The sequence below is a fragment of the Microcoleus sp. MON1_C1 genome, from assembly GCF_036701945.1.
In the GTDB taxonomy this organism is placed as follows: domain Bacteria; phylum Cyanobacteriota; class Cyanobacteriia; order Cyanobacteriales; family Microcoleaceae; genus Microcoleus.
In genome coordinates, this window is the sequence record NZ_JAUBRO010000029.1 from 1 (window position 1) to 57,671 (window position 57,671).

Consider the following 57,671-nt stretch of genomic DNA (forward strand, 5'->3'; position numbering starts at 1 on the left):
AGGAGCCGTGTGAGGTGAAAGTCTCATGCACGGTTTTGAAGACCAGCGGGACTGGTGACAGTCTCGCTGAGTTTAATAATCTCTACTCTTTGGTGGTGACGCCAACGAGCAAGTTGACTGAGTGATCCAAGAATCCTCGTACCTTCAGGTCGAGGAGTGTCAAAACAAATTCAACTCACCCGACGGGCCAATAATGGTGGCTAATTAATGCCATCACTGCTTGGCTAGCTGCTGCTGGTGGTCTAGACCGCGCTAGGCGCAACCCTTTGCTACCAATTGCAATGGGTATCAAGCTGGTGTTGGACGGAGTGACCAATGTCGAGTTAGCTCGTGAGGAATGGAGCGAGAACAAAGCGTTTTGTGAATACTGCCAAGTTGCGACGGTTTGCTCGATCGCCTCCATTGTACTCGCAGTGCCGGAGGTTCTTACCGCTGTTGGCACCCTGCTGGGACGCCGCGATCGGGACACCGAAGCACAGGGCAACACACGGTAATCGATACAGCGGGGAAAAGTACGGATGATTTTCTACAGCGGTGTTGGGCGTACAGCAAATGTTAAGCCCGATGGAGAATGATTGCCCATACATATTTTGTGCAACATACATATTTTGTCCAATTTTTCTCCCTCAAGACTCCCTCTAGAATTAGTGGTAGAACGAGTCATGTCTAAGGATAGAACACCTACTTGAAACTGAATGATAGCCTTGTAGAGTAAGGTCAAAGACAAGTGCAAATCATGACCTCACAGAATCCTCCAGATACTCGGCAAGATGATGCAAAATATGACCCTCAAGATAATCCTGGAACCCAAACAAGTATACCGACCACTGAAGAGGGTGAAACTCCACTGGATGAGAGATATCGCATGACCGGCCAACAATCCGGTACTGACGTTAGTCCCGGTAGTGAACCTGAAGCTCCAGGAGCGGCTCCCAAGGTTGTTGGAAGTCCAAATCAAGGGACTGACTCCCGTTAAAAAGATTCTTGAAAATCGCGCAAATTTGTGATGCAGGTGAAAGGTAGCTCAGCAGATAACCTGGTCGAGACACTGCCTTATTTGCAAATAATGCCGAGCAAAAATCGCCTGGTAAACAGGATAACAACAGTATCAATCAGATTATTTAACCGAGGATAACTAAACATGGTTACAACGTTAGACGATACAAAACGGCTTGCGATCGGCGAAAGATTGGCAGACTTGAAAGCCTTTCAAAATTTAATTATCTCCAACGATCAAAAGCTAATAGATGCCTGCCCTGATGACGATGTTCGCAAGCGTCTCCAAAATATGCTTGAAGATGACCAGAAAAACCTGGGCATTATAGAGACGGTGATCGTTCAATACGGCATTCAAGCTGAACCTAGTGCTGCGACCAAGATATTTATTCCGCAGTTTGAGAAGATGATGTCAGGCGAGGAGTTTACGTATTATCAGAAACTCCTTCACCACGAACTGATGAAGCATGCTCAAGCCATGAGTGGAATCATTATTCACAAAGCCGCTCAGAAGGTGGGAGCTGATATTGAAGTGGCAATTGGCCCTTTGAATACCGTCAATTTTGAAAGTCGCGCTCACCAAGAACAACTCAAAGGAATGCTCGAATTGGTGGGTGTCCGCGAAATGACTGGTAAAGACGCCGACCAGGGACTCTGGGCCCGGGTGCAAGATGGAGTTGCTGCATTGTCGGGTGTATTTGGCAGCATAGCCACCCAAAACAGTGACAAACAAGATATGAACATCCAGACCCTCATCCGGCTGGATCACAACAAGACGAATACTATCTTCACCGAAATCGGAGCTACTAAAGATCCTCAAAAGCTCCAAGAGTATTTCGGACAACTCTACAAAGATTTGTTGGTACACGCTCAAGCTGAAGAAGAAGTCGTCTATCCCAAAGTTCGCTCGTTCTACGGTGATGACAACACTCAAGAACTGTACGATGAGCAAGCGCAAATGAAGCAGATGCTCGATGAAATTAAGGCTATGGACCCCACTAATGCCGACGAGTTTAGATCGAAAATTAAAGACCTGATGGAGGCGGTTGGCGACCACATTCGCCAAGAAGAATCTACCATGTTCTCGGCGATTGACAACAATTGCAGCGACGAGCAAAAAGAGCAAATGGCAACCGAGTTTAAAGCTGCCAAGAGCAGGATTCAGCAAGAAATGGCAACCTAATTGCAATAACAGCCAACCCTCTCATTACAAGACAAAGCATTCGCCGGTAAGTAGCTCGATGGCTTTTTATTGAGAGTGCACCGGATTGTGCAATAAGAGAATAGCTTTTTAGCTCCCACTCTCTAGCCAACCGCGATCGCCATAACAGCAGCTTCTAAACAGAAGTTGCCCTCAAAGGGGAACTTCTGTTTAGAAGAAAAAAGTATGGCTAACAACTTAAACCGAAGAGGTAGATAGGTATTGCTAATTTTAAAGGAATAGAAATAAGTCGCTGAGGAAATTGAACTGCCAGCGCTTTACCAATAAAAAATTGTAGTTTAAAATACCTTTAAAATTAACAATAACTATCATATAGCAATCCTACATGAGTCGTAAATTTTTTACCCCACCCCAACCCTTCCCTTAGCAAGGGGAGGGAGTAAGAAATTCACAAATGATTAAGGATTGCTATATCAGGTTCAGGTAATAGGGTAGATTGCGCTTCACCATACATCAGCATTTGAGTTGTAACCATGAATTCCTATATAGATAATCAGAATCCTCTTATTCTTTTTGCAGTTGGCGTGGGCGCTTTGCTCGTCGTGCTTTGGGTGGTGCGATCGTGGCGCGAACGTCAATACGATCTCACAGGCAAGACGGTGCTGCTTACGGGTGGTTCTCGCGGACTTGGTTTGGTTATGGCACGCCAGTTGGTGCAGCAAGGAGCGCGTTTGGCAATTTGTGCCCGCGATCGCGCAGAGCTCGAAAGGGCGCGTGTCGAGCTGGAGCAGTGGGGTGGAGAGGTGCTGACTGTTCCCTGTGATGTCACCGATCGCTCCCAGGTTGACCAGATGGTGCAGCAGGTGCGCGATCGCTTCGGTCAGATCGACATCCTCATTAACAACGCAGGCACCGACCTTGTGGGACCAATGGACGTATTGACGATGGAGGACTACGACGACTTGATGAAGCTGCATTTCTGGGCACCGCTATACACTACTTATGCGGTTTTCCCGGAAATGCGTCAACGACAAGCTGGACGCATCGTTAATATCTCTTCCATCGGCGGCAAGGTAGTTTCCCCGCATATGTTGGCGTATTGCGCCAGCAAATTTGCCTTAACCGGTTTGTCGGAAGGGATGCGGACAGAACTGGCAAAGGACGGGATTGCTGTCACAACGGTATGTCCGGGTTTCATCCGCACAGGCGTGATAGACCACGCTATGTTCAAAGGTCAGCACCGCAAGGAGTTTACCTGGTTCAGCATTGCTGATTCGTTGCCCCTGATCTCGACGAGTGCCGAAAAGGTTGCTCGTGAGACGATTGCTGGATTTCGACGGGGTGATGCAGAGGTAATTGTGCCACTTTGGACTTGGTTTAGTGCCAGACTCTATGCTCTTTTTCCAGGGCTTTCTGCCACTGCGATCGGTTGGTTAAATCGATTGTTACCTGGCACAGGTGGCATTGGTACCGAACGCGCTTTTGGAAAAGACAGCCACTCATCTTTATCGCCTTCGGTGTTAACCTCTTTGAGTGACAAAGCCGCACGGCAAAACAATGAGATGGGGAGCCAAGAGCAACCGGAGGGCGATCGAATCGCTGAGCGATCGAGCTACCGATCGTCTGTGTCCGACGGTGAGAATGGGTGAGCCGAAAGTGCGCGGTTCTGCTACATAAGACGCTAGGCGATCGGCGCGATCGTCCAATACTGTTAATACAAAAGCAATAGCTGCAAAACAAGGAGAACAGATGTCACAAAGTACGTCAAACTCAGAAATGGTATACCGAACTCTTGGCAGCACAGGAGAGAAAGTTTCTGCGATCGGATTGGGTGGTTGGCACATCGGATTGAAGTATGTTGATGAGCAACTGGGTATGCGGATTGTTCGCAGTGCGATCGACCGTGGCATCACTTTTATGGATAACAGTTGGGATTACAACGGTGGAGTTAGCGAGATTCGCATGGGGAAAGCTCTCCGCGATGGCTACCGAGACAAAGTATTCCTGATGACGAAAATTGACGGCCGCTCCAAGAAAGAAGCCACAAGACAGCTAGACGAATCACTGCAACGCCTGCAAGTTGATTGCATCGATCTCGTCCAACACCACGAAATCCTCCGGTTCGAGGACCCGCATCGAGTTTTCGATCCAGAAGGGGCAAATGCCGCCTTAATTGAGGCGCGGGAAGCTGGCAAACTCAGATATATTGGCTTCACCGGACACAAAGACCCCCAGATTCATCTGCATATGCTGGAAGTTGCAGCCAGTTATGGGTTTAAATTTGATGCAGCTCAGTTGCCACTCAATGTGATGGATGCACACTACCGAAGCTTTGCGAAGCTGGTTGTGCCAGAACTGGTTAAACAGGAGATCGGCATTCTTGGCATGAAAAGCATGGGAAACGGGATTTTGTTACGGTCAAATACGGTAACGCCAATTGAGTGTCTGCACTATGCGCTGAATCTACCTACATCGGTTGTGGTTACGGGAATTGACAGCATGGAGATTCTCGATCAAGCGTTTGAGGCGGTGCGGACGTTCCAGCCAATGAATGACGAGCAGGTGCGATCGCTGTTAGCAAAAACGGCAGAAGCAGCATCACGCGGCGAGTTTGAGCCATTCAAAACTTCATCAATTTTCGACAGCACTGCCCAGAATCTAGATTGGCTGGGAGAGGAACCACAGCGCATTCAGCAACTGATGCCAACGTGATCGCAGAACACTCTACGGTGAACCAGTCTAGTGCGGAGTCCGCGATCGCTAATCGGCATCAACACCATCGAAGAATGTGGCGAATGGGATGAAGTCTATGCGATCGCACAGGAAACGATGTAGCAAAGGAACGGTGCGGCACGGCAACGGGACCTGTACAAGCACACTGGTTGGTTGGAGGATGTGGTTGATTTTCTTGTCCGAGAGACTGCAAAAGGAACGACGGCAGTTTAGGGGTTAGAGAGGTAGAGGGCTGAGATTAAGGCGCTGCATGAGCCTAGACTGTCTAATCGCTATGGCACAGGATTTCCTGCAAGACTAATGTTTCAGCCTATTCACTGAAAGGCGTGTTAGGCTGAAAAAGTCCCTCTTTCGCTGGTTTCATTGTTAGCAGGTTGCCATGTATGTCAGACGATCTAAAGCTTGAAGAACGATTGTATAGAACCTGGGTTCAGTATTTAATCGACGGTAATCGTAGAGAATTTGCAGGTCTTGTTGTAGATGGTGAATTACGTTTAGTTGAATCTGATGAGTATAGAAGCAACTATTTACACTATGTTCAAGCTGTAGTTTATTTGCCTCACGCTAGCCATCGATTCATACTTGACAATAAAGACTTTGAAAAAGAGATTAGAAATTCACTTTGGTTTATTTTGCAGGGAAACATTCATTGCTTTGAAGATGAATTTCAGATAAATTTAGTTACTAAATTACTGGATATAGAGCCGGACTGGAGGAAAACAATAAAGTATCTAATAGCTAATTCTAAAGACCTTAATCAAGGACTTATAACAGAAAAAGCTTTTGCTAAAAGAGATCAAGAAGCTATTATTTACAATGAAATAAAGTTTGCTTCTAATTCAGAAATAAGAATTGCACAAGAGTTAGAGGCAAAAAAGGTGCTATTCTTCCCACTTCCTCTAGCTGTAAGACGTGAAACAGGAAATAACTATAAAGATCATCGTGAAGTTGACTTTTTGGTTTGTCTAGATGGAATATGGGGTATTTTAGAAGTTTCTTACCATCCTGATAGATACGAAAAAGATGCTGAGAAGGATGCTTGGTTTAAAAAATCAGGGATACTTTGTATTGAGCATCGTTCTGCTGAAAGGTGTTATAACCAACCCAAAACGGTGGTAGCAGAGTTTTTAGATATTCTATCTAAGCACAAAAGATAGTCTGGATATCGCGAGTACCTGTGATAGGGCGAGGTAGTGCGATCGCAAATCTTGTAGGTTGGGTTGACTAAGGAAACCCAACACACGCTTTTTGTTTAACATTCATATCATGTCTGCGATAACGAAGAAGTAGTTTTCACGCTCGGAGTAATCGTGATGTACGCTCTCATTTCACGCGACAAAATTCAACTACCACCGGGAACGGTTGTGCGAATGCTGGGTTCCTGGCAAGACTATCGCACTTTATGCGAAAGCCGAGGGGATTCGTCCATAGCAGGCTGCGGCTCCAGTTCGGAGAAAGCGTTCACTATATGCGATCGCATCTGGGCATCTGCCTCAATTCCCAACACCTTGAGCGTCCGGGGCAGTTCTGCCTCTAGGACTTCCTTGAGCGGTCGGTAGCTGCCTGCATGGGAGAGGGCGAAGGCATCCCGTAAGGTTTGGGCAAACCAGAGTTCGACAGCATGAGGGGGCGCACCCAGCTCTACCAATCTCTGGCGGGGCTTGTCCAAACTGAAGCAGGTGCCGATGATGTCGAATACTGCTGTGCCTTTTGTGTTCATTGAGAGTTGATAAATTTAGATTCTACGAGAATAGCCTGCTACGCCGTGAACCAGTCTACTGCAGAGTCTATAATCGCAGGGGGAATTGTGTGGGGGCCGTCGAACTCGCGATAAACCACATCGTAGCCAGCACCCCGCACCTGTGGCACTATCTTACGGCTACAAGGATCGATCGGTAAAACAGAGTCTCGCGTGCCGTGCGAGATGAACAGACGCGGTTCGCCAACCTGTGAAGCTGGTGCCATAAACCCCGGCGAGAACGCTATGACATGGCTGAACAAGTCGCCGTTGGTGATGCCGACACTTAGGGCATAGGAAGCCCCGTCCGAGAAGCCCTCGATCGCAATGCGGGTAGGGTCTACAGCGTAGTGGCTGAACGTCTGCGCCAGCGCCTGGTCAATCAAGGCGATATCGGGGCCGTACCCACCGACGAGCACATCCCACGTCTGGCGGCGCGAGGCAGGTGCCAGCAGGATGAGTCCAGTGGCATCGGCGAGGTTTTGGAACGGAGTCAGACCGCCGCGTGCGTCGCCGCCTGCGCCGTGCAGCATCACCACCAGTGGTGCGGGTCGGGAAGCTTGGTAAATTTTAGGCACGTACAGGAGTCCGTCGCGCTTGGTCGAAAGTCCTAAAGGTTGCAGACCGCTTGGTGCCGTTCCCGTAGGCTGCGTTGGTCGTGCCAGCAGGCGTCCGTTCATAGATGCCCGATCCTGATTTTGTGGTTTGTCTGTTCTCATTGATGTAATTCTCTCCATAGAGTTGGTGGTACAGGCTGATCCAATCGCCCCAGTGATGCCTACCAAAAACATTCCAAGTAGGTGCCTTCGGCTTAATCGCGAACCGATGTCGGTTTTCTGCTTTAGCATGATGCCCTTGCTTCTCCTGTTGTGAAAAGTGAATTTTTCTCCCGGCACCAATGAGAGCAAATGACATTTTGCACTACATAAGCAAAATGTTCTCGATTAGCCATAGTGAGCGTTCCTTGTAAGGTAAAAAAGGAAGGTGCTTTCGGGGGTATGCCGGAAGGCAAGAAACTGCGATCGCAAGCTGATCTGAAAAGATGAAAATAAATAACGGTTGGTTGATTAGCTTTCAGGTAATCGGCGACTATAACCTAGAGGCGATTTTGTTGATATTCATAAGTCGCTTGATAGAGTATCCAAATTTGCTTCTTCAGGTGATTAAGAATTTCAAAAAATCTCTCTCGCGTGGCGGTAGCAAATCGCCCACAAACTGCAAGTCTTGATGCTCCCCAAACCAAGCCGACCTGTGCGGACTCAATTGGGTCGGGGTCGGCAGGCTTTGTTGAATAGAAGCGAAGCAACTTCTGCCCCCTCCATGTTGGCGAAGCCTGCGCGTTGGCGTTAGCCTCGCGTTAGCGATAGCGCATAGGGGTAAGGGGGCTTAGCGTAGCCGCGATTTCCTTTTCTCCTAGTATTTTGCATTCCAAATAATGAGTCGGAAATGTTATTAAAAGTTAGATAACGATGGCTCTTGGCTCTACCTAATAATATTAACAGCTCGTGCTTTTTACAACGTCCTTCTCAGGTAGGATCGTAAAGCAAAGGCGACTGTATTCGTTTTTTCAAAGTGGCTTTATAATAGGTTGTGTCCTCAGTAGGATGAGGTGACAATGGTAATCGAGATAGCGTTAAGAAGAAAAGAATTGCTCAGTAAGAGTTTAAGCTTGAGTACGTTGAATGCAGGTTGAAGCAAAAGCCTAGAAACTCTGGCTTTCGATAAGTATTTTACCGCAGTTGTGGCTGATGGTGATAGGTTCTGAAGTCCGGGGAAGTGGAAGGGGAGAGATTGATACCGCAGTAATTGTTTAACTGATTTACGGAGAAATTAGAAATGAGTAGCGTATCCATGCCTAATCAAGCAAGTCAGCCAAATCAAGAAGTTAACGCATCTCAACAGGCTCAACTTTTTGCACCCCCAAATGCGGGTGAAAGGGCTGTTTTAGATGCCAACATGACCGCAGGAACCAGCACAAACCCATAGGGAGAAGCGATCGCTCATCCCATCGCCTCCAATTTTTCATCCGCAACCGAACAGATGAGACAAAAACTGTTGGATCTTCCACCATTGCAGGCTCTTATTCGGCAGATGGGGAGCAGACGGAAAAAGGTGTCGTTAATCTTCACAACAATCCAGACGTACCCGCTAGCGATGCTCAAGGAATGCTACCCGATACTGACGCAATTAAACTTCCAATCGATTCTGAAGTCAATCATCAAGAGTAAGAGTTCGGGATGGCCTCGCCTATATTGTCTGTAAACAAGGATACTTTTTTTATGCTCATTATTAACAGTTGAGCCTGATCAATCCAATCTTTAGATATAGAGATAATTTAAGTCTAATGGTAGACCATACCAGCAAATATACTCGATACCATGAAATCGAAACAGAATAGTTAAAAACTACTCACCACTATGAAGACTTCAACGAAGAATTCAACAATCAATACCGATCAAGTCCCTACGATCACTCCGGCTTATAACGGTGCCGATCGCAATGCCTGGATTTTTGGTTGGAACCCGCAGCAAGAGCTATGGAACGGTCGTCTAGCAATGCTTGGTTTTGTCGCCTATCTTCTTTGGGATATGGCTGGTTATAGCGTTCTTCGAGATGTACTCCACCTCGCTCGCTAGGAGTTGAATGGTCAGTTACAAGCTGTTTGTGTTTCTCTAACAGCAGTAAAACACTTGTTTAGTCCACACGAAAAATTTTTGAAAATCAAAATACTGCCATGCAAACATCAACATCTTCAAATTCCTCAATTCGTTACGGTGCTCTGAGTCTAGGTCTCCTTTTCTTGTTACTTGGCGTAGCTGGATTTGTGCCTGCTTTTTTCACTCCCTCTGAGAACTTTACCTCCGTACCAGGCTTTGGCTATATATTCGGGGTATTCCCCACCAACTATTTTCATAATGCAATTGGCATTTTAGTGGGTGTTTGGGGAATTGCGGCATTTACTAGCTTAAGCGGAGCCATTGTGTTCAATCGCATCTTCGCTATCCTTTATGCAGCAGGTGCAATTTTAGGATTGCTGCCATTTGCAAATACCTTGTTCGGGCTTACACCACTTTTTGGAAATAATATCTGGCTCAATGCCCTTACTGCTGCCGTCGCTTTTTACTACGGATTTGTGAAATCAGGAGAAATCAGTATGCAGAGTTCATCGAGTGTTCAAGCTAGCGTGTAACTCGAAGAGTTTCTCGAAGTAGAGAAAGGGTTCTCATGCTTAGCGGTGGAAATTATTTCATCTGCGCTCCTTGGCACTTATTATAGGATGCAAAAGTAGTCTTTGTAAGACTACTTTTTTTATGCCTACATACAGCGAATTTTGCGGAGTGGGTTTGTGTCTGATCGGTGCTAGTTGCAACATACCCGATCGCGCGGCTTACGGTATTGTCGGGACCACTTGGTTTGGGTCTGGTCATACCCCGTGCTGTGCTTCAATTTCGTTGAGCAACATCTCGTCAGAGTAGGACGTTTCCCAAATGAAACTAGAAGGAGATTAAAAACGATTGAAGGAAAAATAATTACAGCTTTTGGAGTTAAAGCAATAGGTCAAGTTAAATAATGACATTTAAATAACATTGAAAAAAGTCAAAAGTAAGAAAGCTTTCAGTAAAAACAAGTTTTTTTACTTTTGGCTTTTGACTTTTGACTTTTAGCACATCGAGTATTCCACTCAAAACTCAAAACTCAAAACTATTAAGGCGCTGCTGCCGCCCTGCGGTTGGCAACAATCAGATTAGCCTGATACTCTGCCGCTTTTTGCTGAGCCTTTTGATAGTTCGCGCTGGTTGACGGTACGGCTCTCATGAGCTTAACCGCTTGCTGCCACTCGCTTGCTACTGCGATCCACTCATTTTGAGACTGAGCCTTCTGGGCCGAAATTGCTGCCTTCTGAGCTGTGTTAACGGCTTCCCTCCAAGAGTCAGGCTTAGGCGCGGCGGCTTTTGGTGCAGGAGAAGCTGGAGCTGGGCTTGCTGGCGCAGCAGCAGTGGGAGCGGGTTTTGGTGCAGGGGAGGCTGCCTGTGGGGTGCCTGGAGATGCGGCTGGAGAGGATACAGCGGCTTTAGAAGGGGGAGATGAGGGTTGGGGGGAGGGGGAAGCAGCTTCGGAGGCGATGGGTTCTGGGTTCGAGTCGCCGAATGGGAAAGTTTTAGTAAAGAAAAGCCCTGCGATCGCCGCCAGAGGTACTAAGATACCCACAGGTATTACCCATTTGGGAAATTGTTTTTTCGGAGGCGGGGCTTGATCTTCGTCTTCGTCTTCGTCTTCCTCGTCGTCATCTCGATCGAATTCTCCTTCTTGATAATAGTCTCCGCCTTCGGGCTCGACATCATCTAAACCTACAGAGTCGTCAGGCATTCCACTATCCAAGGGGTAAGGCATGGGCTCGGCAGGCATCAGATCAATTTCATCTTCCCACGCAGGCGATCCGTCACCTGTTCGACGCCCGTAAACCTTTACAGTGTGAATTGATTCGAGTCCCAGCTTCGTCATGCCGGTGCGGATGAAATCGACCAATACCATTTGATCCGGTACTTTGTCTGCCTCCAGAATTATGTGGAGGCAGCCGTTGTCCCGCGTCACATCGGCGTTGATGCCTTTGGGTTTGAGTGTACGGTTGATGCTAGATGCGATCGCGTTTGGATCGCCTTGCTTGAGCAGTTCCCGCGGGTTCTGTTGTGTCATGGGTAGCGCTCTTTTTTGGGGGGGGGTGGAGAGCCGGCAAATAATATTAACCGATCGGCATTCGGCGGACAATATTTATTTACCACATTAACTTCTACTTTGGCATTCTGAGAGTATTTCTAGTATCTATTGACCTTTTGGGCCGCGATCCGGCATCAAGCACATAGCCGCTATCGAAATTTGTTGTAAAAATTTACAGTAAAGCGCCGCTCCTGTGCCCTGTCGCGCATCAGCGAAACAAGCTAGAAAGTTCTATAACTTTGGTTTGCAGGGTTGAGTTTTCTTCCCGCCCCCGCTTCAAAGAAGCTTCTAAGTCTAGCAGCAAAGGCAAACTTTTTTGCAGTTTTTCTAAGCTGGCGTTCTTGACTTCTTGCCGAAAATAGTATACTCGTTTCGGATTGCCGAGATCTAGAGCTTGAGCAATTTTATCATCGCGATCGCCCGCTTGGATCATTGCCTTTACCCAAAGCCAAATCCGAAACTTACCAGTCAAGCCGGCGACAATCCTCAAACCAGGCTCGCTGCGGCCAGTTAAGCCTGCCAATAAATCCAAAGCGGCGGAGGTATTGCCCTCGCGAATCGCATCGGCTAGCTGGAAGGTATTTTGGGCGTGACAGTGCACCAGTGCGGCAACTTCTTCCGGGTTCAGAGGTTGGCTGCGGTTGCCCGCAAACAGTCGCAATTTTTCTAGTTCGCTGTATAGCCCGCGGGTATCGCTGCCAATGGATTGGGCCAAAAGTTCGATCGCTGTGGCGGTCAATTTTACGTTCATTTCGCCCGCGACTTGGCGCACCCGCTGAGCTAATTCTTTGTCATTCCAAGGCGGAATCGGTGAAAATTCCCGCACTTGGGCGGACTGGACAATTAACTTGGTAGATTTGAGCCGGCTGTCGGGTTTTTTGACGGATGTCAGCAGCAGCACGGTGGTAGGGGGCATCACCGGCAGCGTCCGTTCAAATTGCGCTAACAGTTCTGGAGAACACTGCTGCGTTAAAGTCGTATTTGCCAGCCACACAAAACGGCTCCCGGTACCGAAGGGCGGCGTTAAGGCTCGATCGAGTCCTTCGACCACAGCGTCGGCGGAATCGGCAATAATCTTGTCATAGTTAAAACTAGCCCAGTTGGGGTCGAGGACTGTTTGGCGCAAACTTGTCACAGCTTGCGCCATCGCAAAGTCGTCTTCCCCCCAAAACAGGTAAATTTGCATGAAAAACGCTCAGTAGTCAAAAAAATCACAGTTGCACGCGAGGCTTGTCCAACATATCCTGAATAGGGCTGTTGGAAGCCCGCGCCATAATATAAAATTTGGTGTGGGAGTATGTCACCGCGAGGAAATCAAGATTGGATGATACTTATCAAGCTTACGTAAATCGGGTGGCGCGAATGACGCTGCTGGACTCCTACAAGTCCCAGGTGGAACACATTCAGGAATCTCCAAAATTTAAGCCCGACGAAGCAGGCCGGAGAGATCCGGTACCTTTTCCAGGTTATTCGGTGATTACGCCCCCTGCGGGGGAAGATGCAGAAAATGCTGCATTTTATAGTAATTTGCACTCGAGCCAACAACGGCTATTGCAGGAAATAGGGGAGGGTGCGATCGTGGCACTGCCTCCTGATAGCTTCCATTTAACCGTAGCCGATTTGATTTGGAGCAGCGCTTTTCGAGATGCCTCTGATAAAAATCCCGAATTTGAGGAGCAACTGCGCTCGCGCATGGCCGATCGTTTTGCCGCCTGCAAACCCTTGGCGGGCGGCGCTCCCATTCGCTGGATAGTGCTGGGGTTGATGGTGATGACTAGAGCTGTGGGTGTTTGTTTGGCACCGACGGACGAAAACTCTTACAAGCAAATTCTGGAGTTTCGCCGATCGATCTATCAAAATCCCGATTTAATGGCTTTGGGAATTGAACAGCAATATCATTTTACGGCACACATTACTCTGGGTTATTTTGGGGACATCGGGCCGAACCTTGACCGCGCTCGCTTGTGCGCTTTGCTGTCAGAGTTAAACGAGCAATGGCTGGACACGCCGCAAGAACTGTCCGTAAACCGAGTGGAACTGCGGAAGTTTGACGACATGACCACCTACCTCCGGCAACCGGACTGGCCTGTGTTTGAGTTTTAACGAAGGAAGAGGGAAGAAGGAAGAAGGAAGAAGGAAGAAGGAAGAAGGAAGAGGGAAGAGGATCGATGTGAAGATTTTTTCCATCTCCCACTCTCCCCATCTCCCACTCTCCCACTCTCTCGCCCCCTCTCCCCCTCTCCCCTGTGAAAAGAGTCAGGATATTGCCTATTAAATGCTTTAATTATTTTTGTTTGACAGTAAAGTCAAGGAAAAAATTTATGAAAAACCAGGAAAAATCAGTAATTCTGGTTTTTTACTTTTTGCTTAAAAAGTGACAGTACACGTCGTTGGTATAGGTTTAGATGGAGCTGCTGGGCTGAGCGAATCGGCGCGGCAGGTTGTAGAAATGGCCGCTCTGCTAATAGGGAGCGAGCGCCATTTGAGCTATTTTCCCCAGCACGACGGAGAGCGCTGGGCGTTGGAAGATTTGACCGAAGCAATTCTGGAAATTCGGCGCTGGTGGGCGACTGAACCCGAATTAGAACCCTCTGCGGGGACGGTGGAACCCCGTACTCAACCGATCGTAATTTTAGTGGCCGGTGACCCGCTGTTCTACGGCTGGGGAAAGTTGTTAATTGCCCAATTGCCGGCAGAAGAATTGACTTTTCACCCCCATGTCAGTTCTGTGCAGTTGGCTTTTAACCGCTTGCATATCCCTTGGCAAGACGCTCATTTTGTTGGCTCTCAAGGACGTTATTTTGAGGAACTGACGGCAAAACTAAAACTCGGTGTCGAGAAAATTGCGGTGCTCGCCGACGAAACTCATACTCCGGCGGCCCTGGCAAATTTGGTCAAAGCTCTAGATTTGCCTACACGCTACGAGTTTTGGGTTTGCGAGAATTTGGGTGCTGCTGACGAGCGGGTGGGCCTGCGTTCTCTGTCAGCTTTGCTGGGAGAGTCTTTTGCACCGCTGAGCGTGGTTGTGATGCTGCGGGAACCCCCGCCGAGGGCAGAACCTTTGGATTTGGAAAAGTTGCCTTTGTTGGGAATACCGGATGCAGCTTTTATCGGTTGTGGCGACAAGCCGGGTTTGACGGTTGAACGGGAAGTGCGGGTGTTGGTGTTGGCACAATTGGCTTTGCAACCGGGACAAGTTGTCTGGGATGTGGGTGCTGGTAACGGTTCTGTGTCGATCGAAATTGCTCGTTTATTCCCGCAGTCTGAGGTGTATGCGATCGAACAAACGGTTTCTGGTACTTCTGCGATCGAGTTCAACTACGGCCGTTTTGGGCTGCAAAATGTGTTCTCGATTTACGGAACCGCCCCGGAAATCTTGCACCGCTTGCGTCCTCCGCACCGGATTTTTATTGGCGGTAGTGGCGGAGGGTTGACTAAAATTTTGGGCGTTTGCGCCCTGCGGCTCCTCCCTGGAGGCTCGATCGTGCTTGCGTTGGATGCTTTTGAGGATATTGCTACTGTTTTGAGCTGGATGGGCGATCGCGTGCGCCGGGAACCGCACTGGAGTTACCGAATCGTGCAAGTGCAGTTATCGCGTTCTGTGGCTGGGGGGAATTCAACTCGTTTTGATGCGCTGAATCCGGTTTCGATTGTGACGATCGATCGACGATTAGATTGATGTCGGAATTTTTACGGCTGATTTAAGCTGATTAGCGCTGATTAGCGCTGATTTGAGTCAGGAAGAGTAAGGTTGCGGTTGCTAGTAGCAATAAAATGCCGGCTGCACCTGCTAGCGGTTTCGCTGCTATTCCTGTAATCCATTCTGGGGCGCGGCCTGTCGGATTAATTGCGCCTTCTGTATCTACGGTAGTTATACCCCAAATCCAAGCTGCGTGAATGCCGATCGCCAATCCCAAACTGCCATTGTCGGCGATGCGGGCTAATGTTAAAACCATCCCCATCAGCCACAATCCGGGCAGTTGCGGTAGAGTTTCTTTGGCGGCCCAAATTAGGTGGGCGATCGCGAAAATGAAACTGGCGATCGCTGCTGCGATTAGCATTGAGTAATCTTGCTGAAGTATCGTTTGCAAGCAGCCGCGAAAGATTAACTCTTCTGTGGCGCTAATCCACAGTGCTAATAACAGAGTCAGCAGACTAGCAGGGTTAAGGATTAAAGTCCAAAAATTAATTTTTTTTTCGCTTGTTTCGGTGGAAGTTTCGCTTTTGTGTAGTTCGAGCCAGCCTGCGGTTAATTGCAAACCGAATAAAATTACTAAGCTGATTATTCCTAATCCTAATCCCCGCAGTAATGACATCAAAACTGCGGGTTGCCAATCCCAACCCCAGTTGGCAAAAGATGTGTTTTCGATCCAACTTGTCGCCCATAAAATGAAGGGGACAATCACGTATAGGGAAGCTAGTAAAGGTAGTTTTTTGTTTCCCAGAGGTTGGGGCGGATGCCATTTGAGGGCGATCGCCAGCACGATCGCTGCGGGAAGCCACACAACCATCCAAGTCGAAAAAAACAAGATTATTTTGACAATTGCTGGTATTGACGGCGACAGCAGTCGCAGGTTGTTTATGCTATTCCACATTTAAGGGGTTGCAACTATAATACTGTTGACTGTTGGCTGTTGGCTGTTGACTGTTAATTCTTAACTAATGACTAATGACTAATAACTAATGACTACCGATCGAGCTTGCGCTGAATTTGCCTCAGAGACTGGTACATTTCGGGCAAGCGGTTGTAAACGGCTGTGGCTTTGAGAAATAGTTTGTGGGGAATTGCTGGAATGCCCGTCACGATTGCCCCTGCTGCAACATCACTGTGAATTCCGGCTTTAGCAGTGGCGATCGCCCCATCTCCGATTTTGGCTTGATTAGCAATTCCCACTTGACCTGCCAAAATTACATTGTTGCCAATTTTTACTCCGCCGGCCATGCCAACGTGAGCGGCAAAAGCACAATTTTTTCCTACTTGACAGCCATGACCTACGTGTACTAAATTGTCGATTTTTGTATTCTGGCCGATGCGGGTTTCTCCGACAGCGGGCCTGTCGATCGTGCTGTTGCAGCCAACCTCAACGCCCTCTTCTAATACCGTGCAGCCCGACTGCTCCATTTTCACCCATCCTGTGGCTGTCGGCACGAACCCAAAACCTTCGGAACCGATCGCCGCACCGCTGTGAATCACGCAATTTGCCCCGATGCGAGTGCGTTCGTGAATGACACAATTAGCGTGTAAAACAGTGCCTTCGCCTATTTCCGCATCTGGGTAAATTACGACATTTGGATGAATGCAAACGTTGCTGCCAATTTTGACTTTTGCTTGAATAACGACGTTGGGGCCGATATAGACATTTTCACCAATTTCTGCTGAGGGGTGAACGACGGCTGAGGGATGAATTTCGGATGGGGGGCGAAACGGTTGATAGAAAATGGCGATCGTTTGAGCAAATAACAAGCGCGGATCTGGTGCGGCAATCCAAGCAATGTTGCGATCGTCACATTGAGCTTGGAGACTTTCATCTAAGGGTAAAATTAAAGCCGAAGCATTTGTAGTGGCTGTATGAGCGGCAAATTTAGCACCTTCTATATAACTGATTGTGCCCGATGGAGCTTCATCAACAGGGGCCGCGCCTGTAATTTCTGGATCGGTAGCAACCGACGCTGTGAGGGTGCGACTGGTGGCTAAGTTAAGTTTTTGTACTATTTCGCTAAACTTCATCTATAAAAATTTGTTGTTAGCACAGATGGATCATAGTTAAAATTACCAGCTTTGGAGCACGATCTGAGCAGTTGGCATTTAAAAAACAAAAACCCCGATTTCTTGAAGAAGTCGGGGTTGTAGCGCTCGATTATTTTTGGCAATTATTTTACAGAAACTGCATCTACGTCAACGGTGCTGCCTTGGGCTTCAGAATAATGGGCACCGGTGGCTTCGGATGCTGAGGCTGTCTCTGTTTGGCGGGATTTAAAGTAGTCGATCGACATTTGCGAAATTTCGGAAATCAGCAAGACAGCAATTGCCACATCGTCAATTTGTCCGATGACTGGCAGGAAATCTGGGGCAATGTCGATCGGGCTTATTAAATATGCCAGCGTTCCCAGAATAATCCACCAGCGGTATTTGGGGTTGCGGAGGGTGTCGCGGTACCAGTTGTAAACAGATTGTATAGAAAAGTTCATGGGGTTGTCCTCTACTTATATTTTCAATCTTGACAAATTGTCGCTCGAAATGCTTGTGGAGATATCCCCCCTAGGGTTGGCAAGAGACTTCTACCTGGGAGTATAGGGAATTGGGGAGGGAGAAGTTGTCAAGCTGTGTTGAAAGGGCGGGGACTCTTGACAACGCCCCTACAGAAACCTGACCGATGAAAGCCGATAGAATTTATCTGTGTTTATCTGTGTTTATCTGCGTTTATCTGCGTTTATCTGCGGTTTAAAAAAACATTCATATTGTTGAGGGTAGATTAGCAATCTATTACTTGTATATCGTCATTAAAGCAAGTTACTTAGATTGGGATTTTTCAATCACAGATGTCAGCAGATAAACACAGATGAACGCTGATGGGATTCATCTGCGTTTATCTGCTGTTTAAACAAATCTTCATCTATTACTCACGAATTTTGAAAGATCCATTTTTGGTCGCCGATCGCAATTTCGCAACCATCTGGCAGCCAAAAAGGCTCGTTAGCAGCCAGTCTCTGCCCACCCACAAAAGTGCCGTTGGAACTGCCGCTATCGACAAGCTGATATCGCTGTTTGCCAATTTCGTCAGTGGCCCGGCGGATTTGAGCATGGTAGCGCGAACTTTGCGGATCTTGTAATACTAAAGTGTTGGTTGGTTCGCGTCCAATTGTAAAAGGATTGGCTGTTAGGGCGATCGCTTCTCCAGAAAATTTGTAGATTAAAAATGCGGTTGTTTTGCGATCGCTGCTTGCGAGTACCGTTGGTGCAAGTTGGGGAGGATTTCTCCCAGGAGGGAGAGTGTTTTGAGCAAGTTGTTGTGTCAGTTGTTGTAAATCTCGATCGAACCCTGCTGCTGTGTCTGAAGCTGGAAGACTGGCAGGAGAATTACCTGAAATTAAGTTTAACTGCTGTACGGGAGATTGAGGAACAATCGGACGGCCTGCTTCGGCAATTCTCATTTGCAGGGCGGCGGCATTTTCTGCTTCCTGTCGGGCACTCATTCCCTCAACTTGGCGAATAACTCCGTTGGTTTCGGGAAAGCTGACATCGCCAATTCGCACGTCTTCTAAGTTAAAACCCAGAGTATAAAAATCTTGGACGCGATCGAGCAAATTTTGCCGCAGCAACAGTCGTCCTTGACTGATAAGCTGTTGTAAAGGTATTTGCCCGATCGCTAATCCCATACAATCCTTAACTGCACTTGCTAAAGCACCTATAGGATCGGACAATTCCAAAGCTACCCGTTTCGGATCTATAACTTGATAAATAACGGTCAGAGTGGCATCAATTAAAAATCGATCCTTAGACAAAAAATCTCCGTGCGACTGCACCTCCAAATTGCGGAGTTTGGTGTCTACGAGGACAATTTGAGACTGTTCCAGCAGGGGAAGGGCAAAGCTGAAATGCCGCCCGGATTTCAGGGTACGCACGGCGCGGCCGTTTTTGACCAACACACCCGTGTAACCCGCCCCTATAAAGTCCATACTAAACCCGGCCCAGCGTTCTGGAGTTATCGTTTGAATCAGGGGAGAAGCGTTGTTCATGGGAGGGAGTTGAGGGAGGGAAGATTCTATTTTTAGGGTAACAAATTGCTGGGGACGAGCGAGCGGGCGGTGTGCCGGTTTCGCAACCTCTATTCTATACTTCTAGACTCCCCGCGATTCAGGCCGGACTGGATCTAGCTTGCATCTAGTTGATGGTGGGGGCGATCGAAATACTGTTCGTAGGGTGCGTCCGATCCTTCAAACCTGTTGAAATCGAAAGAATTAATGTCTGACGCATCCTACAATTTGGTTTAACGGTGACTAAAGGTCAGTAATTTCTTGGCTATACTTAAGGCATCATGCTAGTTAGTAAATCAGATGAACACGATCGCGATCGCCCTTTCTGATGAGCGCCTCCTGAAGTTACAAAAACTCGCCAACGACTGGAATGTATCGATAGAAGAATTAGTTTTAATAGGCATAGAAAACTTACTCGCACAGCCAGAAAGTCTTTCACCCTATACTGCTCAAGATATTCTCAACAAAAATGCTAAAATTCCCCCTGAGATAGTTGACAAGTTTTATGCACTAGCCTCGGATTGGGAGAAAGATGTGGCTGGACTTTCTTCTACTGCCCAAATGTCTCAGCATCCTGCCTATCAAAAAATTATTAGTATGGGAACACAAATCGTGCCGCTGTTGCTATCGGAACTGACAAAAAATCCCCTTTACTGGTTATCGGCTTTGAGTGCAATTACGGGTGAAAATCCCATTAAACCAGAACAAAGGGGAAGGGTAAAACAGATGGTCGCAGCTTGGAGGGATTGGGGGAGAAATCAAGGCTACGCGATTGAAGAGAATGTATAGAAAGCATAATTTGAATTTAAGTGTCCCAATTTGTCTCGCATTTTTTTACTCAAGGCTGATGATTTTGCGCTTACAGCAATTTTTGTAATGTACAATAATAACAAGAAGTAAATCAGTTCCTAAATATAGAGTATGAATCTTGAGCAATCACAAAAGAGAATTAACTACTTGATGTCTCTTTTCGTAACCCAAATAAAAGGTTGTACGGCAATGGGCCAAACAGACCTTAACAAGGTGGCTGAAAATATATTGATACCTCTCATTGCGGAGTTTTACGGCTATAGAAATCTGGAAAACTTAAATTTTACCAAAGGGAGTAACTACCCCAGTGTTGATTTGGGTGATGAAACTGCAAGAGTGGCTTTTCAAATTACAGCTACGCCTGACCTTAAAAAAGTTAAAGAGACATTAACCAAGTTTGTTGAACACAAACTTTACGAAAAATACGATCGGATAATAATTTATATAATAACAGAAAGACAACCAAATTACTCGGATAAAAAAATTAACCCAATAATTCAGGGTAAGTTTAGTTTTGATGTCAAAAAAGATATTTTGGATTATCGGGATCTCCTTGGAGAGGTTGCTAAATTCCAAATTGAGAAAACCCGTGAAGTTGAAAAAATTTTAGAGACCAACTTTGGTGAAGAAAGAAAAGAACCTGACTGGGAAGTAGTTGATAAAGTTGAGCAAATTATCAACGAATCCACTGAGTTGTTTGTAGGAGGTTCAGAAAATTTCCAAAAACTGGACAATTTTTTAGCTGATAACTCCAGTGGTGTAATGCTCGTGACGGCTGGTGCTGGTTTTGGTAAAACATCACTTTTGGCTAACTGGGTCGATCGGGAACGGCAAGGTGACAGATGTTTTATTGCCTATCATTTCTTCAGCCAACAATATGATAAAACCCGCTATGTTAAGAGTGCTTATTGGAATTTGTTACGACAAATTTATAGATATTACGAACTCTACTATGAGCAACTGCCAAACGAACGAGAGGAGTTAAGGAAAAGGCTATACAACATATTAAAAGAGCGTGGCGCCAGGCAAGATAAGCCCTTAGTCATTGTTATAGATGCCTTAGATGAAATCGACGTAGCCGAAATGCCCTTCTCGCTACCCTTTCTCACTCCTCTGCCTCAGAATGTATTTGTTATTGTTTCAGCGAGAGCAGAATCCGAGGAAGAGCCAAAATATCTAGAAAACTGGACAGAAAAATCGCAAAAGTTGCACCTTAAGTATTTGCCAAGAGAAGCTATCGCAGACTGGTTAAAACAAACTGGTGAAGGTGAGTTAGCAGTATTTGCCGAAGATATAAATTTCGTTACCCAATTAGATGAAATTACTCAAGGCTTTCCACTTTACCTGAGTTATCTAATTGATGAGTTGAGTCACGCTGCAAAACAGAAACAAGATATACGACAACTATTGGCACAAACGCCCAAGGGATTTGAGAACTATGTCAAGCAGCAGTTAAAGCGCTTAGATGAACTAAATTTGCCCGATGAAATGTGGCAGTTTTTTGCACTGTTGACGGTAGCGAAAGGCGCACTTGAAAAACAAGATGTTAAGGCAATTACGGGAATGGGCGATCGCCCTTTACGCCAGTTGCATCAGTGTTGGCAAGTAACGCGCTGGATGAGGATTTCTGAAGACAACCTTTACGCTTTTGCTCACCCACTATTGGCAACAACATTTGCCGCTCAGTTAGGTGACAATGCTGAAGATGCTTTACAGAATTTGATGAACTACTGTAGCCAATGGCAGGAACATCATAGTAGTTATGCCTTGAGATACTATGCAGAACATTTAAGCGAGGCGAAGCAGTGGGAGGCGTTGTATGCGATCGCACGTAACGAAGACTTTTACTCGCACTCTATTAAACAGTTTCCCGATGAGCCTGACTTGCCTTTGAAGACGGTGCAGACTGCCTTGTTAGCCGCCGCCGAGGAAGACAAAGCAGGAGAAATCGCAGAATTTATGCTGTTACACGCACGGCGACTGTTGCAGACAACAGCGCAAGATTCACCCCTAGATGCTTTGCGGAAAGGCTCTTTAGAACGAGCTTGGAGACTGACAGATTTATATGAAATTGAGCGGCGTATATTGTGGTATTTATTGCTGGCGTGGGAGTTGAAAGATACAGACAAATTTGAGGACGCAGAGGAAACACTGAAGCGATTGCAGCAGCAGGAATTACCTCGTTTATCAACCCATCCGGCTATAGAGTGGCACAGCGAATATGCTACTTACCTACTCGCCCAGGTTTTTGAAGTGAGTGAGAATATCTGTACTTCTTTAGAGCAAAAGCTTTTTGATAATAGCTACCGCTGTACTTTGTGCGCGCATCTTAGGAATTCTGGTAACTTTACTGCTGCCCTGAAAACTGTGGAGAGTATTAGACCGGAGTCAAAGCAAGTATTAGAGCTAATAAATATAGCAAAAGCGCAGGCGCAGAAAGGAGATATAGAATATTCGGCTACCTTTACCAACGCTCTTGAGATCGTAAACACACTTGTTTCCACCTCAGACTGGGAAACATTGATAAAGGAGATAGCAAAAGCCCAAATAGAAGTTGCCGACAGGGCATCAGCACAAGCCACTTTGACTGAAGCTCTTGAAACAGTAGATAATAAGATAGACAACCCATTGCATCTATCAAGAGCCAATGGTATTGCGAATGAAGAGAAACAAACTGATTTTTTACAAAAAATTGTAATAGAACAAGCTGAAGCAAGAGAGTTGGCGGATGCCCGTGAAACGGCTAAAAAAATTGACTATTTAGACAGACCAGATGCCTTAATGAGAATAGCAGAGGCATACGCAAAAGCAGGGGATTTTACTACCGCTTTAGAGATAGCTACAGAAATAGATATTCAATTCATGCGAGCGGAAACTCTAGGAGTAATAGCAGAGGTACAGGCACAAGCTGGACAAACTGAAGCAGCACGAGCTACTTTTGCTAATGTCCTTAAAATTGAAAAACCCCTTGAAGCTTCAATCTCCTTTATCAGGTTATTAGCCCTAGCAAGGGTAGCAGAAGTACAGGTAAAAAATGGTCAAAAAGAAGTAGGAGTGACTACCGCTAGTATTGCCTGCGAAATCGCACAAAGTATGGATACTCCGATGGAAACAGCAAATGTATTAGCAGGAATATTAGTACCAATACTCATTGAAGCAGAAAAAATACAAGAAGCAAAAATTATCTGCGATCGCGCTTATGAAATTGCACAACAGATTAGTGACAACCAAGAATACCGAGGCTGGAAAACTTTTGGATTCGTAGCAGAAGCACAGGCAATGTTAGGAGAGTTTGACGTTGCTCTTAGAACTTTGGAAACAATCAGTATCCCATCCTTTCACGTTAATGCGCTCAGAAGTATAGCACAGTTACAGATAGAGCCAGAGCCACAGCAAATAGAGAAATACAAGATAGTTCTGAATAAAGCTGATGAAAAGTATAAAAATGCAGATTCTATCTCTCTGATTTTGGCAAACAAGGTTCACCTTTTGACTATTATAGCAGTGGCACGATCGACTATAGGAGAAACCGAAGCAGCCTTAGCCACGTTTGCCGACCTTCTTGAAGCTGCAAAAACAAAAGAACAACGGGAACGTGATAAAGATTTCTCTATAATAGCCATAGGATATGCAGAAGTAGGCGAATTTTCCACTGCTATTAAAATTAGCACAGATATTGAAGATGCAGAGCAGAAAATAAGCACATTTTTGGCAATTGCCTGCGAGCAGTTCCAAAAAGGACAACAAGTTACAACTCTTGATATTGCCCTTGCAGCTAAAGAAAAAATTGAGGATGAAGAAAAACGCTTGGAAGCGCTCAAGAGCATTGCTCAAATACAAGCAATTGGAGGAAAAGGTGAGGACGCTCTAAGAACATTAGAGGCGATGCTTAACGAGCGTAACACGCACTTACGTGATATTGCCTTATTGTTTGCTGAAACTGGTGATAGAGTAAATTTTAAACGCTTGTTAATTCCCTGTGCATACTACTTAGATACTGCCTATCAAATGTGTGAATATTTAGCGCGGCTGTATCCAGAGCAAGCATCAGCAGTGGCAAAAGTTTTGAGCGAATTGAATGAAGGGGAGCAATAGTGTGCGATCGCCCCTCAACAAACCAATCTAACTGAAGAGCGATCGCCCCTAACCCAAAATACAAATACCTAATCTTCATCCCCTGTCGAATTAATCGGGCCAAAATCATCAGGAACCTCATCAAAAGATTGAATCTGCAATACCCGCATCATCACTTTCCACTGACGGGGTGTTGGTTTCGCTTCGGTTTCACCCGAAACCCAACGCTGATAAGTACGCAGCGGAATCCCGCAATGCACCGCAAATTCAGCCTGAGATAGCTTTGTTCGCTCAATCCTCAAAGCCTCGATCGGTGATGCACTCTCTTGGGGTCTTGTGTCTTTTTTCATTAAAATATTGGCGCGTCATATTGACGTATAGCCACAAACAAGTTTATCATCTCAGGTACGCTTTGATGCAGTGATTGCAGCACTGCACCAAAACGATTTCCCCAATGTTGTCAACTCAACACTCGGAGTAATAACAATAATGCCAAAAAACCCAGCTTGGTTGCGTTATGACCCAGACGAGAATATTTCTCGTCACGCAGCCACCGATGATGAATACTGCTACGAAATGGAAACTAAATATGGATGGACACTCAAGAGGATAGAAAAACTTAAGGGTGACACCTTGAAAGCCGATTGCGTGTTCGATGGTAAAACAGAATTTCCTAAGCCATTTCACGAACAGGATGATGACGATGCGTAAATACATTGTTTTTAGAGCCGAAGGGCGGCAACCGGGATGGGAAGATCGAATGCTATCTCACACTCATTCTCTGACTCGCATCCTTGCTGAATACTTCGATTCCTCCGATCGCCCGATCCCGCAACCAGGATACAGGCCAACCGAGTTTGTCAGGGTTGAAGCAGAACACGAACCCAATTTCCACGGTTGGAGTACCCATTACAAAACAGGTGATTGGGAAGTTGCTAGAGTCGAAACCTACACCCCCGATATCCCCAACCTTCCTGAAGGTGGTTCGAGCGAATTCGGCATGGTGGTTATCTGCTATTGTCGCTACAATCCCATCGATGCAGCGCTCAAACCAATGCCCGATCGTCAGGTTTCGATCGATGGATTCGGTGGCGACACAGAAGCCTACGAACGTTGGCTAGAATCTCAAAAAGACCCGCAAGCTGCTGAGGTATAGCGAGGTAAATTTAACGGCGATCGCTATTCGATAGACTTGCGAAAATCAAGCTTAGGGCGATCGCCCTTTTGATTTACCGCACCAAAAAAGCCGCACACTCAACATGAGAAGTCTGAGGAAAGAAATCCGCCGGCTGCACTCGCGCTAACTTATAATCCCCATTTTCGCACAAAATCTTCAGGTCGCGAGCCAAAGTAGCAGGCTTGCAGCTAACATAAACAATGCGATTTGGTTTGATTTCCTTGATAGCTTCCAAAACCGCGCGATCGCACCCTTTCCTCGGCGGGTCTAGCAGCACAATATCCGGTGTCAATCCCAAGGAAGGCAGCAAACTCTCTACTGTTCCGGCCTGAAACTCGACATTTCTCACGTCATTTAACTCAGCATTTAATTGGGCTTGTTCGATCGCCGCCGGTTGCACTTCTAAACCTATAGCTATTTTTACTTGTTTTGCCAGGGGTAAAGTAAAAGTCCCTATTCCGCAGAAAGCGTCAACCAAAATCTCGTTTCCCTGCAAATTCAATTCCCCTACCATCACCTCTAACAACGCTTCAGCCGCCTCTGTATTAACCTGGAAAAAAGTATCGGCTCTTAGCTGAAATTTCAAACCAGCAAAGCTTTCTCGCAGATAAGAACGACCAGCAATGCAGCGAGTTTCGGTACCAAAAATCACATTAGTTTGAGCGGGATTTATATTCAAACAAACCCCTGCCAGTTGAGGATATTGTTTCAGCCACTCTGATGCTTGCTCTTCGAGTCCCGGCAAGTCTCCAGTGCGAACTATTAAAGTTAGCAGCATCTCGCCGGTGCGCCGTCCGATCCGCAAGGACAAGTGACGCAATTCTCCTGTATGTTTCTTTTCGTCGTAGACTTGCCAATCCCGCCAGTGGATGTCTTCTTTGACTTCTTTTAACAAAGGATTGAGGCGCGGGTCTTGCACCGGACACTGATTGAGATTGACTAATTTGTGAGTGCTTTTTTGATAGTAACCTGCTTGGACTTGACCTGTTGCAGATATTGCCACCGGATAAGTCGCTTTGTTGCGGTATCCCAAAAATTGAGGAAATCCCTCGATTTTTCCCGTTAAAATTTCATCAACTTGCGGATTGCTAAATCCGCCAATCCGTTCTAAGGCTTGAATGATTTGATTTTGCTTGGCTGCAAGCTGATATTGATAATCTACGTGCTGCCACTGACAGCCACCGCACTTGTCGGCGACAATGCAGTTAGCTCGAATGCGGTGTTCGGAGGCTTCGAGAAGTGTGTCCAGCTTACCTGTAGCATAGGTGGATTTGACTTGCACGAGGCGCACAAGGACTCGATCGCCCGTCACGGTATCGGGCACAAACACTACTAACTCACCAAAACGACCAACTCCGTCGCCGGTGTCTGTCAAGTCGGTAATCTCTATCTCAATCAGTTGACCTTGCTGGCAAGGGTTTGCCAATTTCGTCGAGTTTGGGGTGGGGAATTTAGATTTGGTCACAAGTAGTCGTGGTAGGATTTAATATGGTAATGCAATATCGCTCTCTCTTTCCTGAGATAAGTCGTAGCGAAGCGGGGCGTAAGTCATCGCACTCAAGCTCAATTGCAGGCTGTCTTCCTGCTGCTGAAAGTCTTGGTGCTAAAGCCAAGCTTCAACCTGCAAGTCAAGCCTGCCGTGAGTTGCCCCGATCGAGCCTGTGCGATATGCTGTTGGGGCGAGCTAGCAAAAACTCGTTAAACAGTCAAAGTGTCTGCCGACATCAAAACTCTCAATCGCAGTTTTTGAGTTTTTCCCGCAGTACCCTGGAACACAGGGAAACGGGCTTGAACATCAAGCATAACGTTTGCGGAGATTTACCCGCTACTTCTAATGTTGATAAATGTTAGAAGCAAAGTAAATCGCCCAACCAAGAATCTCATCTTTAACGGATGAGAAGGTCAATTAATCTTACTCTCAAATATCCTCAATTTTTTTGAATAACAATGAGCGTAGTTAGCCAACTAATTCTCCAAGCCGACGACGAACTTCGCTATCCCAGTACGGGCGAACTTCAAAGCATCAAAGATTTTTTTAAAACCGGAGAACAGCGGGTGCGTATTGCTACTGCGCTGTCTGACAGTGAGAGAAAAATTGTTGAAGAAGCTAGTAAAAAACTCTGGAAAAAACGACCTGATTTTATCTCTCCTGGCGGCAATGCTTACGGCCAGCGCGAACGGGCTTTGTGTCTGCGCGACTACGGCTGGTACTTGCGCCTGATTACCTACGGTATCTTGGCGGGTGACAAAGAGCCGATCGAAAGCATCGGTTTGATTGGCGTTCGGGAAATGTATAATTCTCTCGGCGTTCCTGTTCCTGGCATGGTCGAAGCTATCCGCTGTTTGAAGGAAGCTTCTTTGGCTTTGCTCAATCAGGAGGATGCTAAGGAAGCAGCTCCTTATTTTGATTATATCGCTCAAGCAATGTCTTAATTGCTTTGGTGATTGCTTTCATGAATGTGGCGGAGCATTCGCGGGTGATTTTTGGGGTGATTTTATCTCGCAATTGCTCGCAAATGTTTCGCTTCTGTTTTTGGAAAGGAAATCTGCCTCATTTCTGCTAGGAAGCAATGCAGTTTAAGCTTTCCCAGATGTTGAGTTCGTCTTGTCTTTCAATGCACATTTGATTTAAAAAGTCAAGTGTTTTTGGGAGAGATTGTTTTTTGAATTTCCGGCTGTCGTACTGAATGGATGTTTTGAGCTGCGAGAGTTCTCCAAGGGTGGGGCAGGTTTGGATTTGACATCCACCCCGACCTGAAGGTACGGGGATTCCCAATCATTGCTAATTGGGTTTCTGCTTCATAGCACCAGCCTTCCGAGACTTGCTCTCTTCAGGTCTTACGGTCGCTCCACAGACTGAAACGGCTAGCCCAGCCGCCAAAATATTTTTTGCCGCATTGATATCGCGGTCGTGATTAGTCCCACACGTAGAACACTCCCATTCGCGAATGTTCAGCGACAACTTCTCAACAATGTGACCGCAGTTTCCACAGCGCTTAGAACTAGGAAACCAGCGGTCTATTTTTATTAAATCCCGCCTGTACCACTCACACTTGTAGCTTAGTTGGCGAATTAATTCACCCCAACTAGCATCGCTGATGGCAAGAGCTAATTTATGGTTTTTCACCATATTCTTGATAGCTAAATCCTCAACTACAATCGTTTGGTTTTCACGAACGAGTCGAGTCGTTAGCTTGTGCAAGAAATCTTTACGCACATCAGTTATCTGCGCGTGGATTTTTGCTACTCGTTTCCGTGCTTTTTCTCGGTTGTTGCTTCCTTTTTGCTTGCGAGCCAAAGCTTTTTGCTTTCTTTTTAACTTCTTCCGTAGTTGTTTGAAAGGTTTGGGATTGGTGATTTTATCGCCGTCGCTGGTAGCAATCAGGCTGGTAATCCCCACATCCAATCCAATAGCTTTATCTGACTTTGGAAGTGGCTTGATTGTGTAGTCGTCCACGAGGATTGACACGAACCAGAGTCCAGCAGGTGTTAACTTCACCGTAATAGTTGACGGAGTACAACCTGCGGGAATTTGTTTGCTCCAACGAATAGGTAACGGCTCGTTACATTTAGCCAAGAATACCTGTCCGTTTTTCCAACGGAAGGCAGACTTGGTAAATTCAGTGCTACCACCGTTATGCTTCTTCTTGAAATTAGGATACTTGGCTCGTCCTGCAAAGAAATTGGTGAACGCTGCCTGAAGATGGCGGAGTCCTTGCTGAAGAGGTACGCAGCTAACATCATTCAAGAAATCAAGTTCTTCATCTTTCTTCCAGTTCGTCAGCATAGAGGAAGTTTCGCCGTAGCCAACTCTTTCCTGGCGTTCGTACCAAGATTTTGTGCGGTAAGCCAAAGCCTTGTTGTACACTAGCCGAGTACAGCCCATTGTCCGTCGCAAGAGGTTTTCTTGCTCGGTGGTGGGGTAGAATCGGTAGCGGTAGGCTTTTTCCATCTTCACACTCTAGCACGTCTTTTGTGATAGAGTTGGTTTTATGTCGTATATTGTTGTTTATCTGCGGTGATTGATTACCGATCGCCCTTTTGTTTAGCAATTAAAGCTTTAGCTTGCTGCCACAGAGATTCTAACTCTTCTGGGGCATAATCTGATAAAGGTCGATCGCACGCAGCCTCCACCTTCGCAAACCGCTGCACAAACCGATCGTTTGTTCCTTGCAAAGCAGCCGATGGATCTAAATCGTACCAGCGAGCTAATTGAATCAACACAAACATAATATCTCCCAATTCCGACTGCTGCGCTGCCTTATCCTCGTGTTTGAGAGCGTGTTCAAATTCTGCCATTTCTTCGTGAAATTTCTCCCAAACGCCGTCTACACTGTCCCAATCAAAACTCACTTCCGCAGCTTTTTGAGAGATTTTCATCCCGGCGGTTATCGGCGGCAAAGTGCTGGCATAACGGCTCATTTTCGAGGCTAAAGTTGGCGGCTTTTCCGAAGTTGTGCCTTTTTCAGCAGCTTTGATTTTTTCCCAGTTTTCGTTGACTTCATCGACGCTGTTGAGTTCGACATCGCCGAAGACGTGGGGATGTCGCCGAATTAGTTTTTCTGTAATGCCCGCAGCGATTTCTGCGAAGGTAAACTGATTGGATTCGCTGGCAATTTGAGCTTGCAGAATTACCTGTAACAGTAAGTCGCCCAATTCTTCGACGATCGCATCTTTATCTCCTTTGCGAATCGCATCGGCCGTTTCATAAGCTTCTTCTATGATGTGAGGAACTAGAGTTTGGGGAGTTTGGGCTAAATCCCAAGGACATCCGCCGTCTGGCGATCGCAATTTAGCCACAACTTCTATAAGTTCTTTGAGTGCTGTGAGCGATCGACTTTCAGAATTAGACATAATAATTTACCTTTTATATCAACCGCCAAGACGGTTATAACGTTGTTAAGGGCTCCAACCATTGATTTTATTACTTCTTCCTTCTTCCTTCTTCCTTCTTCCTTCTTCCTTCTGCTATGGATTTGCTAGATGTGCGAGTGGGAGCTTTGATTTTGGGTCTCTTAATTGTCTTAGGAGGGCGCAACCCGCTCAATCCTTTCTTTTTGAATCTTTTGTAAGCCGAGCCGCCCCAATCGCTCAGATAGTGGCTCATAGCGCCCAATTCTAGACCGATGTAAACGGCTAAAATTTCGATGTGGTGTTCCCAGAGCGATCGCCCGTAACTCAAAACCACATCCTGCCAATTCCCGCCTAAGTTCCCGACTTTTTCGGCAATTGCCAATCCCAACATTCCGAAAACCGCGATCCAGATAGCGAGGTACAAGATTCGCAAAGCAGTGCCAATCAGAGGGCCGTGGGACAAAAAAGATCGGTGGCGCAGGCTTTTTTGGTACGGGAGCCAAATCGCTTTGAACCATCCCCAGCGCTGATACTGGCAGGAGTAGATATCCAAGTCGGGGCCAAACATCAGCCCGCCGAATAAGAAACTGCCGGAAACGAGCAAAGTCAGGTTGCTGCTCTGAGTCTGGCCAAAGGTGAGGGCTGCCACCAAGGGCAAACTCCACATGGTTATTTGATCGTGGGTGCGGCCAGAGGGCATTTAAAGTTTAGGATTTTTTTTACTTGATCTTTCTGAGTTACTGTGATATGATAAATCCCGGTGAGTGCAATTGGGTGATTAGCTCAGTGGTAGAGCGCCTGCTTTACACGCAGGATGCCGTAGGTTCAAATCCTACATTACCCATCAGATAACTCAATATCAACAGTTTCAGCCGTTTTTAGCCGTCAAGCCGAGAACGGCTTTAACTGTGGCTGTTGACGGCTGACTTTTGAATTGGGTGACGACTAAATTTAACATTCTGTGGCGGATGTCTCAAAAGTTGGCACCCAATGCTAGAAAATTAATTTATTGATTTTCTTTTTTAGAACCTTGGATATGAAGCCTAAAATAACCAGCCCGATCGCGTGGCAGCAAGCTGAACTGCTCATGCAGCCAGCAATGATCCGAGTGCTCGACAACATCCGCAAACAATTAGAGGAGTCTGTCTGGACTGGCACTTATCAAGAAGTGCAGATTCCAATTCCTGGCTATCAACTAATTTTAGAGCTTCAAGGCGAGCAAAGATGCGTCGATATTTGGGAACTTTGCTATCGAGTCTGCTTTGTCAACTACCAGCCCGCCCACACTCAACTGCAAAGCCAGGAAGTCGTAATTGACACTAGCTTGATTGACGATGACACTGGCGATGTAGATTGGAATCGTCTTGATGACAAAGCCAGTCAATTAATACAAGAACTATTCGCCAATTTGGGCAAATAGTCAGTTGTCAGTTGACAGGAAAGCAGTAGTTAACAGTCAACAGTCATCAGTCATCAGTCAACACTCAACAGTCAACAAAATTTTATGCTGATTCAAGAATTGCACGACATTCAAGCAGCGGCTGGTGGTACTTTTGCAGAGTTAACAACCAAAGAAATTGTGCCAGTGAGTTTTGGTAACGACGCAGAAGCGATCGCGGCAACTAAACAAGGTGTGGCTTTGTACGATCGCACTCACTGGGGACGCATTCAAATCTCAGATAGCGATCGACTGCGGTTCTTGCACAATCAAAGTACCAATAACTTTAATATACTCAAACCCGGTCAAGGTTGCGATACCGTTTTTGTTACATCCACCGCCCGGACGATCGACCTCGCCACCGCTTACGCGACAGAAGATGCCGTACTGCTGTTAGTTTCAGCCAACCGCCGCCGCCAACTGCTGGAATTGCTCGATCGCTATATTTTCCCAATGGATCGCGTCGAGTTAACAGATTTAACCGATACAACTGTTGCTTTCAGTTTCCTCGGCCCAGAAAGCACTCACCTATTAGAAAAAATCGGAGTTACCGAACTAGAAAATCAACCTTACGCTACTCACAAATTGATAAACTTTGCAGGTAGGGAAGTCCGAGTTGCGGTTGGTAGCGGTTTAGCAACTTCCGGATACACGTTAATTGCGCCAGCAAGCGAGGCAGCCAACTTGTGGAAGGAATTAGTCCAAGCTGGGGCCGTACCGATGGGCGATCGAGTTTGGGAACAACTGCGAATCGAACAAGGACGCCCCGCACCCGATTTTGAACTCACAGACGATTACAACCCCTTAGAAGCCCGTCTTTTACACACGATTACCTATGACAAAGGCTGCTACATCGGTCAAGAAACAATTGCCCGCTTGAACACCTACAAAGGAGTCAAACAGCAACTTTGGGGCGTGCAGTTGAGCGGTGCGGTTGAACCCGGAACAGCCGTCACTATTGGAGAGGAAAAAGTCGGCAAACTCACCAGTTTTACGGAAACTGAATCGGGCTTTTTTGGTCTTGCTTACATCCGCACAAAAGCGGGCGGCGAAGGACTGAAAGTGCAAGTCGGATCGGTGTCAGGGGAAGTAGTAAATGTACCTTTCTTGAGTTCCTAGTTGCGATCGATCGCCTGTTGGCGCCGCAGCGCCCAAAACTTTTTTGTTGAGGTTGATTTAGGTGAACGTTAACGCAATAAATTGACACGAAGTCCTATCTTTAGATAGATTTGCAAACCCACAACAGCAATTATTGTATATTACAGTCGTCATAGAAAAAACAGAGTTTTTCAATGAAAAAGTTTACATCGCGCTTAGTTACAATTTGCCTGCGAGTAGGAATAATCTTTGCTGTAGGAATAGCGCTGATTTTTAGCTCCGAATTGGAATTGTCGGGCAACAAAATGCAAGCGATCGCTACATCTTTAACCCCTGAAGCTAAGTCTTACGAAGTTGCCCGTCCCGCTCAGCAGCCAACAAGCGATACAGAGAAGGATGCCACGGGTGTACTTGACAATATCCGAGAAAAGCTGAATCTCGACCAACCCATTGCCCCCAGTACCAAAAAATTTATAGAATCGGTAAAAGATAACGTGGGCGAAGCAGTTACGCCGGGACAGGAAGCAGTAGAAAAAGCGGCAGAGCGAGGTAGGAGCGATCGAGCCAACTAATTCAATCGCATTCAGTTTTCAAATATCATATTCTTAGTCCGCCTGCGCGGACTTTATTTGTTTAGTAGCGATTTCCCGATCCGAATCAAGGAATGGATAATGAACCCGGATTCGATTGTTCACATCGGCACTTCAGGCTGGAGTTACGACCATTGGGAAGGTGTGCTTTATCCCCAGCAGCTACCGCTTCGCTCTAGGCTCGATTGCTATATCCAGCACTATCAAACCGTAGAAGTTAATAGCACCTACTACCGCTGGCCACCAAACACTACCTTTGCTAACTGGCGAGAGCGCCTCCCCCAAGGATTTCTCATGACCGTAAAAGCGCCCCGCGGTCTAACGCACTCCAAGCGTCTTTACTCACCAGAAAAGTGGTTGGAACGGATGAGCGAGGGACTTCAATTCCTGGGCTCACGACTGGGTATTCTGCTCGTCCAGCTTCCTCCCCAGTTCGGCTGCGATTTGGCCCGCCTAGCCTACTTTCTAGAACAGGTGCCTTCCTGGATCAAAGTAGCTGTGGAATTTCGACACCCAAGCTGGCACACAGAAGAGGTATTTTCGCTGCTAGAACGCTCTGGAGCGGCTTATTGCGTGATGAGCGGCGCCCACCTTCCCTGTATCCTGCGCGCAACGGGTTCATTCGTCTATGTGCGCCTCCACGGTCCCGACCCCAACAATCTCTACGGCGGCTCCTACTCGGATGATGATTTACATTGGTGGGCCGATCGCATCCACGAGTGGGAAAGCCAGGGGCGAAGCGTGTTCGTCTACTTCAACAACGACGGAGAGGGAAATGCAGTGAGGAACGCTTCAAAGTTAAAAACTTTTGTGGAGAACGGTACTTCCTGACAAGCGAAGATTGAGAGCGTCCCCATTATTTTGGGCGCATTCAACAACGCTCCGCAGTTCCCTGAAGCTGAATTAGGAATCGGAGGTCGCGTTCGTCTAGGTTGTTTTTTGACGATCGCACTCACCCCGAACCCGCACCTCCAACTCAACATCACCCAGCACAAGCCGATCGCCTGCTGCTCAACATTACTGAGCACTCTTGCTTCCATTTCAAACAAACCCCGTAGGGTGCGCTTGACATTGAGAAACACGAAATACTCCGTCAGTTTCTCGATGCGATAATTAAACACTTTGTAGCGGTGTTTGAAGTACAGTTCCCCATTCCCTCGGTGTTCCCACAATCCCAGCAAGTTGATGGCCACCTCTGAGCAATGGACTCTCACATCCCGCTGCACTGTGGCTATCCGTTCCTCAATTAGTCGAGCCGTAATTCCAATTTTATAGAAGCTGTTGCCGTCAGCTTTTACCTCAAGAAACTAGAGAAAGTTCACTCTTGATGCGCCTCAATAGTGCGCGGTAAATATTCAAGTCAGCCCGCCGTTCGTCAAAACAAGATAACTCTTCCACGCGGGCAACATCTACGGAGCGATCTAACTTAACTAACAGGGAATTGAAAGCCCCTGCTTGCGATCGCTCGGTCAGGAATCAGGGAGTATTTGGATTCTAGATATCAATGCCCGTCGATTGTATGTGTTTTCGGAGCCAGGGGCAGAGTGTTATGCTAGCCCGGTTGTGTTGGCCGAGTCGGATTTAATCGCACCTTTGGCATTTCCAGATTGTCAGGTGTCTGTGGAGGATTTGCTCAGGAGGAGTGCAGAGCCCAGTTGTGAGTGAGGAAACTTTAAAAATTTATGGACAGACTGAAACGGCCTTGCAATGCTGTATCAGCCAGCCGCTACAGACAGGACTTTTCAAGGCAAGCGTTGTTTTTTGGACGCTTGCTACACAAACGCCAAACTCTAACTTAACTGGTTGTAACGAAGTATACACTTGATTGTGATTATAAGTCCCTCTAAAGAATTATTTGTATATTCTCCTGAAGACAGATGATAGCAGCGACCAACGCCAATAATATACAAGGTGTACAGAGCTATTAGGTAATCTAAGGGCATAATTTAAAAGCAGTCTAGCGCCTGATAGGAAAGACATTCGACTTATCCACTTGTCCAAGCTAAACAAAGTGGCAGTATGTGGCGTAGTCTTGTGCCTTACTTCAGGTTAATGACCAATTGAGCTTTGATTCTTAATTAATTAAGTTTACCTGATTTCTTCTTTCTCTGTTCTACCTGTCAGACCCTAATTACCCTGTTGTTATAAGTACCTATAAAGAATTGTTTGTAGATTCTCCTGAAAAAGGAGGAGAGCAGCGACCAAGGGAAATAACATCAAAGTCTACAGAGTTATGGGGGAATCTAAAGCCAGAATAAAAAGCACTCTTTTTGGGCCTTATAAGACATACATTCGGCTTACGCACTTGCCAAAGTTGAACAAAGTTGCAGTAGGTGGCGTAGTCTTGTGCCTTACTTCAGGTTAATGACCAATTGAGCTTTGATTCTTAATTAGGTTTACCTGATTTTTTCTTTCTCTGCTCTATCTGTCACACCCTAACTACCATCTGGTAATACGCTTCTTTGTAGATGGCACAAAGGTTACCCGACATTTTCGCAGTTTAAGACATTTGTGTTGCTTGTAGGTCATTGGGTATACCCAGACTGACAAATTTTCCTTTTACCCGATCACACTTATTTAAGAAGTATCATGGTTAACTTACTCAGACCGCCCAGTGTTTCTTCAAGCTCTCGCTTCAGTACTGTAACTGGTTTGTGGAGGCAACAGTCTCTTTACGACAGGAGGGCGCTGAAGACTGGTATCGTCCATTTCGGGCCAGGTCGTTTTTTTAGGGGTCACCTTGCCTACATAATACATAACTATCTTGCACAGAAGGGTTTCCAAGAGCAGAGATGGGGGATTTGTGGGGTTAGCCTCAAGAGTCAACAGACCATTACTAGGTTGAAACCACAGAGATTCCTTTACACTTTGACCAAACACTCTAGTTGCGCTCAAAATCCTGAGGAAGCGGAAGTTATAGGTTCTATCAGGGAAATAGTTAATGGTAGAGAGAAGTGCGAGTATGTGCTTGAAAAGATGGCGTCTCCCTCTGTCCATCTGGTGACTCTTACTATTACTCAAGGAGGGTACCATCTAGACAAGAATTTTAATCTCGACACAACGCATGAAGACATCGCACACGATCTGCGAAATCCTTCCACTCCAACAACTGCAATTGGCTTTATAGTAGAGGCGCTACGCCGACGACGCGATCGCTCAATGACTCCGTTCACCACCCTTTCTTGCGACAACCTCCCAAGAAACGGGGAGATCCTGCGAAAAGCAGTGCTAGCTTACGCTGAAGAGATCGATCCTCAGCTTGCAGAATACATCAGGGATAACGCCACGTTCCCTAATTCGGTTGTAGACAGGATTGTGCCTCAAGAGCAAGAATCCGACTATAACTACCCCAGCAGACTCTTGCAAGTTCGCGATCGCGCACCGATTGTAACGGAACCATTTTGGCAGTTTGTCGTGGAAGACAACTTCACAGGCGATCGACCCAAGTGGGAAGATACGGGGGTGATTATGACTAGCGACATCACTCCCTTCCTCTATATGAAGTCGAGATTCTTGAATGCAGTACACTCTTTCATAGCCTGTTTAGCTGTAAGAGCAGGTATAGAGTATATGCACGAGGCGATCGCGGTACCGGAATTCCAGTTGTTTACTCGGCTTCTGATGGACGATATCGCAGCAGCAACACCAGTGCCTCGCGAGATGTGCGAACAATATATGGAGCAGGTATTACTAAGGCTCAGTAACGAGGCTCTTCCCGATACTACTGAGAGAATCTCTTCAGAAACCTGTAGGAAAGTAGGCAAGTATATATTTCCGATACTTCAGGATGCTTATAGCCGAAAGGTCAGCATGAAGCGGATTATACTTCCCGTTGCGGCGTGGCTGCTTGCAGTCCGAGAAGAGGCGTGCGAGTCTGGTCAACCCTATCAGGCCAAGGATACCCAAAGCGCAATTACAGCGATTCAAGAAGGCGCAGTGATTAGCGGGATTCTGGGATTGGAGAATTGCGAACAGACAGAGGTCGTAGATAATGAATGCCAACAAGCTTTGCGAGATCTCCAGACCCACGGACTATTAACTACGCTTAAAAATTACAGTGAGGGAGGTCTTTTAAATGAAAGCGCTTCAGCATGATTTGGTGGTGCTTTTCGATCATGACGGAACTGTCGTTGACAGTGAAACCATAGCACTTAAGAGCGCCTGGAGACTGACAAATGAAGTGGCCCGTGAGTTCCCTGGCGCTCAACACTATGAACTTGAGGACTTTGTTAAAAGCTTCGCCGGGAAACCCTACAGGGAAATACTCAAAAAGATCTACCCAGACTCCTTAACCAGTCTCAATGAGCGCGATATTGACAGGCTAGTGGCCGAAGAAGAAAAGAGAGCGATTGAACGGCTTACTGTAGAGGCAAAAGCGACGGTCGGAACGCCGCAAGTGCTGTCTTCCCTGCGCGACGACGGATTTGAATATGCACTTGTAAGTAACAGCAGCTTGCAGCGGCTGAGTGCTTGCCTTACTGCTGCTGCCCTGACCGACTTTTTCCCAAGCGAGCAGGTATTTAGTGCTCACGACTCTCTCCCTGTTCCGCGTCCCAAACCGCTTCCTGACATCTACCTACACGCAGTGAAGTGTCTGGACGCAGAAGTTTCGGGTTGCGTGGCAATTGAAGATTCTGTCAGTGGGGTAAGGGCTGCGGTTGCCGCTGGAATTGGGCAGATTATCGGTTATGTAGGGGGAACTCATATAAGCGAAGATGAACGAAGCAGCCGTGCAGATGGTCTTGTGTCGGCTGGTGCCCACCAAGTTATCGAGCGGATGGACGATTTAATCGGTCTATTATCAGCAACCCCAGTGTAAGGACACGGGGCATCAGGCGTAGGCTTGAGGCCCTTAGTTAGGATGGTGAAAAACGGCGTTGCTGAATATCAAGAATTCTCCGCCATCGAACGCTTCACCTTATGAATCCAGCCTTCGCGAAGCTGAATGCCACGCTTCTATTTCGTAGAAATGAAGCGTGGTAGTTCACAGAGCATTTTAGGCTGACAGGTCATCCGGGTCTGCGAGTCGCAATGCCTAGTTTAACTCCTTTAACCTGTCGCACCCGATCCATAACGGCTACAGCCAAGCCAAAATCAACCTTTTCGTCAGAGTTAATCACGGCAATCAGGCCTTGACGAGTAGCAGCTAAGGCGCTCAGTTGTGCGGGCAAAGCCTCTACCGTTGTGGGCTGACGATCGAGACTGACTTGTCCTTTTGAATCAATCGTGATGGTGACTCGGTTCGTTACCTGTGTCGGCTGGCTCGAAGTCGCTTTGGGCAAATCCACAGGCAGTCCTTCAGGGTTGGTTAAGAACAAGCTAGAGAGAATGAAAAATGTGAGCAGCGAGAACACCACATCAATCAGCGGCACAATATTAATTTGTGGAGGAATTTCAGGGTCTTTGGGTAAGTTCATATTCTTTTTGTGCAATTCGATAATGACGACGATAGAGCAGTTCTAGCTGCCCTGCATATTCTTCAATTCGGCCAACTTCGCGCTGATATAAGCCCCGGTAAATGCTGGAAAATGTCAGAGTGATAATGCCCACGAGTAATCCGGCAGAAGTGGCAATCAAGTCTTCGCTAATGCCTGCGGTCAAACCCGATTTATTTGTCGCTCCAAGGTTGCCAATATTAATCGAGGCAAATGTGGTCATTAGCCCAAATACTGTGCCTTGAAGACCGAGCAATGGTGCTAGCGCAACGATCGTGTCAAAAATATGATTGAACCGCTTCAGTAGCGGAATTTCGATTTTTCCCTCGGTTTCTAGCGCTAGAATAAATTCTTCAGGTGTCGCGTCTTCAAGCTGCAACGTGCTGAGGAAAATGCGGGCGATCGGTAAGTCAACATTCTGCTTGAGCTTATCGATCACACTTACCATGTTATTGAGTTGATAGAACCGCAAAACATCATGAGCAACTTGCTTTTGTCGTCTGTAAATTTTGATCCAGAATATGGCGCGTTCGCTCGCCAGCGTTACCGATAGAATTGAACAAAGCAGCAGCGGCCACATGACAAGACCGCCTGCCAAAAATTGTTCACGTATTGCTGAAAAATTCATCCACTTCTCCTAATTGACCGCTGGCAGCGCCAGCAATTTTGCTCCACAGCACTGATGATAATCTATCTCAATAAAAAATCCAATACCAAAGGCAGATGAATTTGAGTCTTCCAAGGCCATACGAGGAAATTGGCATCATCTTGAATCAACGCCAGCCGATCTTGACGGAGTGGCAAGCAGGTTGAAAGCAAGGCTGCGTCAAGGTTTTGAGTTGAGTGACCAAGCGAAGTTCCTTTCGCTTGGTCACTCAAGAAAAGAGAGTGGCGATCGTAGAGAATCAGGTTCAAGGATCTCTCGGACGATCGTATGAGTCAATAAGCCTGTCAATAATTCGCTATCTTTTTTGAGGTTCAGGGGCTTCAATGCTTTTACCATCAAGGTTCCAGAGGCATTGTCACCCCGTTAACAGCCGATCGCCAAACCAATACCTCGGGCGACAACTTCATCGGAGATCGGTCATGCGCTCGACTTGCCATGCAGATCCGCCAAAATTGACTGCACCTTTTTCATCCATTCTGCAATACTGATAATAAGCCGTCATCACAAGGTCATAAATTAAGATGAACAGCAATACCAGCACAGGCTCAACAATCAAGCTGAATCAAGCATCCCTGTCTCTTTTACCTGGAAACGTGCGCGTACCCAAGTACGATCGCCATCAAATTACTAATGGAATTGTGCATATTGGGGTTGGTGGATTTCATCGATCGCACCAAGCGCTCTATCTTGATGATTATTTCCATCAGAATCCTGGTAGTGATTGGGGAATTTGTGGTGTTGGATTGCTGGACAATGACTATGACAAGCGTATGCGGGATGCGCTGCTGTCTCAAGATTGTTTGTATACCTTAGTTGAGCGATCGCTACAAGGAGATCGGGCTCGAATCATTGGCTCAATCACTCGATACCTGTTTGCACCAGACAATCGTCAAGCAGTTATTGAAGCATTAGCAGAGCCCAAATGCCGAATTGTTACTCTAACGATCACTGAAAGTGGCTACTACTACATTGAAGGAAGTGGCAATTTCGATGTAAACCACCCGACGATGCAGCACGATTTGCAACATCCTGACCAACCAATTGGGACATACGGTTTTTTGACAGCCGCACTCGAAAAGCGGCGTAAACAGGGGTTGGCACCGTTTACAGTCTTGTCCTGCGACAATATCCAGGGCAACGGCAACATGGTGCGGAAAATGCTAACAACATTTGCCGAAATGCGCGATCCAGAGTTAGGACGTTGGATTGCTGAACACGTTGCGTTTCCCAACTGCATGGTCGATCGCATTACTCCGCTGACAACCCCAGCAGATATCCAAATGGTGGGCCAACAGTTTGGTATTGATGATGCGTTTCCATGCGTCGCGGAGCCTTTCACCCAGTGGGTAATCGAAGATACCTTTTGTGCAGGCAGACCCGATTGGGAATCCGTTGGCGTACAGATGACTAAGAATGTTCATCCCTATGAAATGATGAAAATTCGGCTGCTCAATGCCAGCCATATGCTGATTGGCTATCTCGGCTCTGTTGCCGGTTATACCTACGTTTATGAAGTCATGGCCGATCCCTTGTTTCAGCAAGCAGTGGCTAACCTGATGGATGAGGTGACACCAACACTCCAACCCGTTCCTGGGATTGATTTAGACGATTATAAAAAAACTTTAATTGAACGGTTTTCCAATCCCAAAATTCGCGATCAGCTTCCGCGCCTGTGCCTGAATGGATCGGCAAAAATTCCTAAGTTTGTTTTGGGATCGCTCCGCGATAAATTACAACTTGAAGGTGCGATCGATTACCTAAGTTTGACGATTGCTGCTTGGTGTCGATACATCAATAGTCATGATGAACAAGGGCAACCTATTCCCATTGATGACCCATTAGCAGACATCCTGACTCAACGCGCCAGTTTGAGTCAATTAGATCCCAGACCATTACTGGGCCTATCTGAAATTTTTGGAGATTTAGTAGAGTCACCACGTTTCGTTGAGGCTGTTGGTGACCAGTTGCGTAGTTTGCATGAGTTCGGTGCTAAAGGAACGCTAGCCCGATTGTCATAGGCACCATCCGCATCCGTGAGGAAACTTATTTGGCGTTGCAGAATTTGAGGAGGATTCTTGTGGGGATTAGGGTTAGGCGTCCCGCCTGCTGTGAAAATACACGCCTTCGGGGTACGAGAGTCCATGCCACAAAACCATCAAAATCATCCCGCAATTATGCAACACCACTTATTTGACACTGCCACGGCTGCACTACGTTAAAGCCGTGGGATTCTCCCGTCTAGCCCAGCTCTATGTCTACGAGTGCAAAGGGAAATTCAGCAGCCAGTACAGCGCAGTATTTATTGAGGTCATTCTTTCCTATCTTCCCTCTGACCAAAGCATCTATCTTAAGGCGGATTCTTCTGAGTGAGTAACTCAGGTTCAATAGAGAAGACCGTGTATGCCTACGGATGAAGGTTCATGAAGCGCGACGCCACAGGCAAGTTTGTTAGCAATTGGAACTCGGAGACGAAACAACGAGTGAGCGTATCTCTTACCAATACAGCATGGCGATCGCTCGATAAAGAGGCTTATAGGCGAGGAATTTCTCGCTCTGAAGTCATTGAACGCTTTGCCCGCAGTCTTGAGAGCGAACAGTTGTTCTGTGCCCGAGAAACTGAGGGCAAGGTAGCAACGATTCTTGAAAGCATTACGGATGCTTTTGTCGCCTTCGATCGCGACTGGCGATACACCTACGTGAATCGGGCGGCGGCTAAAATCCTGCACAAAACGCCAGAAGAGCTAGTGGGAAAGCACGTTTGGAACGAGGTTTTTCCTGAGTTGGTCGGTGGAATTGCCGATCGGGAACTACATCGGGCAGTGATGGAACAGGTTCCTGTTTCCTGGGAAGAATTTGGGGAGCCGGTTCAGCGTTGGTTAGAGGCGAATGCCTATCCCTCTGCGGAGGGTGTAGCGGTTTATTTTCGAGATGTGACGGATCGCAAGCTTGCGGATGCAGAACGAGAACGGTTGTTGCACGAGCTGGAAATTGAACGCGCCCGATTTGAAGCCGTTTTGCGACAAATGCCTGCTGGAGTCATGATTGCCGATGCGGCATCCGGTAAATTAGTTCTGGCGAACGAACAAACCAAGCAAATTGTTGGGTATGGCTACGAACAATTGCTGGAGATTGAGGACTATGCACCCCTTATTCCCAGTGAAATCTTTCACTTAGATGGTCAACTCTATTCGCCTCATGAGTATCCATTGGTGCGATCGCTAAAAACAGGTGAAGTCGTTACCAACGAAGAGATAGAAATTCATCGAAATGATGGTAGCCGCATTTTCATTAACGTCAACTCAGCACCAATTTTAGATAACCAGGGGCAGATTGTTGCAGCCGTTGTTGTCTTCCAAGACGTGAGCCAACAGCAAGCTGCGCTACACGAACGCAAACTTGTAGAGCAAGCCTTACGCGAGAGTGAATCGCGGCTACGAGGTTTATTTGATGCAAATCTCATTGGCATCATCATCGGAGATTTTCAAGGCAATATTTTAGAAGTTAACGACGCTTGGTTAGCGGTTTTGGGTTATACACGGGAAGAAGTTTTATCGGGGAATGTAAATTTCCTTGAAATTACCCCACCAGAGTATCGGCATCTAGATCGGCAGACAATGGCCCAAATGAAACAGGTTGGCTGCCATGCGCCGTTTGAGAAAGAATATATTCGTAAAGATGGTACTCGTGTTCCTGTCTTGATTGGAACTGCTTACCTGGGAGGAGCAGACGATTTAGGAATCGGATTTCTCATTGATTTGACAGAGCGCAAACGACTGGAATCGGAACTGGAGCAGCAAGAGCAACAGTTCAAAATGGTGGCTGAAAATGCCCCGGATATTATTAGCCGAATTGATGCAGAGTTTCGCTACCTTTATGTCAGCCCTTCTATAGAACTGGCAACAGGTATTGCATCAGAGCAATTTCTTGGCAAGACTAATGCCGAGCTAGGAATGTCAGAAGACATATATCGTGTTTGGCATGACAGTTGGCGGCAAGTCTTTGCAACAGGCTCCGAACAGACGATTGAATTTAAGTTTCCGACTCCAAAGGGTATTCGATGGTATCAGTCGCGTATTGTCCCTGAATTTACTTTTGATGGCTCCGTAGAAACGGTATTGGGGATTACTCGTGATGTGACCGATTACAAACAAGTTGAACAGGCATTACGAGAGAGCGAAGAACGCTTGCGATTAGCACTGACAGCGGCTCAGATGGTTGTCTGGGATATGGATTTGCAGAGCAATCGAGTGGTGTGTTCTGGTAATGCTCTAGACGTTTGGGGTCTTCACGAAGGGACGGGAGAAGAGTTTGTTGCGCTCATTCATCCAGACGATCGACAACAGGTACTCCAAGCGACGGTAGCGGCAATGGCTGGAGAACAGCCCTACGCACCGGAGTATCGAGTAATTTGTCCAGACGGCGTTGTGCGCTGGCTCAACAGTCAGGGGCAAGTCTATCGGGATGAGACGGGGCAAGCAGTTCGCATGATTGGCGTTTCGGTTGATATTACAGAACGCAAACAGATCGAAGCAGAACGCGATCGCCTTTTAAAACGAGAACAATCTGCCCGACTCGAAGCCGAAACCGAGCGCAAGCGGTTGCATGACATCCTGATGCAATTGCCTGCCATGATTGCCATTGTTAAAGGTGCCGATCTTGTGTATGAATTTGCCAATCCCACCTACCTGCAAGGGACTGGACGCACTCTAGACATCATTGGTCAACCACTGCGGCAGGTTTTCCCGGAGTTAGAGGGACAAATTTACTTTGACGTGCTTGAACAGGTTTACCGGACGGGAGAAACATTTATTCGGGAGGAGTCACCTACTTACTGGGATCGGAACGGCGATGGGGTGTTGGAAGAAGCATTTTTCCACTGCATCTTTGCAGCTTGGCGGGATGCTGAGGGAACCATTCAGGGTATGTTGATTTACAACATTGAAGTGACAGCCCAGGTGCGGGCAAGGCAACAAATTGAACAACTGCTCAAGAACCTCCAGCAGAAAGAAGAAATTCAGCAATTCCTAATCGAATTGAATGACGCAATTCGTGCCATTCAAGAGCCGAAGGAAATTATGTGGCAAGTGGTTTGTGCCACAGGCCAACACTTCCAAGTTACTCGCTGTACCTACGGTGAAATTGATCCAACTCAGGAATACGTCATCGTCGATCGCGACTATTGCAATGGTGTAATCAGCATCGTCGGTAGCCATCACATGGATTCGTTTGGTCGTGAACTCATTGCTGAATTAAAGCAGGGCAAAACTATCGTCGTAGATGATGTCGATCGCGATCCTCGGACTGCCGGATCGGGGGCTGCTACCTTTGACGCAATTCAAACCAAATCTCTCCTGTGTGTTCCCTTAGTGAAAGAAGGGCGATTTGTTGCATTGTTGGTGTTGCACCATGCCTCTGTTCGCCACTGGACCGAGGAAGATGTGGTGCTGATGGAGCGAATTGCTCAAAAAACCTGGCTAGCCGTGGAGCGATCGCGGGCGGAAGAGGAATTGCGAGAAAGTGAAGCTAATCTGCAACTCGCGCTGAACGTCGGACGCATGGGAACGTGGGACTGGGATATACAGATGGACACTGTAACCTGGTCTGATGGACACTTTGCCATCATAGGACTTCAACCAAATGAGTACGAACCCAGCTATGAACTGTGGGCTAAAAGTGTTCATCCAGACGATATAGCCGTAGCAGAAGCAGCAATTCAACAAGCGCGGCTGGAGCGAACGGAGTATCACCACGAATATCGCATCCTTTGGCCGGATGGTTCCATTCATTGGGTAGAAGCCAGAGGACGGTTTACCTACAATACACAGGGAAAGCCGATCCACATGATCGGCATTCTCATTGACATCACACAGCGCAAGCAAGCCGAACAGGAACGGGAACAACTACTAGGGCGCGAACGCATTGCCCGTTCAGAGGCAGAAGCGGCACAGCACCAATTAGCCACTATTTTTGAAACGTCTCCGATTGGACTTGCCCTATTAGATGAAAAGCAGCGATTTATTGCCATCAACGAAGCATTAGCAGAAATTAATGGATTAACCCGCGAGCAACATTTAGGAAATTCCATTCCAGAACTTTTTGGTCAATTCGATCCCAAATTAGTTGAAGTCTTTCATCAGATCTACACCACAGGAAATCCCTTTATTTCACCAAACTTTGCGGTGAATGTTCCCGGACGCGGCGATCGCCGTCCCGGTTACTACAACGTTTACTATCTTCCGACTGTGAACTCAAATGGTCAGGTTGAAGGGGTTTTAATTTATGTAGTCGATGTGACTGAGCGCGTCAGGCTAGAGCTTGCCCAACACTTTCTCTCTGAGGCGAGTGCAGTGCTGGCATCCTCACTCGATTATCAAACGACTTTAGAGCGAGTCGCGCAGCTTACAGTGCCGAAATTAGCGGACTGGTGTACGGTCCACATGATAGAAGAGGATGGTGCGATCGAGCAGATTGCAGTGGCTCACGTTGACCCTGCCAAACTGGAATGGGCACATCAGATTAGAGATAAGTATCCTATGAATCCGGATGACCCTCGCGGTGCTGCATTTACACTGCGAACTGGACAACCTGATTTGGTGCCGGAGATTCCCGATGAACTGTTGGTACACGCAGCGCGGGATTCAGAGCATTTAGAGATTCTACGGCAGGTTGGCTTCAGATCCGTAATGACGGTGCCACTACGAACTCAGGCACGAATTCTAGGGGTCATCTCCTTTGTTTCAGCCGAATCTGGACGCCAGTACACCCCGACAGATTTGGAACAGGCAGAGGAATTGGCTCGTCGTGCTTCCTTGGCGATCGACAATGCTCAGTTGTACCGGGTGGCTCAACGCGATCGCACAAAAGCAGAAGCCGCTAACCGAATTAAAGACGAATTTTTAGCCGTATTGTCCCACGAGTTGCGCTCGCCCCTCAATCCGATTCTGGGCTGGACAAAATTGCTGCGAACTGGGCGATTAGATGCCACAAAAACGCAGCAAGCGCTGGAAACGATCGAACGCAACGCCAAGCTGCAAGCCCAATTAATTGAGGACTTGTTGGATGTCTCGCGCATTCTGCAAGGAAAAATGACGTTAAACGTCGCTCCTGTGAATCTAGCGGCAATGATTGAGGCTGCCCTAGAAACGGTACGACTGGCAGCCGAAGCCAAACACATTCAAATCCAGACCACATTTAATCCTATTTCAGGAACGGTTTCAGGCGATACCAATCGCCTCCAACAAATCGTCTGGAACCTGCTTTCCAACGCTGTCAAGTTCACCCCAACCGGAGGACGCATCGACGTGCAACTAGAGCAGGTTGGTATGTACGCTCAGATTCAAGTCAAAGATTCTGGAAAAGGCATCAGTCCAGACTTCTTACCCCATGTGTTTGACTACTTCCGTCAAGAAGATGGTACAATAACCCGACAATTCGGCGGATTGGGATTAGGGCTGGCGATCGTCCGTCATTTTACCGAACTGCATGGAGGAACCGTTCAAGCAGACAGCTTAGGACAGAACTTAGGGGCTACATTTACCATCCGGCTACCGTTAAACATCGTAGAGCCGGAACCCTCTTCTGATGACAGGCACGCAGAAAGTGCGGCAGACTTAGCAGGTGTTCGGGTCTTGGTTGTGGACGACGATGCAGATATGCGGGAGTTGGCAGCATTCACCCTGATGCAATCTGGCGCACAAGTTACGACAGCCGCTTCGGGGGTACAGGCGTTGGCCCTCCTGAATCAATCTGTCCCCGATCTGCTCTTATGTGACATTGGAATGCCAGAGATGGATGGCTATGCCCTGATTCGACAAATTAGAAAGTGGTCACCCCAACAGGGAGGTATGATTCCTGCGATCGCACTTACTGCCTATGCCGGAGAGATCAATCAGCAGCAAGCCTTAGCTGCCGGATTTCAGATGCATATCTCCAAGCCTGTTGAACCTGAGGAATTGGTAAAAGCGATCGCCCGTTTGCTGAGACACTGAATGATTTGAGGATTAGCCTAATGCTGCTTGGTATAGATTTAGGAACAGGCTCTGCTAAGGCATTGCTCCTAGCGACAGACGGAACCACTATAGGTGAAGCATCAAGCTCTTATCCCGTTCATTCACCCCACCCGGGATGGGCTGAGTCGGAACCAGAAGATTGGTGGTTAGCTGTTGCCTCGGCTGTTAGGAAGGCAGTGGGAGATCGCGCTGATGGGGTACAGGCGATCGCACTTTCAGGACAAATGCACGGCGTTGTCCTAGCTTCGGAGTCGGGTCAGCCCCTGCGCCCTGCTATCCTTTGGGCAGATACTCGCTCTAGTGCCACGCTTAACACTTATCATTCGCTCGATGCAGCTATTCTAGAGCGCTTGGGCAACCCGATTACGGCTGGAATGGCTGGTCCAACTTTGTTGTGGCTACGAGAACACGAGGCTACTGTCTACACCGAAGCGCGTTGGGCACTTCAGCCAAAAGATTGGCTGCGGTTACGGCTGACTGGAGAAGTTGCAACCGAACCATCTGATGCTAGCGGTACTTTGCTTTACGATATTGTGTCGGACAACTGGGCTGGGGAAGCAATCGGGGCGCTGAATCTACGTGGTGATTGGTTACCAAAAATTATCCCCTCTAGTGCGATCTCCGGCTACCTAACAACTATTGCTTCAGAGCATCTCGGCTTACCTGTTGGCTTACCGGTTATCGCCGGTGCTGCGGATACCGCAGCGGCGGCACTTGGTAACGGACTACTAGAGCCTGGATTGGTTCAACTAACGATCGGCACAGGCGCTCAAATCATTACACCTCGATCGCAACCAATTATCGATCGTCATGGTCGTACCCATCTCTATCGAACCGCCCTACCTAACCAGTGGTACACCCTTGCAGCAATGCAAAATGCCGGCTTAGCGCTTGAGTGGGTGCGAGGTATCCTCGGCTTAAGCTGGCAGGAAGTCTATACTAAAGCGTTTTCTGTTCCCCCAGGATGTGAAGGGTTGACATTTTTGCCCTACCTCACGGGTGAGCGAACTCCACACCTCGACCCCTATGTACGCGGGGCATGGGTGGGGCTGGGACTTCATCACACACAGGCGCACCTGATGAGGGCAGCTTTAGAGGGAGTTGCTTTTGCTTTGCGACAAGGTTTTGAGGCACTTGAAGCAACAGGTTTTAAAGCGACAGAACTGCGTTTAGCAGGCGGTGGAACTGCAGAAATGCCTTGGAAACAATTACTGACCGATGTATTGAGAATACCCCTCTATTCAACTACAGTTGCTGCGGCTTCCGGACGTGGTGCTGCTCTACTGGCGGGTATCGGAATTGGCGTATACGCCGATGCTAATGACACCATCAAACTGGCAGGCACACCAATGCTTGCTGCCACTCCCCAATCAGTTGATCCAATCCTAGAAGAGGCTTGGTTTCGATATCAATCCCTTTATCCACGACTTAAGAAAATGTCATAGGAGTTATGCCTAAAGGAGGAGGTACTAGAACCTATCCACAAATTACTCTTAAGCTAAGACTGATTAACATCAGTCAAATAAAATAACTAAGTCTACTACAAGAAGAGGGAGATATTACATGAATATATTAGCTGGAATTAAGCTACCAAAATCAGTCGAGGCCTCGGATGTATATATACGGTGTAATGAATCTGCCTCTATAAGCTACCAGGAAGATGACAAAAAAGTTGTTTTATCTCGGGGTGGTGTTGTCTCCTCAAATTCTTACTTTAATTCGTTTTACGAGAGATATTATACTCAATATACAACTCTTAGCTCTATCTACTATGTGCTGAAACTTGAAGGCGATTTTAAAGTTTCTGTTTACCGAGAATTTGATGGACAAAAAAACAAAGAAATTATTTCTGAAGAGAGCTTTGAGAAATGTCAGTTCTCTGATCCTGTAAAAATCTCACCAATAAATCTCCTTCAAGGTAAAAAAGCGGGCAGAATATATTTTGAAATAACTTGTTCTAGTGAACAGGGTGAATTTAAAGGGGCCTGGATAGCAACCGATCAAAGTAAAACTAGAGAAGCATCCTTGGGGATTGTAATTTGCACCTTTAAAAAAGAGGACTTCATACAAAATACATTAAGTGCAATTTTTCAAGATGAATTACTAGAAACCAAGGACTTTAAAGTATTCGTGGTTGATAATGGTAGAACTTTAGATGAAGCTGATTTCGGAAAGCCAAAACTGAGGCTAGTTCCTAATATAAATGCTGGTGGAAGCGGGGGCTTTACCAGAGGGTTGGTAGAAGCTTTAGAGGAAGAAAAATATTCTCACTTTTTGCTTATGGATGATGATATAGAGTTAGAAAGTGAATGTATTTATAAATTATTTCCTTTGTATGAATACGCCAATTCGGATTTTGCTGTAGCGGGTGGACTGCTAAATTTACAAAAAAAGCATATGTTGTATGAAGCAGGAGCATCGTACAACGCCTATTCTAAAACTAGAGGATTTGGACCTGGGGCATTAATTGCTTTAAATTATAATATCGATTTACGAGATTCTAATTCTCTCAACAGGTTGCTCAAGGAAGAAGATGTAGATTATGGCGGATTTTGGTTTTTCTCTTTTTCTAAGGAACTCGTTGAACAAACTAAATTACCGCTGCCTTTATTTATCAAAATAGATGATGTAGAGTTTGGCTTAAGAATAAAAGAGTTGGGCAATAACATTGTAGCTTTTCCATCACTTGCGGTGTGGCATCAACCAGCGGCGGCCAAAAATGTAAATTGGGAAAATTATTATTATATCCGCAATGATTTAATAGCTTATTCCATCCATTATTCTCCAGAATATATGGCTGCAGTTGAGCATTTGACAAAAGTAATACTTCAGGCTTTAGCAAAATTTGATTACAATCATGTAGAGATGGTTGTAAAAGCTTTTGAAGACTATCTAAAAGGCCCAGATTTTATCAAAAACACTGACCCAGAAAGCTTTCACATGAGCATTGTACAGCTTAGTAAAAGCTATAACAACCAAAATGAGGTAGATAAAGTAGCTGGTACTAACCTTTTGACTAGGTGGTTTAAAGTTGCTGCTGAAGGTAGTAATGAATGGTCATCCGTAAGGGAAAAATGGAAAAGTGCTGCCCAGGAGATAACATCTACTATATTTTGGCAGCAATACCTTGGGCTAAAGAAATAGAATTGACCGCCTCCACTGGTTGATGGTTGACAGCTTAGGCCGCCAGCAACTCAACCATTCACAACAAAAGCGCCTTGGGATTAATTGTGGTAGTTGACACTCCCCCGTCACAACGTAGCTTGACGGGGGATTCTTCCTTCACAGCTTGATGCCAAGTAAAAGCAGTGCCTTTACTTGGTCTTACTCTAGGTCCAGAAGCTACTGAGGTATGCCCTACGTCTCAAATTCGTAAACCTCGATTTCTAATGTTTTTAGCTGCATGGATGTTTCTATAGCCATCCTAAATCATTTGTGAATTTCTTACTCCCTCCCCTTGATAAGGGGAGGGTTGGGGTGGGGTCAAAAATTTACGACTCCTGCAAGGATTGCTATATCATGGTGAGGGCCACATTAGGGCATTCCCACTTTCTGATATCCGATGAAAGCCAATTTACAGCAGATTGCAAGCTTATAGACGGCAATAGCAGCATTTAGAAAACCAGTTTTTTAGATGTTGAGGATTAATTAAATCAAGTACGAAGTGCGACCCGGATTTAGTATCAGATGGAAGCAACTTGAGTTAAATGATGACATAATTTTCGCCCACAACAGATTGAGTGACCTGTGGTTCCGGCTCTATTGGGTCGCTGTAATGAGTGTCAATGTATTTCATGAAACTTTCCCGATAAGCTTTGAGATGCGAGTTAAGTGCTTCGATATCCTGCTCTCCTGTCGCGAAACCCCTCTCTCTTCTGAAGTGACCGGATTCCTTAACAAAAGCCATGTCAACTTGCCACAAAGCTGAATCCACCGGGCGATATGACAAATCAACAATATCGTAAGCTGCGAAGCCTTGGGACTTCATAAAACTCATTACATCATACATCTGACCGAACAAAGTAACTTCTACAATTACATATTCAGTCTGCTGCAAAATCTCAGTTGCTCCTGCTAAAACATCTAATTCCTGTCCGTCTACATCAACTTTAATTAAATACGGGCCTGGCAAATTTCTTTCCCTGCATATTCCATCCAAGGTAATTGCTGGTATTTTTCTCAAATAAGGATCGCTGCTGTCAGTAACGCGATTTTCAGAAATGGAAGAATGCAACATAGAGGGACTGACGTTAAGCGTGAAAACTCCCGCTTCTTTCGTCGCGGCAGCGATAATGTATTCCGCACTTTTGAGCTTGCGGCAAATTTTGGCGAGGTAAGGTTCATTTTCGGCGATGGGTTCAATTAGCAAATGTCGGGAATTAGGGAAAGTATCGTAAAGGTTAAAAGTTCCCAATGCCGCACCGACATCAATCACAGTTTTTGGTTCAAAACCTAAGTTTTTAGCCAGCAGCAAGCTGCCTGACATTGAGTTTCTGAGAATTCCTGTTTGTTGTTGGCTCACAATTTTTTCCGGATTTCAATGTGGATATAATTAATATTATGTCTTGCAGCAGAGTTATTGTATGTCCGAATAAAGAAACGAAGCAATCGCAAACCTCGGCGATTGCTTCCCTTCGGATCGCAATGACACAAATAGGTTTTAACTGAGATATTGCACCATTGTAAAGCAGTTTTTTAGGAACAGGCAAGATGCCTGTTCCACAAGAAAATTTACTCGTGGAACAGGCATCTTGCCTGTTCTTGAGAATGGTGCAAGATGTGAGTTTCAATGCAACCTGCTACTATTTCGCGGATTTCTGCGCCTTGTTTTCCGGTTCCACAGATTGCAAAGCTTCGTCGAGAATGGCCCGTGCTTCTTCGGCTTTACTTCTAGCTTCTCGATAGCGGACATTAGCTTGAGCGAAGTTTTTGAGAACCTTGAAACCATCTTTCAAACGACCAATTTCCTCGGCAGTCACAGCCTCATCTGTAAACAAAATGTCGATCGCCGCCCGGATTTTGAGTGCTTCTTCGCGGGATTCCATGACTTTCAATTTGAGACTTGCCAAATTGCTCAAAATCTGGACGGCTTCAGTAATCGCGTCCTCGCCTTCAGACGCAGCATCTTCGATATCCTTAACTTCAACAAACTGCTTGGGCCCAAATCCCTCCACGAGTTCCGTAGGCAGCTTGCCCTCATCCATGAGATCCATCAGGCGATCCATCGCTTCTTCCCGGGCTTTGGCTGAATCTTTCCCTTTGACAGTTAAAATAATTTCGGGGCTTTGAGGAAGTGTATAGCGAACCATATTTTGACAGCCTGTGCGCGAAAACAATTGAATGATATTTTATCTTTATTCGATCGCCAGTTGCAGCTATCAATCCGCTCCATTACCAACCGCTTGCCAAAACTTGACACATATACACTCAAAAGGAACCCTCGACAATGAAAGATAAATTTCTTAACTTGCTTAACTTGCTTTTAGTAGCTGATGTGTTTTTCGTCTTTGCCATTTTTGGGTGGTTTGTGATCGCAGTAGCAGGTCGATCGACTGGGGTGAATCTCGGTTTTGATTTGTGGTACAGTCTGTGGCAGCCCGTATTTAATCCCGCCCTCGGAATTCTCATGGGCGGTGCTATTCTCAGCGGTATAGTTAACCAAGTTTCTAAACGCCTCAATCCCAAGTAAAATTGATGTTTTGTTTGAGACGGTGATTGGCGATGCGACTGAGTTGGCGATCGAACTTGTGGGATGCGTCAGAGATGAGGCACTCCATTAGGTCGATGAAGCTTGAAAATACATAAGTAGTCAAAAGTGAGTGAAACGCTCCCCAAAGGAGCGAGATCTTATAAAAGCAATCACAAAAGTTATGATTGCTTTACATTCTGTTACAGGGTAAAGTTTATTTTCGCCTACCTATTTAGGTCGGAAATAAGGATTGGACGATCGGGATCTAAAAAAATCAAGTCATGTTCTGAGTAACAAAAGTCGGGCATTAATTATGGGAGAACAAAAATGTATCGGTATCCTCACCAGCGGGGGTGACTGTGCAGGCTTAAACGCAGTTATCCGAGCCGTTGTCCACCGCGCAACGGGAACTTACAATTGGAAAGTGATGGGCATTCGTCAAGCCACCAAGGGATTGATGAGTCGTCCCCCTCAAGCAATTCCCTTGGATATTGAGAAAGTAGACTCGTGGCTCACCATTGGCGGTACGATGCTAGGCACGACAAATGAGGGCAATCCTTTTGCCTTCCCGATGTCTGATGGGACTCTACGCGATTGTTCTGAGGACATTATCGAAGGCTATCACCAACTAGGTTTGGATGCCTTAATTGGCATTGGTGGCGATGGCAGTCTTGCCATTCTCAGGAAGATTGCTCAACAAGGTAATTTGAATTTAGTTGCTATTCCTAAAACTATTGATAATGATGTCGGAATTACCGAGCGTTCTATCGGTTTTGATACGGCTGTCAATATTGCTACTGAAGCACTAGATCGCTTGCATTTTACTGCGGCTAGTCACAGTCGCGTTATGATTGTTGAAGTCATGGGACGCGATGCCGGACATATTGCGATCAGTGCCGGAATTTCTGGGGGAGCTGATATAATTCTGATTCCGGAAATCCCTTACAAAATTTCCCAAATCTGTGCCCAAATTCAAGAACGCCAAGACCGGGGAAAAAACTACTGTTTAATTATAGTAGCGGAGGCAGTTCGCACAGAAGCAGGCGAGTTAGTAATGCACACAAATCGCTTAGGTCAAAGTCGATTAGGCGGAATTGGTCAGTATTTAGCTGATACAATTTCTGACTGTAGCGGTGCAGAAACTCGCGTCACCGTTTTGGGACATACTCAACGCGGGGGAACTCCTTCACCGCTAGAAAGATTAATTGCTTCGGCTTTTGGCGTGGCAGCAGTTGATTTAGTTGCCGAAGAGAAATACGACTGCATGGTATCTTGGCAAAAGCGGGAAGTTGTGAGCGTTCCTCTGGAAGATGCGATCGCCAAATACAGACCTGTAGAGTTAAATGGTACTCTGGTTAAAACGGCCCGCGGTTTAGGAATTTGTCTGGGAGACTAAACAATTACCCGTCCGATTTCTCAAAGTTTTAGTCCGGGACGCACTCAGAACCACGAAACTGGGTTAACCGAGACTGAGGTGTGCTTAAAAAACCACGGTGCTCACCGGCCTTGCTTCCACGACTAATATTAACCTGGAAGTAGTGGCGTTTCAACTATGATTAGTGTACCTTGCAATTAGTTCCGAGCGAGTATCGACATCGAGTGCGATCGCACTCGGAACTACAAAATACCGCAACAAGTAGAAAGGTGAGAAATTGACACCATTTACTGCACAAATTAGAGTGCGCCATTACGAAATGGACGCCCTCGGTCATGTCAATAATGCTGTCTACCAGCATTATTTAGAACACGCTGCGATCGAACATTTAGAACACTTGGGATTTACACTCGATCGCTACCGGGAACTGGGCGGCGTCTTTGTAATGCGGCGGATAGAGATTGACTATTTGCGATCGGCCGCTGCGGGCGATCGACTGGAGATATCAACTTGGATCGAACAACTGCGCGGCCCGCGCGCCGTCCGCCGCTACGAAATTCGCTTACTTGGAAATGACGAAATATTGTTAAAAGCCGAGGCGCTTTGGGTTTGGGTAGAAGTTACCACCATGCGACCGCGAGCAATTCCCAAACAAATAATTGATATTTTTGCATCACAATCTGAAGCATTACCAACATAGAAAAAAAATCAACTATATTTGCAAAATCCTGTAAAAATCTATTGGTTTGTAGTGAGGACTTCAGTCCCCTATTCCGCGTTTGTAGAAGTGCAAAAAGTTGATTGTGCAGCGGGCCGCAATTCCCGATAGCAAAAAGTCGGATCGCCCGCCTGCCAGTTTGGATGTCACAGAGGTACGATGGAATATAGGGAGGGAGGCCAAGCCGGCGAAGGTTAAGCTTGGTGACAATACCCACAGGAAGGAAAAAATGACACTTAACTTGCGGCGACCGATTTTAATAGGCGGAATAGGACTTTCAGCAGCGCTGTGGCTGCTGGAAACTCTACAGCATTCGGGTTCAGAAATGGGCGAAACGGCACTCATCGGTTTGGCTGCTGCCGGTGCGGGGTATTGGTGGTGGAAGCAACAATCCCCCAAACTCGAACTCGCACTCCCGCAACCCCTGGCGAACCGGGAAGCAGCCGAAAAAGCGATCGCGGCTTCAGAAGCCGCCATTAAATTGCTGGCTTCAGAAGCTCAAAACTCCGCCGATCCTGCTAATCTAACAGCAAAGCTCGATCGGCTCAGAAGCGAATTAGACAGACAAGATTTGCGGATTACCGTCACGGGCGGCAAAGCTGTCGGCAAAACTGCCTTAATTCAAGTTTTAAATTCTAATTGGGCATCTCAACACCCGCAAAAGCTTAGTTTACAAGAAACGGCACCGCTGTTTGCTAATACAAATGCCGATGCCAAAATCAATGGTGATTTAGCGCTGTTTGTGACAGCGGGCGACATCACAGATTCCGAATTTCAAACATTATCTCAGCTAGCTGCAGCAGGTCAGCGCGTGCTGCTAGTCTGGAACAAACAAGACCAATATTTACCAGAACAGCAGTCGCAGGTTTTGCACTCTTTGCAGCAAAAAATGCAAGGAATATTGGGAACCGAAGATATAATTGCGATCGCAGCTTCTCCCAATTCTATTAAAGTGCGCCGACACCAAGCGGACGGCACAGTTCAAGAACGCATCGAAAAGCAAGTCTCTCAACTCGACCCGCTGACGGAAATATTGACTAAAATCTTAACTGAAGAACGGCAACAGTTGGTCTGGGCGAGTGCAGTGCGCGAGGCTGCAAGTATCAAGTTAGAGGCAAAAACCTTATTAAATGCAGTCAGGCGCGATCGGGCAATTCCCATTATCGAACAATATCAGTACATCGCCGCCGCCACCGTGTTTGCCAATCCGGTTCCCGCTTTAGACTTGCTAGCAACAACCGCCATCAGCACCCAGCTCGTAATCGACCTCGGCGCTATCTACCAGCGAAAGTTTTCCTTAGACCAAGCTAAGACAGTAGCGGCTACTTTGGCTAATCAAATGTTCAAATTGGGATTAGTAGAACTGTCTACCCAAACTATTACTGGACTGCTGAAAAGCAATGCCGTCACCTATGTAGCAGGAGGCGCGGTGCAGGGAATTAGTGCAGCATATTTTACCAGAATAGCAGGACTGAGTTTAATTGAATATTTCCAAAGTCAAGAACTGGAAAATGCTGCCAAAGGCATTTTCAATCTCGACCAGTTGACTAAAACTTTGCAAGCAGTATTTACGCAAAATCAGCAAGTTTCCTTCTTGCAATCTTTCGTCAACCAGGTGGCGAGTCGCCTTTCATCTCAGGTATCTGGGCCCGAAACCGTTAAGTCGGCGGTCAATTAGAAGTAGTCCAGCATCTGATGTTGTTAAATTCGGTCGATCGCCCATGATATCCGTAGGGACACGGCACTGCCGTGTCCTAGCCCCAGCCCCTTAAGAAACCCTTAATTCAGGGGTCAATTAAAATTAGTCCAGCATCTGATATTAAATCCGGTCAATCGCCCAGGATATCTGATATTAAATCCGGTCGATTGCCCACGATATCCGTAGGGACGCGGCAGTGCCCTGTCCCTACCTAATTCCCAAATAAAAAATTATAAATTTATGAAAAATTGTATTAAAATAAGAAATAGGATTTATAATTCGACGATCAATTATACCTGCTTAAAAAAGCCGATCGCCAATGGCTGACAATTCCCTTCAAGAAAATCGCTTATCCCTTGCCCGCGCCAGTTTGCGCGAAGCCCTGGCGCGCTATTCCCACCTGCGCCAAGGGAAAAAAAACTCGAATAATACAGAATTAGAAGCAGCGCTGCAATATCAGTTAGATATCTTAACTTCCACCTCAGAAAAACTAGACCACAACGTCATCCGCATTGCTACTTTCGGCTTAGTCAGCCGTGGCAAGTCAGCCGTATTAAACGCGCTTTTAGGTCAAAAAATTCTGCAAACAGGCCCTCTCAACGGCGTGACTCAGTGGCCGCGTTCCGTGCGCTGGAGTCTGCCTTTATCCTTCCTTGACAGCGACGAATCCCCCCAACCCCCCCTTGGCAAGGGTGGAAAAGGAGGGGTGCAAGTAGAATTAATCGATACTCCCGGACTTGATGAAGTTGGCGGCGAAGTGCGCGGCGAAATGGCGAAACAAGTAACTCGCCAAGCTGACTTAATTCTGTTTGTCGTTGCAGGGGATATCACCCGAACTGAATATCAAGCACTGTGCGAATTGCAAACAGCTCAAAAACCAGTAATTTTAGTTTTTAATAAAATTGACCTTTATCCAGAATTAGACAGAAAAGCTATTT

52 protein-coding genes and 1 tRNA gene (1 of these 53 running past the window's edge) are annotated in these 57,671 nt (G+C 46.6%); 33 read left to right on the forward strand and 20 right to left on the reverse strand.

All coding sequences use genetic code 11. From position 1 onward, the window contains the following. Window positions 1-266 precede the first annotated feature (266 nt). From QUA62_RS17380 to QUA62_RS17405, 6 genes are all read left to right on the forward strand, one after another. Entirely contained in the window at window positions 267-494 is a 228-nt protein-coding gene (locus QUA62_RS17380; protein WP_333405660.1) for a hypothetical protein, read from the forward strand. 242 nt (window positions 495-736) lie between these two features. Next, a complete protein-coding gene (locus QUA62_RS17385) occupies window positions 737-976 on the forward strand; it encodes a hypothetical protein (protein ID WP_190655907.1) in 240 nt (79 codons plus the stop codon). A gap of 165 nt (window positions 977-1,141) precedes the next feature. Then, complete coding sequence (locus QUA62_RS17390) at window positions 1,142-2,179, forward strand: hemerythrin domain-containing protein (protein ID WP_333405661.1); 1,038 nt, start codon at window positions 1,142-1,144, stop codon at window positions 2,177-2,179. 512 nt (window positions 2,180-2,691) lie between these two features. Continuing rightward, entirely contained in the window at window positions 2,692-3,807 is a 1,116-nt protein-coding gene (locus tag QUA62_RS17395; protein ID WP_333405662.1) for an SDR family NAD(P)-dependent oxidoreductase, read from the forward strand. Window positions 3,808-3,907: 100 nt separating this feature from the next. Continuing rightward, a complete protein-coding gene (locus tag QUA62_RS17400) occupies window positions 3,908-4,870 on the forward strand; it encodes an aldo/keto reductase (RefSeq protein ID WP_333405663.1) in 963 nt (320 codons plus the stop codon). Between the two features lie 404 nt (window positions 4,871-5,274). Then, window positions 5,275-6,048: a hypothetical protein gene (locus QUA62_RS17405; RefSeq protein ID WP_333405664.1), complete on the forward strand. Its 774-nt coding sequence runs from the start codon at window positions 5,275-5,277 to the stop codon at window positions 6,046-6,048. Window positions 6,049-6,281: 233 nt separating this feature from the next. Here the strand turns inward: QUA62_RS17405 and QUA62_RS17410 are convergent, their stop codons facing one another. The 4 genes from QUA62_RS17410 to QUA62_RS29415 form a co-directional block, all read right to left on the reverse strand. Then, complete coding sequence (locus QUA62_RS17410) at window positions 6,282-6,611, reverse strand: hypothetical protein (RefSeq protein WP_333405665.1); 330 nt, start codon at window positions 6,609-6,611, stop codon at window positions 6,282-6,284. Between the two features lie 38 nt (window positions 6,612-6,649). Next, entirely contained in the window at window positions 6,650-7,207 is a 558-nt protein-coding gene (locus tag QUA62_RS17415; protein ID WP_333405666.1) for a hypothetical protein, read from the reverse strand. Then, entirely contained in the window at window positions 7,200-7,544 is a 345-nt protein-coding gene (locus QUA62_RS17420; RefSeq protein ID WP_333405667.1) for a hypothetical protein, read from the reverse strand. Before QUA62_RS17420 ends, QUA62_RS17415 begins: the two co-directional genes overlap by 8 nt. Before the next feature lie 181 nt (window positions 7,545-7,725). Continuing rightward, on the reverse strand, window positions 7,726-7,935 hold the full coding sequence (locus tag QUA62_RS29415) for a PIN-like domain-containing protein (protein ID WP_445301678.1): 210 nt from the start codon (window positions 7,933-7,935) through the stop codon (window positions 7,726-7,728). A 530-nt stretch (window positions 7,936-8,465) separates the two neighbouring features. Here QUA62_RS29415 and QUA62_RS17425 point away from each other — a divergent pair. The 3 genes from QUA62_RS17425 (at window position 8,466) to QUA62_RS17435 (ending at window position 9,819) form a co-directional block, all read left to right on the forward strand. Then, window positions 8,466-8,615, forward strand: a complete 150-nt coding sequence (locus tag QUA62_RS17425; RefSeq protein WP_333405668.1) for a hypothetical protein — start codon at window positions 8,466-8,468, stop codon at window positions 8,613-8,615. A gap of 431 nt (window positions 8,616-9,046) precedes the next feature. Continuing rightward, window positions 9,047-9,265, forward strand: a complete 219-nt coding sequence (locus QUA62_RS17430; RefSeq protein WP_333287802.1) for a chlorophyll a/b-binding protein — start codon at window positions 9,047-9,049, stop codon at window positions 9,263-9,265. 98 nt (window positions 9,266-9,363) lie between these two features. Next, on the forward strand, window positions 9,364-9,819 hold the full coding sequence (locus tag QUA62_RS17435; protein ID WP_333213678.1) for a DUF4383 domain-containing protein: 456 nt from the start codon (window positions 9,364-9,366) through the stop codon (window positions 9,817-9,819). 515 nt (window positions 9,820-10,334) lie between these two features. Here the strand turns inward: QUA62_RS17435 and QUA62_RS17440 are convergent. Further along, entirely contained in the window at window positions 10,335-11,324 is a 990-nt protein-coding gene (locus tag QUA62_RS17440) for a hypothetical protein (RefSeq protein ID WP_333405669.1), read from the reverse strand. A gap of 229 nt (window positions 11,325-11,553) precedes the next feature. After that, the gene (gene holA / locus QUA62_RS17445) at window positions 11,554-12,531 is read right to left on the reverse strand and encodes a DNA polymerase III subunit delta (protein ID WP_333405670.1); all 978 of its coding nucleotides are present in this window, start codon (window positions 12,529-12,531) and stop codon (window positions 11,554-11,556) included. 176 nt (window positions 12,532-12,707) lie between these two features. On the opposite strand from holA, the gene QUA62_RS17450 reads away from it, so the two are divergent. Both QUA62_RS17450 and cbiE read left to right on the forward strand, forming a co-directional pair. Next, complete coding sequence (locus tag QUA62_RS17450; protein WP_190655984.1) at window positions 12,708-13,448, forward strand: DUF1868 domain-containing protein; 741 nt, start codon at window positions 12,708-12,710, stop codon at window positions 13,446-13,448. A gap of 271 nt (window positions 13,449-13,719) precedes the next feature. Next, a complete protein-coding gene (gene cbiE, locus QUA62_RS17455; protein WP_333405671.1) occupies window positions 13,720-15,024 on the forward strand; it encodes a precorrin-6y C5,15-methyltransferase (decarboxylating) subunit CbiE in 1,305 nt (434 codons plus the stop codon). A gap of 31 nt (window positions 15,025-15,055) precedes the next feature. On the opposite strand, the gene QUA62_RS17460 is transcribed toward cbiE, so the two are convergent. From QUA62_RS17460 to QUA62_RS17475, 4 genes are all read right to left on the reverse strand, one after another. Next, a complete protein-coding gene (locus QUA62_RS17460; protein WP_333405672.1) occupies window positions 15,056-15,940 on the reverse strand; it encodes a CPBP family glutamic-type intramembrane protease in 885 nt (294 codons plus the stop codon). A 92-nt stretch (window positions 15,941-16,032) separates the two neighbouring features. Beyond that, on the reverse strand, window positions 16,033-17,073 hold the full coding sequence (lpxD, locus tag QUA62_RS17465) for a UDP-3-O-(3-hydroxymyristoyl)glucosamine N-acyltransferase (protein ID WP_333405673.1): 1,041 nt from the start codon (window positions 17,071-17,073) through the stop codon (window positions 16,033-16,035). A gap of 143 nt (window positions 17,074-17,216) precedes the next feature. Beyond that, on the reverse strand, window positions 17,217-17,534 hold the full coding sequence (locus QUA62_RS17470; protein ID WP_333213666.1) for a YkvA family protein: 318 nt from the start codon (window positions 17,532-17,534) through the stop codon (window positions 17,217-17,219). A gap of 432 nt (window positions 17,535-17,966) precedes the next feature. Next, window positions 17,967-19,082 carry an SPFH domain-containing protein gene (locus QUA62_RS17475; RefSeq protein WP_333405674.1) on the reverse strand — a complete coding sequence of 372 codons (1,116 nt, stop codon included), beginning with the start codon at window positions 19,080-19,082 and terminating at the stop codon, window positions 17,967-17,969. A 318-nt stretch (window positions 19,083-19,400) separates the two neighbouring features. Here QUA62_RS17475 and QUA62_RS17480 point away from each other — a divergent pair, with 318 nt between their 5' ends. Next, window positions 19,401-19,889 (forward strand): hypothetical protein, encoded by a 489-nt coding sequence (locus tag QUA62_RS17480; protein WP_333405675.1) that lies wholly within the window; start codon window positions 19,401-19,403, stop codon window positions 19,887-19,889. A gap of 132 nt (window positions 19,890-20,021) precedes the next feature. Continuing rightward, window positions 20,022-24,005: an SMEK domain-containing protein gene (locus QUA62_RS17485; RefSeq protein ID WP_333405676.1), complete on the forward strand. Its 3,984-nt coding sequence runs from the start codon at window positions 20,022-20,024 to the stop codon at window positions 24,003-24,005. 68 nt (window positions 24,006-24,073) lie between these two features. Here the strand turns inward: QUA62_RS17485 and QUA62_RS17490 are convergent, their stop codons facing one another. Beyond that, window positions 24,074-24,334, reverse strand: coding sequence for a helix-turn-helix domain-containing protein (locus QUA62_RS17490; protein ID WP_332952974.1), 261 nt, complete (start codon window positions 24,332-24,334; stop codon window positions 24,074-24,076). A 139-nt stretch (window positions 24,335-24,473) separates the two neighbouring features. Between QUA62_RS17490 and QUA62_RS17495 the strand changes: the two genes are divergently transcribed. Both QUA62_RS17495 and QUA62_RS17500 read left to right on the forward strand, forming a co-directional pair. Beyond that, entirely contained in the window at window positions 24,474-24,695 is a 222-nt protein-coding gene (locus QUA62_RS17495) for a hypothetical protein (RefSeq protein WP_333405677.1), read from the forward strand. Beyond that, a complete protein-coding gene (locus tag QUA62_RS17500) occupies window positions 24,688-25,140 on the forward strand; it encodes a hypothetical protein (protein WP_333405678.1) in 453 nt (150 codons plus the stop codon). Before QUA62_RS17495 ends, QUA62_RS17500 begins: the two co-directional genes overlap by 8 nt. 73 nt (window positions 25,141-25,213) lie before the next feature. Here the strand turns inward: QUA62_RS17500 and rlmD are convergent, their stop codons facing one another. Next, window positions 25,214-26,626 carry a 23S rRNA (uracil(1939)-C(5))-methyltransferase RlmD gene (gene rlmD, locus QUA62_RS17505; protein ID WP_333405679.1) on the reverse strand — a complete coding sequence of 471 codons (1,413 nt, stop codon included), beginning with the start codon at window positions 26,624-26,626 and terminating at the stop codon, window positions 25,214-25,216. A gap of 23 nt (window positions 26,627-26,649) precedes the next feature. Between rlmD and QUA62_RS17510 the strand changes: the two genes are divergently transcribed. Both QUA62_RS17510 and QUA62_RS17515 read left to right on the forward strand, forming a co-directional pair. Beyond that, complete coding sequence (locus QUA62_RS17510) at window positions 26,650-27,012, forward strand: hypothetical protein (RefSeq protein WP_333405680.1); 363 nt, start codon at window positions 26,650-26,652, stop codon at window positions 27,010-27,012. A gap of 96 nt (window positions 27,013-27,108) precedes the next feature. After that, the gene (locus tag QUA62_RS17515; RefSeq protein WP_190655955.1) at window positions 27,109-27,594 is read left to right on the forward strand and encodes an allophycocyanin subunit alpha-B; all 486 of its coding nucleotides are present in this window, start codon (window positions 27,109-27,111) and stop codon (window positions 27,592-27,594) included. A 349-nt stretch (window positions 27,595-27,943) separates the two neighbouring features. On the opposite strand, the gene QUA62_RS17520 is transcribed toward QUA62_RS17515, so the two are convergent. The 3 genes from QUA62_RS17520 to QUA62_RS17530 form a co-directional block, all read right to left on the reverse strand. Next, a complete protein-coding gene (locus QUA62_RS17520) occupies window positions 27,944-29,113 on the reverse strand; it encodes an RNA-guided endonuclease TnpB family protein (RefSeq protein WP_333405681.1) in 1,170 nt (389 codons plus the stop codon). Between the two features lie 74 nt (window positions 29,114-29,187). Then, complete coding sequence (gene mazG, locus QUA62_RS17525) at window positions 29,188-30,015, reverse strand: nucleoside triphosphate pyrophosphohydrolase (RefSeq protein WP_333075597.1); 828 nt, start codon at window positions 30,013-30,015, stop codon at window positions 29,188-29,190. 70 nt (window positions 30,016-30,085) lie between these two features. Beyond that, entirely contained in the window at window positions 30,086-30,715 is a 630-nt protein-coding gene (locus QUA62_RS17530) for a metal-binding protein (protein ID WP_333405682.1), read from the reverse strand. Window positions 30,716-30,787: 72 nt separating this feature from the next. Here QUA62_RS17530 and QUA62_RS17535 point away from each other — a divergent pair. The 5 genes from QUA62_RS17535 (at window position 30,788) to QUA62_RS17555 (ending at window position 33,972) form a co-directional block, all read left to right on the forward strand. Beyond that, window positions 30,788-30,859: transfer RNA gene (locus QUA62_RS17535), tRNA-Val, on the forward strand. 192 nt (window positions 30,860-31,051) lie between these two features. Further along, window positions 31,052-31,435: a hypothetical protein gene (locus QUA62_RS17540; protein WP_333405683.1), complete on the forward strand. Its 384-nt coding sequence runs from the start codon at window positions 31,052-31,054 to the stop codon at window positions 31,433-31,435. A gap of 87 nt (window positions 31,436-31,522) precedes the next feature. Continuing rightward, window positions 31,523-32,572: a CAF17-like 4Fe-4S cluster assembly/insertion protein YgfZ gene (gene ygfZ, locus QUA62_RS17545; protein WP_333405716.1), complete on the forward strand. Its 1,050-nt coding sequence runs from the start codon at window positions 31,523-31,525 to the stop codon at window positions 32,570-32,572. Between the two features lie 173 nt (window positions 32,573-32,745). Continuing rightward, on the forward strand, window positions 32,746-33,123 hold the full coding sequence (locus QUA62_RS17550) for a hypothetical protein (RefSeq protein ID WP_333405684.1): 378 nt from the start codon (window positions 32,746-32,748) through the stop codon (window positions 33,121-33,123). 99 nt (window positions 33,124-33,222) lie between these two features. Beyond that, entirely contained in the window at window positions 33,223-33,972 is a 750-nt protein-coding gene (locus QUA62_RS17555) for a DUF72 domain-containing protein (RefSeq protein WP_333405685.1), read from the forward strand. Here QUA62_RS17555 and QUA62_RS17560 read toward each other — a convergent pair. Then, the gene (locus tag QUA62_RS17560) at window positions 33,891-34,355 is read right to left on the reverse strand and encodes a hypothetical protein (protein WP_333405686.1); all 465 of its coding nucleotides are present in this window, start codon (window positions 34,353-34,355) and stop codon (window positions 33,891-33,893) included. The genes QUA62_RS17555 and QUA62_RS17560 overlap by 82 nt on opposite strands. A gap of 1,375 nt (window positions 34,356-35,730) precedes the next feature. Between QUA62_RS17560 and QUA62_RS17565 the strand changes: the two genes are divergently transcribed. Then, complete coding sequence (locus QUA62_RS17565; protein ID WP_333405687.1) at window positions 35,731-37,236, forward strand: mannitol dehydrogenase family protein; 1,506 nt, start codon at window positions 35,731-35,733, stop codon at window positions 37,234-37,236. Then, a complete protein-coding gene (locus QUA62_RS17570) occupies window positions 37,217-37,960 on the forward strand; it encodes an HAD family phosphatase (RefSeq protein ID WP_333213636.1) in 744 nt (247 codons plus the stop codon). The genes QUA62_RS17565 and QUA62_RS17570 overlap by 20 nt, the downstream gene beginning before the upstream one ends. 190 nt (window positions 37,961-38,150) lie before the next feature. On the opposite strand, the gene QUA62_RS17575 is transcribed toward QUA62_RS17570, so the two are convergent. Together QUA62_RS17575 and QUA62_RS17580 are read right to left on the reverse strand one after the other, a co-directional pair. Continuing rightward, window positions 38,151-38,558 (reverse strand): biopolymer transporter ExbD, encoded by a 408-nt coding sequence (locus QUA62_RS17575; RefSeq protein WP_333405688.1) that lies wholly within the window; start codon window positions 38,556-38,558, stop codon window positions 38,151-38,153. Beyond that, on the reverse strand, window positions 38,536-39,204 hold the full coding sequence (locus tag QUA62_RS17580; protein WP_333062789.1) for a MotA/TolQ/ExbB proton channel family protein: 669 nt from the start codon (window positions 39,202-39,204) through the stop codon (window positions 38,536-38,538). Before QUA62_RS17580 ends, QUA62_RS17575 begins: the two co-directional genes overlap by 23 nt. 560 nt (window positions 39,205-39,764) lie before the next feature. Here QUA62_RS17580 and QUA62_RS17585 point away from each other — a divergent pair. From QUA62_RS17585 to QUA62_RS17600, 4 genes are all read left to right on the forward strand, one after another. Then, complete coding sequence (locus QUA62_RS17585) at window positions 39,765-41,261, forward strand: mannitol dehydrogenase family protein (protein WP_333405689.1); 1,497 nt, start codon at window positions 39,765-39,767, stop codon at window positions 41,259-41,261. A gap of 402 nt (window positions 41,262-41,663) precedes the next feature. Next, on the forward strand, window positions 41,664-47,231 hold the full coding sequence (locus QUA62_RS17590; RefSeq protein ID WP_333405690.1) for a PAS domain S-box protein: 5,568 nt from the start codon (window positions 41,664-41,666) through the stop codon (window positions 47,229-47,231). Between the two features lie 20 nt (window positions 47,232-47,251). After that, entirely contained in the window at window positions 47,252-48,697 is a 1,446-nt protein-coding gene (gene xylB, locus QUA62_RS17595) for a xylulokinase (protein ID WP_333405691.1), read from the forward strand. 118 nt (window positions 48,698-48,815) lie between these two features. After that, complete coding sequence (locus QUA62_RS17600) at window positions 48,816-50,396, forward strand: glycosyltransferase (protein WP_333289367.1); 1,581 nt, start codon at window positions 48,816-48,818, stop codon at window positions 50,394-50,396. Window positions 50,397-50,955: 559 nt separating this feature from the next. Here QUA62_RS17600 and QUA62_RS17605 read toward each other — a convergent pair. After that, complete coding sequence (locus QUA62_RS17605; protein WP_333405692.1) at window positions 50,956-51,774, reverse strand: FkbM family methyltransferase; 819 nt, start codon at window positions 51,772-51,774, stop codon at window positions 50,956-50,958. Window positions 51,775-52,054: 280 nt separating this feature from the next. Continuing rightward, complete coding sequence (locus QUA62_RS17610; protein WP_006634121.1) at window positions 52,055-52,561, reverse strand: hypothetical protein; 507 nt, start codon at window positions 52,559-52,561, stop codon at window positions 52,055-52,057. Between the two features lie 137 nt (window positions 52,562-52,698). Here QUA62_RS17610 and QUA62_RS17615 point away from each other — a divergent pair, with 137 nt between their 5' ends. From QUA62_RS17615 to QUA62_RS17635, 5 genes are all read left to right on the forward strand, one after another. Then, window positions 52,699-52,941 (forward strand): hypothetical protein, encoded by a 243-nt coding sequence (locus QUA62_RS17615; RefSeq protein ID WP_006634122.1) that lies wholly within the window; start codon window positions 52,699-52,701, stop codon window positions 52,939-52,941. Window positions 52,942-53,254: 313 nt separating this feature from the next. Then, entirely contained in the window at window positions 53,255-54,337 is a 1,083-nt protein-coding gene (locus tag QUA62_RS17620) for an ATP-dependent 6-phosphofructokinase (RefSeq protein ID WP_333213620.1), read from the forward strand. A 256-nt stretch (window positions 54,338-54,593) separates the two neighbouring features. Then, window positions 54,594-55,016 carry a thioesterase family protein gene (locus tag QUA62_RS17625; RefSeq protein WP_333405693.1) on the forward strand — a complete coding sequence of 141 codons (423 nt, stop codon included), beginning with the start codon at window positions 54,594-54,596 and terminating at the stop codon, window positions 55,014-55,016. A 103-nt stretch (window positions 55,017-55,119) separates the two neighbouring features. Further along, window positions 55,120-56,712 carry a slr1306 family protein gene (locus QUA62_RS17630; protein ID WP_333405694.1) on the forward strand — a complete coding sequence of 531 codons (1,593 nt, stop codon included), beginning with the start codon at window positions 55,120-55,122 and terminating at the stop codon, window positions 56,710-56,712. Window positions 56,713-57,052: 340 nt separating this feature from the next. Then, a protein-coding gene (locus QUA62_RS17635; RefSeq protein WP_333405695.1) for a DUF697 domain-containing protein crosses the window boundary here: on the forward strand, window positions 57,053-57,671 show its beginning. It continues 875 nt past the right edge of the window; the window shows 619 of its 1,494 coding nt (coding positions 1-619); its start codon is at window positions 57,053-57,055; the stop codon falls past the right edge of the window.

Bases quoted from the DNA above. Each gene is read 5' to 3' on its own strand.
- QUA62_RS17435 (WP_333213678.1), top strand. From the start codon at position 9,364: ATGCAAACATCAACATCTTCAAATTCCTCAATTCGTTACGGTGCTCTG.
- QUA62_RS17540 (WP_333405683.1), top strand. From the start codon at position 31,052: ATGAAGCCTAAAATAACCAGCCCGATCGCGTGGCAGCAAGCTGAACTG.
- QUA62_RS17385 (WP_190655907.1), top strand. From the start codon at position 737: ATGACCTCACAGAATCCTCCAGATACTCGGCAAGATGATGCAAAATAT.
- holA (WP_333405670.1), bottom strand. From the start codon at position 12,531: ATGCAAATTTACCTGTTTTGGGGGGAAGACGACTTTGCGATGGCGCAA.
- QUA62_RS17425 (WP_333405668.1), top strand. From the start codon at position 8,466: ATGAGTAGCGTATCCATGCCTAATCAAGCAAGTCAGCCAAATCAAGAA.
- QUA62_RS17580 (WP_333062789.1), bottom strand. From the start codon at position 39,204: ATGAATTTTTCAGCAATACGTGAACAATTTTTGGCAGGCGGTCTTGTC.
- lpxD (WP_333405673.1), bottom strand. From the start codon at position 17,073: ATGAAGTTTAGCGAAATAGTACAAAAACTTAACTTAGCCACCAGTCGC.
- QUA62_RS17585 (WP_333405689.1), top strand. From the start codon at position 39,765: ATGAACAGCAATACCAGCACAGGCTCAACAATCAAGCTGAATCAAGCA.
- QUA62_RS17515 (WP_190655955.1), top strand. From the start codon at position 27,109: ATGAGCGTAGTTAGCCAACTAATTCTCCAAGCCGACGACGAACTTCGC.
- QUA62_RS17475 (WP_333405674.1), bottom strand. From the start codon at position 19,082: ATGAACAACGCTTCTCCCCTGATTCAAACGATAACTCCAGAACGCTGG.
- QUA62_RS17575 (WP_333405688.1), bottom strand. From the start codon at position 38,558: ATGAACTTACCCAAAGACCCTGAAATTCCTCCACAAATTAATATTGTG.
- QUA62_RS17485 (WP_333405676.1), top strand. From the start codon at position 20,022: ATGAATCTTGAGCAATCACAAAAGAGAATTAACTACTTGATGTCTCTT.
- QUA62_RS17400 (WP_333405663.1), top strand. From the start codon at position 3,908: ATGTCACAAAGTACGTCAAACTCAGAAATGGTATACCGAACTCTTGGC.
- QUA62_RS17440 (WP_333405669.1), bottom strand. From the start codon at position 11,324: ATGACACAACAGAACCCGCGGGAACTGCTCAAGCAAGGCGATCCAAAC.
- QUA62_RS17470 (WP_333213666.1), bottom strand. From the start codon at position 17,534: ATGAACTTTTCTATACAATCTGTTTACAACTGGTACCGCGACACCCTC.
- QUA62_RS17615 (WP_006634122.1), top strand. From the start codon at position 52,699: ATGAAAGATAAATTTCTTAACTTGCTTAACTTGCTTTTAGTAGCTGAT.
- QUA62_RS17555 (WP_333405685.1), top strand. From the start codon at position 33,223: ATGAACCCGGATTCGATTGTTCACATCGGCACTTCAGGCTGGAGTTAC.
- QUA62_RS17510 (WP_333405680.1), top strand. From the start codon at position 26,650: ATGGTAATGCAATATCGCTCTCTCTTTCCTGAGATAAGTCGTAGCGAA.
- mazG (WP_333075597.1), bottom strand. From the start codon at position 30,015: ATGTCTAATTCTGAAAGTCGATCGCTCACAGCACTCAAAGAACTTATA.
- QUA62_RS17420 (WP_333405667.1), bottom strand. From the start codon at position 7,544: ATGTCATTTGCTCTCATTGGTGCCGGGAGAAAAATTCACTTTTCACAA.
- QUA62_RS17495 (WP_333405677.1), top strand. From the start codon at position 24,474: ATGCCAAAAAACCCAGCTTGGTTGCGTTATGACCCAGACGAGAATATT.
- QUA62_RS17490 (WP_332952974.1), bottom strand. From the start codon at position 24,334: ATGAAAAAAGACACAAGACCCCAAGAGAGTGCATCACCGATCGAGGCT.
- QUA62_RS17430 (WP_333287802.1), top strand. From the start codon at position 9,047: ATGAAGACTTCAACGAAGAATTCAACAATCAATACCGATCAAGTCCCT.
- QUA62_RS17610 (WP_006634121.1), bottom strand. From the start codon at position 52,561: ATGGTTCGCTATACACTTCCTCAAAGCCCCGAAATTATTTTAACTGTC.
- QUA62_RS17460 (WP_333405672.1), bottom strand. From the start codon at position 15,940: ATGTGGAATAGCATAAACAACCTGCGACTGCTGTCGCCGTCAATACCA.
- QUA62_RS17480 (WP_333405675.1), top strand. From the start codon at position 19,401: ATGAACACGATCGCGATCGCCCTTTCTGATGAGCGCCTCCTGAAGTTA.
- QUA62_RS17395 (WP_333405662.1), top strand. From the start codon at position 2,692: ATGAATTCCTATATAGATAATCAGAATCCTCTTATTCTTTTTGCAGTT.
- QUA62_RS17450 (WP_190655984.1), top strand. From the start codon at position 12,708: ATGACGCTGCTGGACTCCTACAAGTCCCAGGTGGAACACATTCAGGAA.
- QUA62_RS17600 (WP_333289367.1), top strand. From the start codon at position 48,816: ATGAATATATTAGCTGGAATTAAGCTACCAAAATCAGTCGAGGCCTCG.
- QUA62_RS17405 (WP_333405664.1), top strand. From the start codon at position 5,275: ATGTCAGACGATCTAAAGCTTGAAGAACGATTGTATAGAACCTGGGTT.
- QUA62_RS17410 (WP_333405665.1), bottom strand. From the start codon at position 6,611: ATGAACACAAAAGGCACAGCAGTATTCGACATCATCGGCACCTGCTTC.
- QUA62_RS17590 (WP_333405690.1), top strand. From the start codon at position 41,664: ATGAAGCGCGACGCCACAGGCAAGTTTGTTAGCAATTGGAACTCGGAG.
- QUA62_RS17530 (WP_333405682.1), bottom strand. From the start codon at position 30,715: ATGCCCTCTGGCCGCACCCACGATCAAATAACCATGTGGAGTTTGCCC.
- QUA62_RS17550 (WP_333405684.1), top strand. From the start codon at position 32,746: ATGAAAAAGTTTACATCGCGCTTAGTTACAATTTGCCTGCGAGTAGGA.
- QUA62_RS17520 (WP_333405681.1), bottom strand. From the start codon at position 29,113: ATGGAAAAAGCCTACCGCTACCGATTCTACCCCACCACCGAGCAAGAA.
- QUA62_RS17570 (WP_333213636.1), top strand. From the start codon at position 37,217: ATGAAAGCGCTTCAGCATGATTTGGTGGTGCTTTTCGATCATGACGGA.
- xylB (WP_333405691.1), top strand. From the start codon at position 47,252: ATGCTGCTTGGTATAGATTTAGGAACAGGCTCTGCTAAGGCATTGCTC.
- QUA62_RS17565 (WP_333405687.1), top strand. From the start codon at position 35,731: ATGGTTAACTTACTCAGACCGCCCAGTGTTTCTTCAAGCTCTCGCTTC.
- QUA62_RS17500 (WP_333405678.1), top strand. From the start codon at position 24,688: ATGCGTAAATACATTGTTTTTAGAGCCGAAGGGCGGCAACCGGGATGG.
- QUA62_RS17620 (WP_333213620.1), top strand. From the start codon at position 53,255: ATGGGAGAACAAAAATGTATCGGTATCCTCACCAGCGGGGGTGACTGT.
- QUA62_RS17390 (WP_333405661.1), top strand. From the start codon at position 1,142: ATGGTTACAACGTTAGACGATACAAAACGGCTTGCGATCGGCGAAAGA.